The sequence below is a fragment of the Lentzea sp. NPDC020367 genome (genome assembly GCF_044387305.1).
Lineage (GTDB): Bacteria > Actinomycetota > Actinomycetes > Mycobacteriales > Pseudonocardiaceae > Lentzea.
This window is the reverse complement of the sequence record NZ_JBIRVV010000009.1, coordinates 179,537-237,207: the sequence shown is the minus strand read 5'-3', so window position 1 is coordinate 237,207 and position 57,671 is coordinate 179,537. Positions and strand designations below refer to the sequence as shown.

Here is a 57,671-nt window from a genome sequence, read left to right as displayed (position 1 = left end):
GACCAGCAGCACCGGGGCCAGCAACGGCACCGTCACCCGCTTGAACACCTGCCACTCCGTCGCACCGTCCACTCTCGCCGCCTCGAGCGCATCCCTCGGGATGGCCGCCAGTCCTGCGGCGATGAAGGTGATCGCGAAGCCGGTCATGATCCAGATCCAGGATGAGATGATCACCGGCGTGATCAGGACGGGTCCCAGCCAGGTCACACCTCGGAAGGGCAACGCGAAGCTCTCCGGCGACAGCCTCAACAGGTAGTCACGATCGGCAAGGTCCGGAAAGGTGAACGTGCCGTCGGAACCCGTTGTGGTGCGCGCGGCCACTGCCCCGTCAGCCACGGCTTCTACTGCGACGCCCGGTAGCCCGCGCTCGCCCGCGTCCATCTTCGCCGCAAGACCACCCGCGGACACGTCCAGCCACACCGTGCCGCGAAGTTCACCCGGCACCGAAGCAGGTGCCTTCGCTCCCACAGCGGCGTCAGGAAGCTGTTGCGCCGCGAAACCCACCACAGGAATGGTGATGACGTCGCCCGGCCGGTACGACGAGGTGGTCGTGGTGAAGCCGCCTGGTGTCGCAACGAGTGGTGTGCCCTCTCGCGGACGTGCGCCGGGGTACGGCGAGGGCGCAGAGACCAAGTCGTGAACGCCGACCGCGACCGCGTTGACGATGCCCTTGTCCGGGTCTTCGTCGTAGACGAGCCGAAAGATGATTCCGGAGGCGAACAGCGAAATAGCCATCGGCGTGAACAGCACCACGCGGAACGCCGTCGCCCATCGCACTCTCTCGGTCAGCACCGCGAACACCAGTCCGAGACTGGTGACCACAGCCGGCGCCACCACCACCCAGATGACGTTGTTCTTGAAGGCCGTCAGCGTTCGTTGGTCGGTGAACAGGTTCACGTAGTTGCTCAGGCCAACGAACTCATCACCTGAGCGATCGAAGAAGCTGCGCACGACCGAGTACAGCAACGGGTACACGAGCAGCGCCGCGAGCAGCAGCAGTCCCGGCAGCAGGAACGGGATCGCGTGCCGCGGTGATCGGCCTGGAATCGGGTCAGGCCGCACGCGCCTTCGCGAAGGCTTGACGGCCGTCGTCATGCGGTGAACGCCTTCACTGCCTCGGCTTCCAGCCGCTGCATCGTCGCGTCGATGCTCGCCGGGTTCGCCAGGAAGTCCTGCAACGCCTTCCACTCCCCCGCACCCTTCGTTCCGCCGAACGCGGCGGGAGCGAGGTCGGACATGTCGAAGCGCACGTTGTCCCCGGCCTTCACGAGCTGCTGAGCGAGCTCCCGGGTCACGTCATCGGGGTAGACAGCCGCAGACACATTCTTGTTGGGGGACAGGAACCCCCCGATTCCGGCCCACACCTCGGCGGCTTCGGCGGAAGCGAGATACTCCATGAACGCGGTGGTGGCCGCGTCGTCCTTGAACTGCACTGCCATGTCACCGCCGGCGACCACGGCGTCCTTGCTGCCGGCCACCGATGGGAAGGGGAAGAACTTCGCTTCCGTTCCCAGGTTCGCGGAAGTGTTGGCCGAGATGACGCCCGACACGAAGTCACCTTCGAACACCATGGCGGCGTTCCGCTGACTGCCGAACACGTTGGTGACCGACTTCGCGAACTCCGTCTGCAGAGCGCCCGCTGATCCACCCTCGACGAGTTGCGGGGCACCGAAAAGCTGGGCCAGTGCCTGCAGCGCAACGCGCACGGTCGGGTCGGTCCACGGGATCTCGTGCCTGCTGAGCTTGTCGTAGTTCTCGGGTCCGGCGGTGCGCAGGTACACGTTCTCGAACCAGTCCGTCAGCGTCCACCCGTCGGCACCGGCGACGGACACCCCTGCGGTTCCAGTTTCGGAGATCGTGCCCGCTACCGCGAGGAACTCTTCCCAGGTCTTCGGCACGCCGACTCCCGCCAATGCGAACGCGGCGTCGCTGTACCAGACCGTCGACTTGTTGGCAGACTTGAAGTAGACACCGTAGAGCTGCCCGTTGAAACTGCCGAGCTGCTTCCACACCCCGGCGTAGTTCGCTTCGACCGCAGTGGCCACGCTCGAAGCGACCGGCTTCAGCTTGCCATCGGCGGCAAACCGCGCGACGAGACCAGGCTGGGCCACCAGAGCGACGTTCGGCGCCGTGCCGCCCTGCAGGCGGGTCTCCAGCACGGTCGGCAACTCGTCACCCGCCGGCGTGTACTTCACCTCGACGCCGGTTTTCTCCTCGAACTTCTCGGCGACCTGGTCGAAGCGCGCCTGCTCGTCACCGGACCAGGTGCCGACGACCTCCACCGTCTGTCCGCGGAGGTCGTCCTGGGAAGGCGCGCCACCCGAACACCCGGCCACCGAGAGCACTGTGGCGATCACTGTGATTCCGAGGATTCTCATAGCTGTTCTCCTGAAGTGGTCCAGATCGATGAGCCGGTCACCGGGTCGAAGAAGTGCAGGCGCGAGGTGTCGACCCACACCGCGATCTGCTGGCCCTCGTAGACGTTGGTACGGGGTGAGAACCGTCCGACCAGAACAGTTCCCTTGGACGGCGCCGGCAGATCCGCGGTACCCGCGTCCTCCGCCAGCAGGCGGGTGTCTTCCGTGTTCACCGGAAGTGCGTCGATCGGTAGGTGCACGAGCACGTCGGAACCCATCGCCTCCACCAGATCGGCCACGGAGTGCAGGAGCTGCCCTTCCTCTGCGGCGGCGAGGGAAGCGTCCTCCATGTCCTCCGGCCGAATCCCGAGGATCACTTCGCGGCCGGCGTAGTCGGCGAGAGCAGGACGCGCGTGCACCACGGAGTCCGGTACCAGCAACGCGTCGGAGTTCAACGACGCCCAGTACCGTCCGTTTATCTTGTCCAGCCGCGCCGTCACCAGGTTCATCCCAGGCGATCCGACGAAACCGGCGACGAACAGGTTCACCGGCCGGTCGTAGAGCTCCTGCGGCGGTCCGACCTGTTGCAGCACACCACGTTTCAGCACAGCCACGCGGTCGCCGAGGGTCATCGCCTCGGTCTGGTCGTGCGTCACGTAGACAGTCGTCACGCCGAGATCACGCTGGATCCTCGCGATCTGAGCGCGCATCTGCACTCTCAGCTTGGCATCCAGATTGGACAGTGGCTCGTCCATGAGGAACACCTGCGGAGCGCGCACGATCGCACGACCCATGGCGACTCGCTGCCGCTGGCCTCCGGAGAGGTTCCGGGGCTTGCGATCCAGGTGCTCGGAAAGTTCCAGCGCCTCCGCGACCTCACGTACGCGCTCGTCGATCTTCTCCTTCGACAGCTTGCGCAACGTCAGGCCGAAAGCGATGTTGTCGTAGACGTTGAGATGCGGGTAGAGCGCATAGGACTGGAAGACCATTGCGACGTCACGATCCCGTGAGGGAACATCGTTGACGACACGTTCGCCGATCCGGATGGTGCCTTCGCTGACGTGCTCGAGACCCGCGATCATTCTCAGCGCCGTGGTCTTGCCGCAACCAGACGGGCCGACGAGGACCAGGAACTCGCCGTCACGGATGTCGAGGTTGAGATCTTCCACGGCGCGGGTGCCGTCCGCGTACGCCTTGCCGAGCCCGGTGAGGACTACTTCAGCCACACCTTCTCCTCGTTCTCTCACCGACCGGAGCGGTCGGTGAGAGAAAGGTAGACGGGCGTTCCTTAATAGACCCTTAAGCACGGAACACGGTTCAACCCATTCGCAACACGGAGAAGACGAAGTGTTAACGGGCGCATAGGCTCCGGGTATGTCCTCTGAGCCGGCGGCATCGCGATGAAGCGCGAAATGACGAGACAACTGTTCCTGGCGACAGGCCTCGTCGCCTTGACAGTCGTGTGCGCGGCATCCGCTCTCCTGCTCCTGGACGACGTCCGAGAAGCTTCTGCGGCCGACCGCCAGGACATCACGACGGTGGCGGCAGTCGCAGCGGTGACCACCGACCCGGATCATCTTCGCTCAGCGGTAGCGCGTACCAGGGCCGGGGCGGACGGCAGGATCGCCGTTCACCTCATCAGCGGCGACGTCATCGGTTCGGGCCGGGCCACCCAGGCGGAGGTGGCCGCGATGACAACAGGCGCGCCGGCTCCGTCATCTTGGCGAGTGCTGCCGGGCCGTGCCGTCGTCGAACTGACGAGCTCCGCGGCGGTGGTTGGCACCACGACGGTGGTGGAGATCGGGCTGCTCGCCGCTGTTGCGGTGATCGTGTGCCTCATGGCGGTCCTGCTGTGCCGCAGGAGGTTCGCGCCCCTGCTGCAGGACGTCTGGACGGTCGCCAAGGCCGTGCGGACCGGTGTCAAGCTCAGCCGCGCTACCGGTTCACCCGAACTCGCCGAACTCATCGCGGCGGTCAACGAGGCAGCCGATCGCGCGGACCTCCTGATGGAGAACGAAAGGGAGATGATCGCCGATGTCTCGCACCGGCTGCGCACACCTTTGACCGCATTGCGGCTGGATGTCGAGAAGCTCGACGATAGCGTGGTGGCGAACCGGATCCGCAGCGCGGTGCGCACTCTGGACCGCGACGTGGATCTGATCATCAAGTCACTGCGGCCGACCGAGCAGACCCGTTCGCCCAGCTGCGATCTCTCGGCGGTCGTGCGGGCGCGGATGGAGTTCTGGGCCGTGCGCGCCGAAGATCAGCACCGGTGGTGCGAGTCCTCCGTGCCCAACCGGTCGATGCCGGTCGAGCTGGAGGCTGACGTACTCGCCGCGGCGGTGGACACTGTGCTGGACAACGTCTTCCAACACACTCCCGAGGGATCCTCCATCGCGGTCGAGGTTGTTGTGCACGAAGGCTGGATCACGCTCGCGGTCGAGGACGGTGGCCACGGTATCTCCAGTCCCGTGGACGTGGTGCGGCGCGGGCACAGTGGAGGAGGGTCGACCGGACTGGGACTCGCGATAGCGCGCTCCGCAGCCGAATCGACCGGCGGATCCCTCCACGTGGAACGCGGCAGACTGGGCGGCGCACGGATCAGGTTGCGCTTCAGTGAGGCGAAAAGACCAAAACTCGAGACAGGCCCACGCGCGTGGCGGCTCTGGCACCGAGAGCGCTGACAACCCGCGCGTGGCATCGCATCCGACAGGCGACACGGGGACGCCACGTGTTCTCGACGCGAGCGCACGCCCCGCCGTGTGTGAGCATAGGCCGGGCCCCGGCGAGCGTGCGTCCAGGAAGGTGCCCGCCGCTCTGGAAGAGGTGTGAGCGACGGGCACCACCTCGTGCGTGCCGGGGGTGAGAGCCGCACGAGATTCCGGTAGGCGGCGGGAGCGCCTACGCCGGCCGACGAGGGTTCACCGCGCTCGACCGGAGATTATCCGCATTCGCAGCGGATGACTTTCGAGGTTCACTCTAGACTTTGATCTACGACACAACCATGCACTGCAAGCAAAATTGGGGCGCAGGGGCAAATTAACGTGCATCGAGAGGCAGTCCCACTTTTGCTCAAGAGCAGTCACGTGCTTGTCTGCGCCCCAGCGTGTTCATTTTGGGTGGAGGATTCAGTGACGGCTGTAACGGCGACTTCTTGCGATACCAGATCAACGCCGGTACAGGCGTTGCCGGTAGAACTCCGGCAGGAGCTGATCGCTCTTGCCCGCACGCCGCACCTGTTGGTCGCGTGCGACTACGACGGCACGCTGGCCCCGATCGCGAGTACGCCGGACGAGGCGGTTCCCGACCTGAGGTCTGTCGCAGCATTGCGCTCGCTCGCGGGCCTGCACGAGACGACCTGCGCCGTGATCTCCGGCCGCGCATTGCGCGATCTGGCCACCCTCTCCCGGCTGCCCGGCGAAGTCCATCTCGTCGGCTCGCACGGGTCGGAGTTCGACGTCGGCTTCGTCCACGCGCTGCCACAGCGAGCCCGTGATGTGCTCGCTGAGCTGCATCGCGAACTCGACGCGCTGGCCAGGGTCACGCCAGGCGCCCTGATCGAACTCAAGCCTGCCGGCGTCGCGGTGCACTACCGCAACTGTGCGGAGTCGGTGGCACAACGAATGCTGAAGGTGCTGGAGGCCGGCCCGCGCGCCAGGTTGGACGTGCAGGTGACCGAAGGCAAGGCCGTCATCGAGTTCTCCGTCGTCGAGACCGACAAGGGCCGTGCCCTCGACACCCTGCGGCACCACGTCGGTGCCACCGCGGCGATCTTCCTGGGCGACGACGTGACGGACGAGAAGGCGTTCGCGCGCCTGTCCGGCCCGGACGTCGGCATCCGCGTGGGTGCCGGCGAGTCGCTGGCCGAGCACTACATCGGCGACCCGTCCGACGTGGCGACGGTGCTGGCGTTCCTCCTGGAGGAGCGCCGCGCGTGGCTGCACGGCGACCAGGCCGTGCCGATCGAGCGCCTGACCATGCTCGCCAACGAGCGTTCCGTCGCCCTGGTGACGCCGGACGCCAAGGTCAACTGGCTGTGCCACCCCGAACCGGACTCCGCGGCGATCTTCGCGGACCTGCTCGGCGGCCCCGCCGCGGGCCACTTCTCGATCAAGCCGGAACACGGGTCGCTGCCACTGGGCCAGCGCTACCTGCCGGGCACGATGATCGTGGAGACCCGCTGGTCGCGTTTGCTGGTGACGGACTACCTGGAGCACGACGTCGCCTCGCACCGCACCGACCTGGTGCGGCGGATCTCCGGTTCGACCAACGCGGTGATCACGTTCGCGCCGCGCCCCGAGTTCGGCCAGGTGCCCGTGCGACTGCTGCGCGAGCGCGACGGCCTGCGCGTCGTCGGCACCTCGGACCCGATGGTGCTGCGCTCCCCCGGTGTCGACTGGGACATCACCTCGGACGGCCTGCAGGAGACCGCACGCGCCGTGGTCCGCCCACGCGAGGGTGCGCCGGTGTTGCTGGAGCTGCGTTGCGGCACCGACGACATCTCCGAGCACGCCGTGGACGAACCGACACGACACCTACGCGCGACGAGCTACTGGTCGGATTGGGCAGCGAACCTCACGTTGCCGGCGACCGAGCCCGAACTGGTGCTGCGCTCGGCGCTCACCCTCCGGGGGCTCGTGCACGTCCCGTCCGGGTCGATCATGGCAGCGGCCACCACGTCACTGCCCGAAGAGCTCGGCGGCGTCCGCAACTGGGACTACCGCTACTGCTGGCTGCGCGACGGCGCGATGACCGCCGCCGCACTCGTGTCGGTGGGCTCCTACGCGGAGGCCGACGGCTTCCTGGCGTGGCTGCACGGCGTCCTGGAGACCATCCCGGGCCCGGAGCGGCTGCACCCGCTGTACACGCTGCAGGGCACCCAGCTCGGTGCCGAAGCCGTCATCGAGTCGCTGCCCGGCTACGCCGGCTCCCGTCCGGTCCGCGTGGGCAACCTCGCGAACCAGCAGGTGCAGCTCGACGTGTTCGGCCCGGTGGTCGACCTGGTCGTGCAGCTGGCCACGGCCCGCGGCTCGCTCTCGGACGCCGACTGGTCGATGGCAGGGGCGATGGCCGAGGCCGTCTCACGGCGCTGGCACGAGCCCGACCACGGCATCTGGGAGGAGCGGCACGCGCCGCGCCACCACGTGTACTCGAAGGTCATGTGCTGGCTGACGATCGACCGGACGATCAAGCTCGGCGAACAGTTCGGCCGTGAGCTCGACCCGTCGTGGGTGCCGCTGCGCGACACGATCGCCACGGACGTGCTGAAGAACGGCTGGAACGACGAGGTCCAGTCCTTCACCACGGCCTACGACGGCGACGACCTCGACGCCGCCTCCCTGTTCGTGGGCCTGTCCGGGCTCATTGATCCTGCGGATGAGCGCTTCCAGTCGACCGTCACGGCCATCGAGGCGGAACTGCGGTCCGGTTCCACCGTCTACCGCTACCGCCGCGACGACGGCCTGCCGGGCGACGAGGGCGGCTTCCACCTGTGCGCCGCCTGGATGATCGAGTCGTACCTGCTCACCGGTCGCCGCACCGAGGCCGAGGAACTGTTCGGCCAGATCGTCGCAGCCGCGGGCCCCACCGGCCTGCTGCCCGAGGAGTACGACCCGATCGCCGAGCGCTCGCTGGGCAACCACCCGCAGGCGTACTCGCACCTGGGCCTGATCCGCTGCGCCCAGCTGCTCTCCAGCTGAACGATCGCGGCTGTCAAGACGGTCCTCCGATCATTTCGACAGCCGCCGGCTCACAGCAGTCCGGTACGCACGGTGCTCGCAACCGCCTCACAACGGTTGCGAGCACCGCACCTCTTGACCGCCTGTTGTATCTGACTGAGTACGGTGCGTTGAGACAACGAATTCTTCGTGGCGATCTCGCGAATTTCCCAGCCGCACGCAACCAGGTTCAACAGTTCGATGTCACGACGATTCAGAACCGTTCTCGGACGACGAACCGCCGAACGAAGCTCCTCCAGGTCCATCATGAGCGAATCTTCATCGGCAATCACACCGCGTGCGTGTTCCTCCGCAGCCGCGATCACTGCGGCGACCAGTACCTCCCGGCTCATCGTCGCTCGCTGCAGGAGCCGCATGACTCGTGCCTCAGCCGCCTCGGCGACGAGCTCGTCGGCCACGTTGTCGAGGGCGAGCACCACCACCGCTCCCGCTCGCCGTGCTGTTTCTCCCAACTGCTTGAGAAAAGGTCCGTCGGCCAGCCCGGTGACAGCCACATGCACATCGGCGGCGGCATCACAGAGCTCCGGCACGAACCCGATCTCCGGATGCGACGACAGCCAACTCGCCACTCCTGCGGCGACGATCTGCTCGTTTTCCGGCAACCGCACCCGAATCACTCGGAATCACCTTCCACGCTCACACCGGCTCGTTGTGTCTCGGCGGATACCAATCCATGCCCTTCCAGTCCGCAGGTACCGATGCGACGCCTCCCGGGCCTGAGCGGCAGGCAATATCTCATCACGACCGTTCACGTGGCCGGTCGCTCGTCTCCGACCACCTTGACGCGAGGTAGCATGCATTCCGTTCTGCTCGTCGAGGACGACGACAGCATCAGAGCTGCTCTGCACAACGCGTTGACCGACCGACGGTTCTCCGTCATCGCGGTCAGCACCGCGGCGGAAGCGTTGCGGAAGGTCGCATCCACCCAACTGGACATCGTGTTGCTGGACCTCGGCCTTCCCGATCTGGACGGAACCGCCGCACTGCGCATGATTCGCGGCATCAGCTCAGTTCCAGTGATCATCGTGACCGCACGTCGCGGAGAGATCTTCGTCGTCCAACTGCTCGAGGCCGGGGCGGACGACTACGTGGTCAAACCGTTCTCCGCCGATCACCTCGTCGCGCGAATGCGTGCGCTCCTGCGTCGGGCGTCTCCTGCCGCGGTGCAGGAACACCACGTCGTTTCGGCCGGAGGACTGCGGATCGATCTGCTCGAGCGCAGCGTGCTCCTCCACGAACAGCACCTTGACCTGACCCGCAGAGAGTTCGACCTGTTGGCGTACCTCGCTGAGCGCCCCAACCGCGTCGTCCCCAGAAAGGAGTTGTGCGAGAAGGTCTGGTCGAACTCGGAGCGAGCCAGTGACCAGACCATTGACACGCATCTTTCGTGGTTGCGGCGCAAGCTCGGCGAGACCGCCGCGAACCCGCGCTATCTACACACCGTCCGCGGTGTCGGCGTGAAACTCGTCGCTTCGTCCTGACGCCGGTCAGATGACACCGGCTCGCGCCGCGTAAGCGACCGCATGCACGCGGTTGCGGAGGTTCAGCCGACTGATCATGCCCTGGATGATGTTCTTCACCGTTCGTTCGGAGTACCACAGCGCATCCGCTACTTCAGTGCTGTCCATGCCGTTCGCCAGCAGGGTCAGCACGTTGATCTCCCGAGGCGTGAGACCAGAACTCGTCAGTCCATTGGGAAGCAACACCTTCTCGTGCAACTGGTGCACCTGTTCGAGGAGTGGTCCGATCAGCTTCTCTGGAAGCCTCCCCATTCCCGCAGCCACAACCTTGACCGCCTGAACAAGACTGTCAACGGTCGCCTGTTGCAGGGGCAACACCGCCCTCACGCCGCACTCGACCGCTCCCAGCAACTGTGCTTCCCGGATGTCTCGCACCACGAGGACGACAGGCTTCGCCAACGCGGGCGTCTTCTCCCGCAGAGCTCGCAGATCGGCGATCTGCAGGTGATCATGCGCCACGACGAGTACCGCAGCGTCGTGCCACCGTTCCACGGGAAGCGGTTCGACGCCGACCTGTCCTCGTAGCAATGCCAGTACTCCTTCGCGCAGCACAGGAGTACTGGCATGCACAGCAACCGCGGTCGGTTCCACTCAACAGCCTCCTCGCAGTCTGCGTCCACCGCATAGTGCGGGAGTTCTTCTTAAAACGTCCTTAACAGAGATTCACGACTGGCAGGTAACATCCCGGCCGCTTCAAACGCGCGACTACTCGGCGATACCGCGCTCCGCGTGACGTTCAGTCTCGAAGCTCCGAAGCACCAGGCTCGCGTGAAACGCCATCGCTTCCCCGTCACCGCGCTCAACGGCCGCGATCAGCTCCTCCACCGAGGCCACTGATGCCAGGAGGTCCATGACCTCCTCCGCTCGCTTGTAGCGGTGCTGCCGCACGAGTTCGTGATGTACCTCCAACAACAGAACGTCCTCCGCAGAACGGGGTTCCGGGGGAACTGCCATCGCAGCCGTCCTTTTCACACAGTGAACATGACATTGCTGACCTCAACGGCTGAAGACCAGTGCCCAATCGCTTCACCCCTGAACGACTGTGGCCGAAAACGTTCCGTGTCAACGGATGCAAGCCGTCGGACGTCATGTCCCAACTTCGGCTCCACCCTCACCCGATGAGAAGACGTTCGCGACTGGGCCGCGCCGGCCGCGCAGTGGCAGCCCTCAAGGCGAACGGTGTCGCGGCAGTGACAGCGGCCAGGACAGCTGCGGCGCACGGAAACCAGCGGTGAGCAGGATCCGGTGCACAGAACCAGCTCGCGCCGCGCGACGCCGAGGCGACCAACAGAGGCAGGCGCAGCGAGACGGGCACGGTCAGATAGCGCACACCGAAAGGCATCTGGTGCTGACCGAACACCGCGCCGTCGGCTTCCGCCAAGAACGTGACCCGCTTATCAGGGCTTCTTGTGAACAGCGCCGCCGTGCGGGTGCCATTGTGCTCCAACGCTTCCCGCACACGCGCTGCACGGTCCAGAGGGACCTCGAAGGCCACAACACCACACCCCAGCGGCAGGAGAACCGCGTCTCCGGCCACACCGACCGGCCAGAAAAGGCGCTCACGGTACCAAGCCGCGGCGCTCACGACCGCGACGGACAACGCTGGCTGCATCGATGGGCTCCTTCGGTCGCAGAGCCCTCAGTGCAGCATCCGGAGAGGCTGCGACTGAACCGTCAGCGCGCGACGATGTCCGAAAGGACCTCAAAACTCAACCGATACGCCCTGCACACGGGCTTCTCGGTAACCAATCGGGCAATCCATGCGTGCCGAATGCCGTCGCGACGGACTTTCCAGAACTCTCCCGCGTCGGAAACTCGAGCGGCGTGACTCCATCGAGCTCTCGCGCGGCTTCCACTTTGCGATCCCGAAGCTGCAGCCAGGCAGAATCACTCCACATTCCAGCCGGCCCAGCACCTGCGCAACTCTGGTTCCGCAGCGGCCGCACGGGGCCACAACCGAATGCGGTAGTAGTCGTCACCATACGATCCCTCATCCGCGAGTTCCGTGAAGCCGGCACCCGAGACGCGCGCCCGATAAGCTCCGGCTGGAATCTCCTGGGCGAACTCGCTGCTGTCACCACCCGGCATGAGCACGAGCTTCCCGTCCGGCACGTCCAGGTCCACGTCCACCTCGTGCTGCCACCGCTCGGTGTCCGAGTCCGGCTCTGCAGGCCATACTTCGACCCGCACAGGAACACCCTCGTTCCACGTCCCGGGGGTGATCAGGTCGATCATGCCCGGCGCGGCTCCCACATAGCGTCCGGAGTCGATTCCGTCCTCGTACGCGACCTCAAAGTCATCCGGTTCGGCGATCTCATCACTAAAGATGAAGATCTGAGAATGACCGACAGGCACCTTGAGATCGAAGATCAGATCAGCGGATTGCACACTCGACATTCAAAAAACCCTAGAGCAAGCCACCCGCACACGCTTCTCACTGAAACCTTGGAATTCCCCTGGATGCACAAAATCCCTCCCTTCTGCACCACCGACGGCGTCGATGCCCGCCGGGAGATGATCAGGATTCGAAACGCTTCGCCTCGATCTGAAGGAAGGACGAGAAACCCAGCTCCCCGGCGAGGTCGACCACGCCGCGGAAGGCGTCCCAACCCAGGACACACCAAGCTTCGGTCGCAAGTTGGGCTTCGATGGCGCGGTCGACCTCGCGCATCACAGCGAGGTAGCGACGATCAGCCCGGTCGAACGAGTGGTCGGACGAGGACGGAGCGGCAAGCTCGATCCGCAAGGTCCGCAATCCCTCGGCCAGAGCGACGGACGCCTTCTCATGATCGCCAAGTCGGCACAGGAGGTCTGCGAGCCTCCACAGCCCGACCGTCAGACACTGCCGTGCGCTGGGGTGGTCGAACTCCGTTGCTGTAGCCCACGCACGTGCCACCCCGCAGTATTTCTCGAACGCCTCGACCGCAGCCATGTCGTCGCCGATTTTTTCCCGCGCGACACCGGTGATGTAGTGGCTGGCGAGTTCGGGGAAAACCGAACCGTCAGCGACATATCTCCCGTCCGAACGGGAGGCCGTTCGTGCGGTTTCGATCGCCTTCTCGTATTCGCCGAACCCCAGCTCACAGAGCGCGATCGTGGCGAGGACTTTCTGCGCCTCACCTTCCCTGCCCTCCTCTACGAACAGGGAATGTGCCTTCCTCGCGGCTGCCAGGCCTCCCACGAAGTCGCCGCTGTACGCACGGGCAGCGGCCTCCTGCCGGTGAGCGTGTCCCTGGGTGAGACGCAGTTCCGCGGCAGCGAAGGCCGTCACAGCCGCGGCGGTGTGCCTGTTGCTGATGGTGATGTGCCCCTGCTCGAACGCCAGTCGAGCGAGCAAACGGTGCGCATATCCGATGCCCTCCTGGTCGTTGACGCGCTGAGCCGCCTCAAGTGCGAGCTCGCTGACCAGCAGCAGGTCGGCGGTGTAGCCCAACCAGAAGAGGAACCGCCGCAGGTACCAGGCGAGCCGCCACGCGTGCGACTCGAACCCGTTCTCAGCCGCCCACCGCACCGAACTGACGAGCGCGAGGTGCTCCGCCCCGAACGCTTCCAGCGCGGTTCCCGTGGCGCCCGGCTCACCGTCCTGGGAGTTGGCTACTGCGGCAGGCAACCGCGGCAGGTCGTCGTGGTTGTCCAGCTGAAGTGCGCAATGGTGAGCGAAGGCCAGGTAGTGATCAAGCAGCCGTGCCCAGGCGACGCGGTGCTGTTCCTCCCCGTCCTTCTCGGCGAACAGTTCCGCGGCGAGCATCTTCAGCAGATCATGGCAACTGAACCTGCCGTCGCCCGTTTCGACGAGCAGGTGCGCCACCTTGAGCTCGTGCATCAGCTCCGAGACCGCAGCATGGGAAAGCCCGGTGAGACCCATCGCGGCGCCGACGCTCACGGACGGACCCGGCACGACGGAGAGCAGCCTGAACAGTCTCGCGGCGGGCGGCGAGAGCTCGCGATACGACCACGAGAGCACCGAGCGCACATCTCCGCCCAGATCGTCCGGCCCGAGGCCGAAGGAGTCCGGCCGGGCGGGACCGGCATCGGCAAGTCGCTCGGCGAGCTCTGACATCCGCAGTCCCGGGCTGCCCGCGGCACGGGCGCACACGATGGCAAGCGCCAGGGGAAGTCGTGCACACAGAGCGGCGATCTCCCTGGCCGCGGTCGGCTCCGCGGTGATCCTGCGCTCTCCGAGTCTGCGAGTCATCAACTCAACGGCTTCGTGCTCGTCCGGCAAGTCCAACCCGACGGTCGCCGCGTCGGCTCGCGCCGTCACCCCGTTCAGCTCTCGGCGACTGGTGATCACCACCACGCTCCCGTGAGCATCCGGCAACAGCGGGAGCACCTGGCCGCTGTCGCTCACGTTGTCCAGCAGGACGAGCATCCGGCGCCCGGCCAGCGCACCGCGGTACCGCGCCGCGAGCACGTCGCGACCCGCGGTGGCGTCCGCGTTCGGATACCCGAGTGCGGCGAGCAGCTCGCAAAGAATCTCCGCGGGATCTCTCGCGGCCCCGCCCGCGTCGAACCCGCGGAGGTCGGCGAACAACTGACCGTCGGGAAAGTCGTCAGCGACCTGATGGGCCCAGTGGACGGCGAACGTGGTCTTGCCCACGCCGGCTGTGCCCTGTACGACCAGCACCCTGGCGCCCGCGGTCTCGTAGTGTTCGTCCATCGCCTTGAGTTCAGCGGCACGACCTGCGAACACCGCGACGTTCAAAGGCAACTGGGCGGGGCGGGGCACGGACGCCCGCGTGCTGAACCGCGGCTGCGGCTCAGAAGCGACGTACGACGTCAGCTCGGGATCCGACCTCAGCACCCGGTGGTACATCTCGCGCAACGCCGGGCCGGGGTCGACGCCGAGTTCCGCCCGCAAGGCCGTGCGCACGCGCTCGTAGACGCTCAGGGCCTCCGCCGGCCGCCCTGATCGGCACAACGCCAGCATCAGCAGCTCATGCACTCGTTCACGCAACGGCTGGGCCTCGCAGATCGCGGCCAGTCGTTCCAGGAGCCTGGTGCGCCCGCTCAGCCGAAGCTCCAGATCGGCGAGTGCTTCGACAGCCTGGATTCCTTGGTGCTCCAGTCGCCGCCGTTCTTCGCGTTCCCACTCGCCGGACATTCCCGCCAGCGGCACTCCTCGCCACTCGTCGAGGGCCTTGTGCAACAACTCCGCGGCACCGTGGAGATCTCCGCTGCTGTGCGCCTCGCCCGCCTGCTGGACAAGTGTCCTGAACCGTCCGTGGTCGACGTCCTCCTCGCTGACCCGCAACTGATAGCCGTTCGCCACCGAGCACAGCGGGGTCTCGTCACCGTCACCGAGGATCTTCCGGAGCCGGTGGACGTAGGTCCGCACCGTTCCCCGTGCCGCGCGGGGCTCGTCGCCTGGCCAGAGAACGTGACTGATGTTCGACACGGACAATGTCCGCTTGCGACCGAGGAGGAGCACCGCCAGTGTCAGCCGTTGCTGCGGCGAACCGAGGTCCAGTTCCTCTCCGTCCCGCCACACCCGCACCGGCCCCAGCACGCTGAACACCAGCCCGGGGAGGCGACGCGCACTCGCCGCGACATCAGAACCCATGACCACAGAGTGACTCCAATAGCCAGCCGAACGAACCGAAGCGCGATCCGCAGTTCAGCTTGAGCGAGCTCGTTCGAACTCGACCGCGTCCGTCCCGCCGACAGCGGTGAGCAGCATGGCGACGACGCTAAGACCGAGTCCCGACAGCTCGAAAGCGACCCGGCGGACCACTTCCATGCTCTCCCTGATCCAACCCTCTGCCGAAGAGGCGGTTCCTATGCAGGCGTCCAGAGCGGCGAGCGCCTCGACGACCCTGAGGTCGTCAGCGCTGTAGGCGCCGGCGATGAGTTGTGGCTCCGCGATTTCGGATCGCACACCCTTCAACACCTCCAGTTCCACATCCGCTGCGCGTTCGAACTGCCCCGCCAGATGCAGGACTCGCGCGAGGCGCGTGTTCGTGGCTATCAGGTTGAGAGCCAGGTAGGTATACCGGGCACCGCTTGCCTCGTTCAGCACGAGCTCCCGCATGACGCGCAGGCATTCCTCGTTCGCCTCGGCCGCCCGGACGAAGTCGCCTCGCTTCTCGTAGATCTTGGCGACTGTCTCGCCCCGGAGCCATTCGTCGTACGCGGTACCTCCCAGACGGCACGCCTCTTTGATGTCCGCCAACGCTTGGTCGTAGTGTTCTTGGCTGCGATGGCAGTCGGCGATGATCGCGAGCACGGTGCCTTCTCCGTCAGGCATTCCGGCGAGGCGGAACAGCTCCCGCGCCCTGGTGGCACAGGCGATGGCGTCGTCGAACTTCGACTTGTACTGGTGAACGCCCGCCGCCTGGCGAAGTACGTAGGCCACAGCCACGCCGTCGCCGGCATTGCGGAAGGCCGCGGCAGCGACGTCCAACCGTTCGATCCCAGCCTCGTACTGGCCGAAGTGGTAGTCCACTCTGGCCAAGCAACGCTGGGTGTACCCGATCCCGGAATGATCACCAGCCGCCACCGACACGCGCAGTGCGGCCTCGTTGACGAGGGTCATGTCGCTCCAGTGCCCCGCCCAGTCGAGGTAGCGGCGCAGGTACCAGGCAAGTCGCCAGGCCTGAGCCGCCATGCTGCGGTCCGCCGCCCACTGGATCAGGGCGACGAGCGTGGCGTGCTCGGCAGCGAACCACTCGAACGCGGCATGTCGCTCCGCTGGTTGCACTGGTGAGACGTCAGGTGAGATCTCCGCCGGCGTCGGCACGTCCCGTGTGTCGTCCATCGTCGAGCTCGCGTTGCGGGCGGAGGCCAGATGGTGGTCCAGCAGTCGACGGCGGGCGGCGTTCACCTCTTCGGCGCTGTCGGTTTCGCGGAGCAGTTCCTCGGCATACTCTTTCAGCAGGTCGTGCCAGCTGAACCTGCCTGACTGGTATTCGCTCACCATGTGCGAGCCGACCAGTTCCGCCAGCAGGGTCTGTGTCCGGGTCACCGGCTGTCCGGCGAGGCTCGCGGCCTCAAGGCAGGTCGTCCGTGCCAAAGGCAGCAGCACCAACAGCCTGAAGAGGCGAGCGGCGTCCGGGCTCAACGCCTGGTATGACCAGGACAGCGCCGAACGCACGTCGCTCGCCGGATCATCGGTGGCCAGGAAGTCCAGGCCACGTCGCACGGTGCTGGACAACTGCTCGGAGATGGTGGCGAGGCCGAGCTTCGGACTGCTCGCGATACGCGCGCACACCACGCCCAGTGCGAGTGGCAGTCGCGCACACCAATCAGCGATCTGGCGCACCGCCTCCGGCTCCGCCGCCACCCTGTGCTTACCCAGTCGAGCGGCCATGAGATCTCTCGACTGCTGCTCGCTCAGCAGCTTCAGCTCGATCATGTGCGCTCCGGTGACAGCGACGAACCTCGTCAACGTGGCGCGGCTGGTGACCAGCACGAGACACCCGGTGCCTCCCGGCAGCAACGGCAACACCTGTGCGCTGTCGCGGGCATTGTCGAGCACCACGAGCAGGCGGCGGTCGGCCACAGCACTGCGGTACAAAGCCGTCAGAGCGTCCAGGTCTTCTGGCCAGCTCTGCGGTTGGACCCCTAGCGCCTCCAAGAGTTCACGGAGCACCTCCGCGGGCTGCCTCACCGCACCTCCGGTATCGAACCCGCGCAGGTTGACGTAGAGCTGACCGTCCGGGAACGACGACACGACCTGATGTGCCCAATGCACGGCGAACGTGGTCTTGCCCACGCCCGCCGTGCCGTGCACGACGGCCACCCCTCGTGCACCGCCTGTCCTGCTCCACTCGCTGAGGTCCGCGAGCTCCGCCTCCCGTCCGGTGAACACCGGCAGCGCGATCGGCAGCTGAGCAGGGCGCAGCGGGGCGGGCGCGGGCATGTGCGCCTGCTCGGGTTCGCCGGTCGGCGGAGGCGCTGTCACGACGGACAGCACCGGGTCGGCCCGCAGGATCTGTTCGTGCAACGTGCGCAGAGCCGGCCCGGGGTCGACACCGAGTTCGGCGCGCAAGGTGGCGCGAATCGTCTCGAACACCCCCAGCGCCTCCGCGGCCCTGCCCGAGCGGTAGAGCCCACGCATCAACAGCTCATGGGCGCGTTCCCTCATCGGTTCCGCGTCGATGACCGCGGCGAGCCGTTCCACCGCCTCGCTCGGACTGCCCAGATCCAGTTCCAGCTCCGCGAGGAACTCGACCGCGACGACCTCCGACTGTTTCAGCCGCCGGGCCTCCGCCTCCACCCATTCGCCTGCCAGTCCAGCCAGCGGGATGTCCTGCCATTCGGTCAACGCCTCGCGCACGAGCGCCATGGACCGATGCGGATCACCAGCGATCCTCGCCCTGTCGGCCGCTCGCACCAACGCACGGAAGCGGCCGAGGTCGTACCGCTGCTCTTCCACTCGCAGCGCGTAGCCGGTCGAACCGGAGAACAGCAGCTGGGGATCAGACGAGTGCTCCAACACCCGCCGCAACCGGTGAACGTAGGTCCGCACCGTCCCCCGCGCAGCATTCGGCGGGTTCTCACCCCACAGGATCTCGACGATCTCCGTCGCCGGCACCGGCTTGCCGCCGGCGAGCAACAGCACCGCCAGGGTCAACCGCTGCTGCGGCGAGCCGAGGTCGAGTTCCTCACCGTCCCGCCAGGCCCTGACTGGTCCGAGTACCGCGAAGGCGACTCCCTTCTGCTCGGAGACCGATTCGTGGTGCCGGCGGACGTCAGGGATGGTCACGTTCCACGAAGTGCTCAAGGTGCCTCACCGTCCCAATGCCCTACCGAACCGTCACCGGCCGTTGTCCGGACAGGACAATCGTGCCGCCTGACGTCCAGATCCCGCTGCCGGGAATTCCGATGGCCATCAGAACCCCCGCATGTGGAACAGGACGTGCGGCCGGAAATATTCCGGCGGCCCGGAGGAGATGTGCTGCGCGACAGTACATCTCCTCCCGCGAGCATCTCGTACCGTCCCGCCTCCACAGTGCAACACGAACGAGGGAGGACATCATTCCACCCGATCGGGGGATTTCATCCAGGCGGAATGGTGAGAACAATCTCCGCGGCGCAGGAATTGCCGTCGCGGAGTCCGCGGACGGATGAACAGCCCCCGCGAGTCTGTGGCCGGCAGTCCCTGACGACGCGCCAGTCACCGCGGCCCTGTTTCCGGCCGACCGGGCCGACGAAGACCAGACCTGTGCGATTCCGACCGTGGCCGAAGTTCCCTGGTCGCGCGAACCCGGCCGGGAACGCGCACGCGTCGTGCCATCCTGCCGAGTCTCGCGCCACCTCCGACGCCGAACACACCCCTCCACGGCAGGAGTGTTCACGGTGAGGTGTCGTCGTGGAACAGCTAGCACCAGGCTCTCCTCGATCGTGGCACGCGAAGCACGCATCCGAAGTCGCGTCAGGTGCGGGTTACTACGAGCGAGGCGCTCCGAAGGTTGACGACCCCTCCCGGCCCCACCTCAGGATCGGGACGGGTCGCCCCACAGCTCACCGTTGACGGCGCGACTACCAGTCAGTCCATCGCCACCGCCTCGATCACCTGGTACGGATGCTGGATCGGGGTGTTCCGCACCCGGCGCAGGCCGGACTTCCCCAGCAGGTCGTCGAACTCGTCCAGCCCGCGTTCCCTTCCAATGGTCATGGAAAGCATGTTCATGTCCATCAACGAGACGAGACTCGAGCCGCCGGGCTCACCGGCGACCATCTCCACGATCGCCACGCGTCCGCCCGGCAGCATCGACTCCCGGCAGTTCTGCAGAACACTGACGCAGGAATCGTCGTCCCAGTCGTGCAGGATGAACTTGAGCAGGTAGAGGTCGGCGGCCGGCACGGACTCGAAGAAGTCCCCGCCGGAGATCTCGAGCCGTGCGGACACCCCTCGTTTGCCCGCTTCGACCGCGGCACCGGGAGCGATGTGCGGAAGGTCGAAGGCAATGCCGCGCAACTGCGGGTGCTGTCCCAGCATCGCGCTGACGAACGCTCCGTTCGCGGCACCGACGTCGGCGACGACCCCGACCCCGGTCACATCGATCACCGGCAGGCACTGCGTGATCACCGGTGACGACAGGTCGGTCATCGCTCCGGAGAAGAGCGCGGCTTCGGCGGGGTGCGAGCCGAAGTAACCGAAGATCCCCTCCCCCAGGGCCTCCACCGTCTGACTGGTGCCCGTGCGCACCGTCGCCGCGAAACGACCCCACGGAAGCCAGTGCCCCGGAGAGGTGAGAGCCAGCGCGAGATCGCGCAGCGAGTTGTCCGAGCCGGCGTGCAAGGTCCGCAGCAGAGGCGTGCCCTCGAACATGCCGTCCTCGTAGGTCACCAATCCCAGAGCCGCGCAGGCGTGCAGGAACCGCTGTGTGGAGTCCGGGTCGCTGTTCTCCCGAATCGCGATCTCATCCGCGGCGAGACGCGAACCCTCCAGGTGCTCGGCCAGCGACAGATCCGCGGCGACCGCGACGATCTGACTGACCCAGTACCCCGTGATCATCGAGAACATCGACTCGAAGTCCGTTTGCCGACCTGTTCCGTCTGACATCGTGTTGTGCTCCACTCATTCTGCGGCGAAATGGACCAGCCGGCGTGACAACGCCTCCCTGGAGTCCTTTGTGGAACTTCCAGGCGATCCGGATCAAGCGTGACACCCCGCCGTCAACGTCACGTCGACGTTGCGTCAACCAGCTGTTCCAGGCCATTCTTCTGTCGCCGGCACGCTTCGTGTCCGCTGTGGACCGTGAACGGCGCCTGGCTTCCGAGCGGTACTTCGCATGTGGTGGTGAGGCGAGCCTGTCGCGCCACCACCGAGGTGTGTCAGGGAGTGTCGCCGGCCTGCGCGACCTTCGTACGGGCGAGCAGCGCCGTTTGCGCCGTGACGGTTCCGGCTGCCCCGCGGTCGGTGTCGCGGACGAGGTAGGCGCGCTCCCCGAGGAAGTCGAACTTGTCGCGGTCGAAAATCCATTCGGTGCGCTCACCGGACTTGTCGGTGAGCGCGACCGCCACACCATGACGACCATTGGCATCGACCGCGTCCGGCACGAGTACGACGCCGGGTACCTTCGCGGCCGCCCGATACAGTGCCGCGCTCAACTCGTTGGAAGCGAGAGACTCCTGCAACTTTGAGCCGATCGCGTCGAACACCGCAGCGTCCGCACCGTGACTCTCCATCTGTCCCTTGGTCTCCTCGTAGAGGGCGGTCAGCAAGGCGTCGGGATCGGTGGGCAGACCCAGGACGCCTTTTCCGTGCCTCTCGAGGTTCTCGACCTCGAACTCGTTGCCGTTCTCCTTGACCAGCCTCTGCTTGCCCTTGTCTGCGGGCAGCCAGATCTCCCTGGCGTGCAAAGGATCCATCACCATGCGGCCGCCGTCGGCGCGTTCTTCGGCAGGCTTGCTGTACGAGATCATGCTCTTGACGTACAGGTACTCGTCCTTGCCGAGCGCCACGGAGGCGCGCTGTTCGACAGTGTGCGCGACCCGTTCCAGCATTGGTGCGGCACCGCTCGCATCCCCCTGCTCGACGGCGATGACGGGCGCGAACTCGGCGGGCGCTGGTTTGGTCACGACCAGGAAGGCCGCTACTGCCGCCGCCGCAGCGGCAAGCGACACACCGACGATCGGCAGCCTGCGCCTGACCTGCTGGGTCAGACCGGTGGTACGGGCGAATTCGTTCACAAGGTTGTCCTTCAGCACGAAGTGGCGGTCCGAGGGAAACGCGCCGACAGCAGGCGCGGGCAACAACCGCGCCGATTCTTCGCGTTCAGCCGGAGTCGGCCCGGTGACCGGAACCGAGTTCATCGACGTCCCTCCTTCGTTGACCGAGCCGCACTCACGCGGCTATCCGGTACCTGTCCGCAACCGCTGTGGAGTTCCCGACTTCGCCCGGAAAGTTCTTCGTCCGCGAGCTTGCGCAACCTCGTCCTCGCCCTGGACAGCCGCGAACGCACAGTTCCCACCGGGACTCCGAGAGCGACTGCCGCGGCCGCGTAGTCGAGCCCTTCCCACACGCACAACGTGAACACCTCGCGCTCGCTGCGGCGCAAAGACGCCAGCGCGACACGGACGGCTTCGATGCTCTCGTCGTCGTGAATGCGGTCCACCACGTCATCCGCGAAGTCGGGGACGGTGTCGCGCACTCGCACACGGCCGAGTGCCTCCCGATGCCTGCGGGCCGCTCTGGTCGTGTTGCGCAGCACGTTCGTCGCGATGCCGAGCAGCCACGGCAACAGGCTCCCCCCTTCGGCAAGAACCTTCCGCCTCAGGCGCCAGGCCTCCAGGAACGTCAGCGACACGACGTCCTCGGCCAGCACCCGATCACCGCACAGCCGCATTGCGTGCCGGTACACCACTGCGGCGTACTCGTCGAACAGCGACCCGAACACCACCGGGTCACCAGCGCGCACCAGGGCGCGCGTAGTGGAGTCCATGATTCGTCCTGTCCGCTCGTCCAACACAGTTCCAGTTACCCCCGCCACACCTGGTTGCCCGAGCAGCGAAACCCCGGACACATAGTCCTAAGTGGATCTCGGCGACCACGCCATCGTTCATGGGATCGCGTCCTTGCCCACGCCATCCGTGGTGACGCACGTCGCGCGACCAGGCGGTGAACCGCTCTTCCCGCGAGGTCGATCGAACCCGGTCAGACGACGAACTCTTCGGCGATGCGAGCCTTCGGCCATCTTGCTGACCATTCGGGCAAGATTTCGCGCACTCCTGCACACCGTTCCGATCGAGGCGCGCGAGTACACCGGAGGAACTCGTTCGCGCACGCCCGGCGTTGGGCCGAGAAGTACGGATCCGGGCCGAGGCGGGACGAATTCGGCGGCAGGCGGCCCGGACGCCCGCTACGTGCCTGAGCGCAGAGCGTCGACAGGCTCCAGCCCAGCCGCTCTCAGTGCCGGGTAGAGCCCGGCCACCAAGCCCACCAACGCCCCCGCGATGGGCGCTCCCGCGGCAAGCCTCAGGTCGAGCACCGGGGTCCAGTCGCGCAGGACCGACACCACGACGACGGTGATCGTGCCGGTGCTCGCACCGATCACCCCTCCGAGGAGGCCGATGGCACTCGACTCGACCAGGAACTGGGCCGCGATGTGCCGTCTCGCCGCGCCCAGCGCCCTCCGGAGGCCGATCTCACCGGTTCGCTCCATGACCGTGACCAGGGTGACGTTGGCGATCCCGATCGCGCCGACGACGAGTGACACGAGCCCCAGCACCAGGAACAGGCCGTTCACATCGTGCTGGACCCCGCCGCGCAGCGAGGCCGGGTCCGGTGGCGCGATCACCCGCAGCCGGCTGTGGTCGGCGGGGCTCAGCGCAAGCGCTGCCTGGCCCGCGACGAGCTGAGCCGCACCGAGTGTCGTGCGGATCAAGACCGCGGTGGGTGCGCCCACGTGCAACCTGTCGTCCGCCGTCGTGGGAGGAAGGATGACCGCACTGCCCAGTGCCTGTTCGCTCTGTCTGCTGATGGCGCCCAGCACACCGATCACCGTGAACGGCTCGTCGTTCACGAACACCGTCGGCGCGTCGTCCACCGTGGTGATGCCGATCAACTTCGCGGCGGTCTCACCCAGCACGGCGACTCGGTCGTGACGGCGAACATGACCGTTGTCGAAGAACCGGCCCTGGACCAAGGCAGCACCGAGCACGTCCGGCAGTTCGACGGTCGCGGCGGCCGCGGGCAGTGTCCTGCCTGTGACTGCCGTGGGGTCGTACAGGTCGTTCGACCGGACCCTCGCGGCCGACATGGTCTCCGGCCGGGCCACCGCGGCCGCGGCTTGGACCCCGTTGAGCCGAGTCAGCTGCGACAAAGCGTCCCACGCGACGTACGGGGGCAACGACCTGTCGAGCAGCGCGGGCACCTGCACGGTGACCTCGGTCGCAGTCACCTCGTCGAAGCGGCCCGCGATCTGGTTGCCGGCGGTCGCCGCGATGCCGAGCGTGATCACCAGCGTCGTGATTCCCAGAACCGTGCCTAGCACCGTCAACGCCGAGCGCAGCGGCCGAGCCGCGACGCCGGCGAGCGCCTCTCCGGCGAGGTCGCGCCAGTGCATCCCCGGTTTCACGTCAGCCGCCCGTCGTCGATGCGGACGCGCCTGTCGGCACGTGCGCTCACCACCTCGTCGTGCGTGATCACCACAAGGGTCACGCCCTGCGCCCGCAACTCGTCGAACAGGTCGAGCACGGACGCGGTGTTCGCCTTGTCCAGATTCCCGGTCGGCTCGTCGCACAAAAGCAACGACGGTGCACCGAGCAACGCACGTGCGATCGCGACCCGCTGCCGCTCACCGCCGGAAAGGCGGTCAGGGCGGAACTTCGTGCGGTGTGCGAGTCCGACCCGGCCCAGAGCCGCCTCCGCACGGCCGGCCCGGCCTCCGCGGCCGGCCTTCTGGTACAACTCCGCCATCCCGACGTTGTCGGCCACACTGCGGTAGGGCAGCAGGTGGAACGACTGGAAGACGAACCCGATCCGACTTCCGCGCAGTGCGGCCCTGGCCCCGTCGCCGAGCGACGTCGTCTCGATCCCGTCGAGCCGATAGCTGCCGGTGTCGGGTTTGTCCAGCAACCCGAGTGTGGAAAGCAACGTCGACTTCCCCGAGCCCGACGGCCCGATCACCGACACGTACTCACCAGGATCGACCCGCAGCCGCACGTCTTTCAACGCGTGGACGGGCGGATCCGCGGGGAACGTGCGCCCGACGCCGTCGAGTTCGATCACCGGAACGGTCATGACGCGCTCACCACCACCCGGTCACCCGCCTCCAGCGGGGCACCCTCTGGGCTCACCTGCACCGAGCCCAGCGCGGTCAGCCCCAATGCGACCGGAACATCGCGCAGCGTCCCGTTCGGCTCCTCCACGCGCACGTGGGCCGAGCCGTCAGCAGCCGTGACCACCGCGGCAACGGGCACGGTGAGCACATCCCCACCTGTCGTGCCGACCTCGAGCGTCACCTTCACGGCAGTCCCCGCGAAGGCCGCCAACGCCGCCTGATCGGCCGCGCTCAGGCGCAGCGGCGTGTCGGTTCCTGGGTCCTGTGGCGCCTGCGCCGCCGGTTTTCCGTCTCCCTCGGCCGGCTGGGCCGCGGGAGGCGTGACCGAGGCGTCCTTGCCCAGCGCTTCCAGTCTCGCCGCCATCTCGGTGCCGTCGGGCAGGCGCAACGTCGCCGGCATACCGGCCTTGAGCAGCTTGGCATCGGCGGCGGGGAGCTTGCCCTGCACGACCACCGTGGAATCGGTCACCGTACCGATCTGGCCGGTCGCCGGCGCACCGGCCTTCGCCGTCACCACGTCCAGCCTGACCGGGAGCTTGGGCAGGAACACGATCTCGCCTGACGGCACGCTTGTCACCGGTTTGTCGGCCTTGGTCGCCATGGCCTCGTAGCCCGCCTTGCCGTACATCTTCTGGACGGCCGCGGCGGTCGCCTGGTCGAAGGTTCCGCTCACGGCCACGCCGTAGCCGAGCGCACGCAGCGCGGTCTGCAACTGCTTGACGTCGTCGCCCTTCGCACCAGGGCCTAGCGTCCGATACATCGGGACACCGCCTGCCAGCACGATCACCGGCCGGCCGCTCACCTCCATCAGCACATCGCCCTCGCGGATGGTCTTGCCCTGTGCGGGCGCCTTCGTGATGAGCTGTGTACCTTCGATCCCTCCAACAGTGCCGGTGAGCTGGATCGGCGACGGCGTCCCGTAGGCGACGGTGCCCTGCGCGACCACCGCGCTCTTCAAGGTTCTGCGCTCCACCGGAGCGGTGACCCTCGAAGCTGGAGGAGGTTGCCGCTCGGCGGCTGCATCGGACGGAGACTGGACGTTCGAACCGACCGCCCACCCCACCACGCCGGCGATGACCGCGACGGCGATCACCAACAGCACGACCCTCTTGGGGTTCGCGGCGAATGCACCAGCCATGTCAACCGTTGCCACCTTCACTGGAGAGCAACTTCTCCATGAACGGCTTGGCGAGCGCGAGGTAGTCCTTGCCGCAGTCGAGGTCGGTCAGGGATGCGGTGATCTCCTTGCGCAGCCCCTGTTGCGCCACTGCCGGGTCGATCTGCCTGGGCTGCGCGGAGCGCTCCTTGAAGATGATGTTCCGCACCTGGGACTCGATGGTCCCCGGCTTCGTCGACTCCACCGCGAATCCCTGCTGCCTCAGGCACGCGCCATACGCCTGACTCGCCTCGAGCAACTTGGGATCCGTGTAGAAGTTCTGCAGTGCCTGTGCGTACGCCGCTTCCTTCGCCGGGTCCGGACTCTCCTCCGGCCGGGCCTTCGGCGGGTACACCTCGATGCTGGCCTTCTGCTGGCAGCCACCGTCATCTGCGTCGATCGGGTTGCCGCGCAGCTCCTTCGCCTGCTCCATGGTCAGTCCGTCGGGGTACTTGCCCTTCAGAGCCTTGTCGTAGGCCTTCTGCTGAGCCGCGTCGAGCGCGCTGCGGATCGCGGTGTTCGGGTTCGGCGTCTCCTTCTTGTTGCCGACGTTCGGGTCCGTCGTGAAGACATCCCGTCCGTAGATCGCGAAGCCGTACTTCTCGCGATAGGACTTCAAAGCGTCGAACGGCACCTGCGAAGGATCACGCCCGCTCAGGTTTTGCTCGCTCACCACGTCAGGCTTCACCGGGTGGGCGACGTAGTTGAAGCCCTGTGCCTTCATGCAGTCCGCGATCAGGTTCTCGATCCTGATCTGGTTCTCCTCTTCCTTGCTCGGCGCCTGCGCGGATGACCCGGCCTCGGCATTCGGCACCGACGGGCCAGCGATGTTGTCCGCAGGTGCAGTCGAACAGCCGGCAACGGTGACCCCTGTAACGATGACCGCCAGCAGGACCTTGGTGACCCGCATTCGTGTGTCCTTTCCTCGTGTGGGGATGACTACGGGTGGGCCACTCCGAAAGTTGCTGGTCATGAGCCTCAACTTTTCGTTGGTCCCGCTCGTACTGAACAAACGTGGAAACCAGCGGGGGAATGCATGGCGAAAGGTGACGACCTGTTCGTCGAGTTCGTCCGGACGTGCTCGAAGGGCCTGCAGCACGCGGCCTATCTGCTGACCGGTGACAGGCACAAGGCGGAAGAAGCGACCCAGGCCGCGCTGACCCGCACGTACGCGGCGTGGTCGAGTGTCAGGCACAAAGATGCGTACGCGTACACGAGGAAGGTGCTGACCAACCACGTGATCGACGGCTGGCGCCGCCCGATCCGCGAGTACCCGACAGACGCTGTGCCGGAACTCCCCTCACGCGGCGACGTGGCGGAGGACGTCACCCGGCAGGAATGGCTGCTGGACGCACTCGGACGCCTCACGCCGCGTGAACGCCAGATCCTCGTGCTGCGCTACTTCTTCGACCTGCCCGAGGCCGAGGTGGCGGCCGAGCTGGAGGTGTCAGTGGGCACGGTCAAGAGCACGAGTTCCCGTGCGCTGACCAAACTGCGGATCTCGATCGATCAGGGCGCAAGTCTCATGTGCGGAGGAGAAGGAGCATGACGGATCTCGACGCGCTGCGCCGCGCCATGCAGACACCGCCAGTGGAGGGGTTCGGCGAGCTGGACCTCGACGCGATCATGGCCACAGGAGGGAGGATCCGGCGGCGCAGGCGGCTACTGGTCGGCGGCGGTGTCGTCACGATGACCGCGGTGCTTCTCGTCGGGGTCTCGCTGGTCGGCCAGCAGCTGCACCGCGGACCGGACGTCGGACAGTCCGCTTCTACGATGGTCACCACCGCGCCGACCTCGCTGCCCGAACCCGACGGGAAGCCGCCGCTGGGAGACCTCATCCCCACCGGTGTCCACAACAAACTGGGCGAACTCACCCTCTACTTCTACGCCATCGACGACAGCACGATGCCGAACGTCAGGTTCGGGATCTCCGCTGTGCAAAGGACGCCGTCGGGTGACGTCGTCCCCGTCACGTCCAGCAGCGACTTCGTCAACTCCGACCGGCCGGGTTCCCACTTCATCCGGGGCGGCCTCTACTCTCACAACGGTAGCGTGTTCATCCCCGCGTTCGGCTACTACGTCGGCCCAGCCGACCGTATTGAGGCCGAGATCGATGGCACCACTGTGAGGGCACAAATGGTTCCTTGGAGCCACGACTCATCGGTCAAGGCGTTCTGGTTCCCCCAGGAACTCATTTCGAACGCGAATCTCATGAGTTCGCCGTCCGCCTTCGACGCGCAGGGCAACAGACTGACCCCATGAGGCACCCCTTCCGCGTTGGCACACGGGCACAACCCGGCGCAAGGGCATCAGGGACAAGGTTTCGGTGCCTTGACGATCTTCGCCGCCAGCCGTTTTGATGTGTCTGATCATGTTCAGTCTTGTTTGCTTTCGAGCGTGGTCGCCGCCGCCTGACGAGTCCTCCTCAGCACTAGGAGCAGGTGCAAGTGGAACTACGCGGATCCAAGTGGTGCACGGCAGCGGTCGTGGCCCTCGTCGCTGCCGGAGCACTCATCACACCGGCAGCACAAGCGCAGCATCGGCAGAAAGACGACGGTCTAGCCCTGACACCACCGATGGGCTTCAACAACTGGAACTCCACGCATTGCCGTGACGAGTTCAACGAAGAGATGGTCAAGGGCATCGCCGACATCTTCGTGACCAAGGGCTTGAAGGACGCGGGCTACGAGTACGTCAACATCGACGACTGCTGGGCGCTCCCCGAGCGCGACGCGGATGGCGATCTCGTCCCTCATCCGGGGCGTTTTCCCAACGGCATCAAGGCAGTCGCCGACTACGTGCACTCGAAGGGCCTCAAGTTCGGCATCTACACCAGCGCCGGCACCGTCACGTGCGACCGCGCGGGTTTCCCCGGCGGCCTCGGCTTCGAAGAACAGGACGCGAGGCTGTTCGCGTCCTGGGACGTCGACTACCTCAAATACGACAACTGCAACAACCAGGGCGTCGACGCGAAGTACCGCTACACCAAGATGCGCGACGCCCTGAACGCCACCGGCCGCAAGATCGTGTTCTCCATCTGCGAGTGGGGCGAGAACAAGCCCTGGGAGTGGGCGAAGGACGTCGGCCACCTGTGGCGCACCACCTACGACATCAGTGATGACTGGAACTCGATGGTGTCGATCGCCAAGCGCAACATGGATCTCGCCGACTACGCGGGCCCCGGCCACTGGAACGACCCGGACATGCTGGAGGTCGGCAACGGCGGCATGACGGACCTCGAGTACCGCAGCCACTTCAGCCTCTGGTCGATCATGGCGGCGCCACTGCTGATCGGCGCGGACCTGCGCAAGGCCTCCGCAGCGACGTTCGAGATCCTGGAGAACCGCGAGGTGATCGCGGTCAACCAGGACAGGCTCGGCGTCCAGGCCAAGGTGGTGCGCAACGAAAACGGCACCTACGCGCTGGTGAAGCCTCTCGCGAACGGCGACAAGGCCGTCCTGCTTTTCAACGAGAACGACAGCCCCACGACGATGTCAGTCACGGCCGCGGAAATCGGCCTGCGCAAGGCGTCCGGTTACAAGCTCCGCGACCTGTGGGCCAAGACCACCACGCACTCCGCGGGCTCCATCAGCGCCGCGCTCCCGCCTCACGGTTCGGTCATGTACCGCGTCAACGCGGCGAACGACTGGCACGACCTCCCTCCGGCCGTCACCCCGTCGATCGACGGGGAGATCCTCTATCCCGGCGCACTCCCGATCGTGCGGCCTGGCACGACCGCCACCTACACGACCTCGATGAGCAACACCGGCAGGCTTCCCGTCACCGCTGTCCGAGCGACCCTGCGGGTACCCCGTGGCTGGACCGCGACGGCCACGACCAGCAACACGACGGCCGCCCTGCGCGGGGAGCAGTCGTTCAGGACGACCTGGAAGGTCACAGTTCCGGCGAACGCCGAGGCCGGGAGGTTCCCGATCACCGCGTCTCTCACCTATCGCTCACCGCACAGCAACAACCCGGTGCAGAGGACACATGCCGTCGAAGCGATGATCGCCGGCCCGGCTCCCCGCGGTGACCTCTTCATGAGCGACCTGAAGTGGCTGCGTTCGGCCAACGGCTACGGCCCGGTCGAGGTGGACAGCACCAACGGCGAGTCCGAGGCCGGTGACGGCGGTCCGATCACCATCCGCGGCAAGGTGTTCGACAAGGGCCTCGGCACCCACGCTCCCGCTCACGTCGAGTACTACGCGGGCGGAAACTGCTCGAAGGTCACCGCGACGATCGGCATCGACGACCGGAAGGCCGACGCGCGGAGTCTGGTGAGCTACGAGGTGTGGTCGGACGGCACGAAGGTGTTCGACAGCGGGCCGGTGAGCGGCTCCGACGCCGCTAGGGCGTTGGAGGCCAACGTGTCCGGCGCGACGGTCGTACGGCTCGTCGTGCGCGACGGCGGCGACGGCGTGTCCTACGACCACGCCGACTGGGGTGGTCTCCGAATCGCCTGCTGAGCAGCGGACCGAGTGGGATTGCACGTGCCGGGGCGCGGCGCGTGCAATCCCACGCCTCGTGATCATGTCGCAGCCGGTCAGGTCGAGATGACCTCCGGCCAGCACGTTGACGCGGAGTCGACGCTGTGTTGACGGCGAGATGTTTTCCTGACTGTGTCGGAGTTCAAACACCATGCGGGAAGAGGTCTCCGTGCCCACGAGCGCAGTTGCCGACGCCGGATCCACCGGAAGCCCGTCAAGTCCGGCACGACGGGCCGCCGCCACCGAGGGAATCACCGTCGCCGTTCACACCGAGGACGAGACCTTGGCGAGCGAGTTGATCCCCACGCTGTCCAGCGCGGTAGAACTCCTGGTGCTGCCACCGGACCTGGCCTCCCAGGCAGAGGTTGCGCTCGTTCTCGCCGGAGCCGTCACCGACACCACAGTGGACGCGCTTTCCAAGATCTCCGGCCACGCCGAGAACACGGCCCAGCGGACGGTTCTCGTGTGCGGCCCCTTGATGGAACGGCACCTGAGTCAGATCTTCCGCTCCGGCGTGGTCAGCATCCTGCCTCGGCACGGCGTCACCGCCCGCCAGGTCACGCGCGCTATCTTCGCGACCCAGAGCGGCCACGCCCTGGTCCCCGACAAAATGACTCGCTGGCTGATCGACGAACTCCGCCATGCGCAGAACACCCTCATGGCCACCCAGGGACTCGCCAGCGGCGGCCTCACCGTCCGCGAGGTCGAGGTGCTCAAGCTGATCGCGCAGGGGGAGGACACGTCCAGCGTCGCCGCACAACTGAGTTATTCAGAACGTACGATCAAGAAAATCGTGCAAGAGATGATGTCCCGCCTCAATCTGCGCAATCGCGCACACGCGGTTTCGTACGCACTCAAAGTCGGCGCGATCTGAGCCGACCACCGTCGCGGATCTCGACAGTGAAGTCGCCTCGATTCCATAAATTCTTCGCGAGCACCTGATCACCAAGGGGGCGAACGGACCCAAATCAGTGCCCCCGATGAAGAGTGAACACCGACCTCGGTTGCAATTCGGCGTCCAGCAAAGAATTGTCGCGACAACCACATTTGCCGAAAGAGGGCGATTTCATGACAGACGCACTTGAGCACTTGCTCAACGAGCTGAGGAATTCACTCTTGCAAAACAGCGATGGCGACGGCGCCCAGCAGGTGCTCGAAATGATCACAGCGGTCGCCTCAGCGAACGAGACCTTCGCCGCCATCGAACGTGGCGATGACGAGGCGATCCTGTTCCATTCGAAGATGCTGATCGAGCAGTCAGCCACTTTGGAACCAATCGATTTTCAGATCGTTAGTAATTCCGCACTATCACACCAGCCCTCTGCTGGCCGGGCAGGCGACGAGGCCGCAGACACCTCTCACCTGAGCAACGACATCTGACAGCATGACGCGTCGCCCCTGAGGCACATTCTGGTCGTTGTCGCGGTGGCGGCAGTGACGTGACGCAGCGAGGCGGTTCGACTGTCCTCGTTAACGACCAACTGTGTGTCTGGCCGGGGTCGTCCGGGGCTTTGACGGTGACCACGAACACATGATCGACAGCACCGTCGAGTCCGCCCCGTTTGCTGTGCTGTTCGGCGACGAAGTCGCCGTCCGCGAGCCGCGTCCCGTTGTCGGTTGCCGGCATCGAGTTCCGCTTCTGCCGGTTGCAGTTATCCCACCCAACAGACGGTTTGGCCTTCTCCGCCACACGCGAAGTCTCCACGGACGGGCTGGGAACGGCGGCTACCATGGCCGACGCCGGCATCGCCAACGTCATCGTGCCCAGCACGACGACGGTGCCGGTCGCCCTGCTCATCATGTTCGCTCCAGTCGTTGCGCGCGCTGACCTCCGCCTCGGCTCGGCGGGAGTGCCGAAGCGGAGGGCCCTGCGGCCTCAGCCCCTCGGCGATGCAACGGCCTCAGGGTGAATCAAGTACAGAGGTGCATTCGGAGCGGCACTTCCGAACACCCAAGCAACTGATGCCTCCGACCCGCACAGCCCAACGCTGATCCGGGCAGGGAGTGTGCGGGTCAGTCCTCCATGTCCTTCGGGCCCCATTCCGCGCGGTGCGGGCGAACCACGAAGTACCGTCACGTTGAAGAGGTTGCTGTACAACGAGGAGAGCATGGCCACCACCGGTATCGACCAGCGAAACCACGACAAGCTGAGCGCCAGGACGACCGACATCTCTGCATTCCTCCGCTCGACGAAACTGTTGAGGTCACGGCAACAAATGTTCCGAGATGCCGCCGTGTACCTGATGCTGAACCGAGGTGTCACGCAGTTCATCGACCTCAGCATCGACATGCCCACTTTGGATGATCTGGATGGCCAAGGACTGCACCCGCTCGCACGACGAACCACTGCGGTCGCCTACATCAGCCCGGACCAGCAAGTGCTCGGGCGCCTGGCGTCGGAGAAGCGAGGTTCGTGGCGGTGGGAACATTTTCTGCGCGCGGACCCATCTGATGTCGACACCGTGTTGTCCGTTTGCGCACGGCGAGAGCTGATCGACCTGAGACGGCCGGTCGGCCTCCTCGCGGTGAACGTTTTGCACTACCTCCCACCGGAGCGGGAACCCCACACGACCATGGCGCGCTACCTGACGGCCCTCGCGTCCGGGAGCGCCTGCGCGATCACACATCTGGCTCCTATGTATGCGGCCGACCAGACTCCAAAGCCCGATCAACTTGCCTCGTACGGAATCCATCCCCGCAGTAGGCTCGACGTAGCTCGTGTACTCGAAGGCCTGCAGGTGGCACATCCAGGCGTGGCACAGATCCCCCCGCGGTGGGAGTGGGGACGGTCACGCGACGATGCCCGATCACCCTCCAGTGACACTGTCTCCGTGTTCGGCGGGCTGGGCGTGAAGCCTTGAGCACGGGGAACAACGGTGCGCACCAGACCCATCCAGGCCTCAGCACCACCACCGCTGCTCACATCGTGCCGGCTGCGCCCAAATGCGGACGACTTTCAGGATGTAAACCCGGTGCAGACGCAACTAATCACCGACAGCGAACTCACGCGAGCCGCTCAGGCAGGTGACCCGCAGCGCTGGGAACCATACTGGTGCGCCACAAACCCGGCAGAAAGGCTGTCCCACCGAGCCTGCTGGGTCGCGGATCGGAGCCCGAGACCGTAGTACAGCAGGCGATGCTGGTCGCACTGAGCGGTCCGGGACGTTCGGAGCCTGCGGCACCGGTGCGTAGCTGCGGACCATCGTGCGTAACACCTGTCGCACCGTGTTGAGTGCCACGGCCCGCAGGCGTACTACAGCCGAGCTGGAAGTGGTCATCGAGGCGAGTCAGAAGAGATCTACGAACAACGTGCCATGCACACCTCGATCCGCCCGGCGATTGACGAACTGTCCCCGAGCCTGCGCACGACCATGCTTTGCGACACCCCAGCGAAGTGAAGATTTGCGAAACTGGTCGAAGGACGCAGGCGCAGGCCGCAGATGGAGACGCCACACCACTGGCACTGGCCGGCCGCAGAGAAGGTCTCGAAACCGTGGCCGCGCTCAATCGGGGCCGACTCGGCAGGCTGATGTCGGAGCCGTGGACTCCCGACGTCATGTTTCCGACGGCTCTCGACCGTTGGAAGGCTCAACTTCCTGGTCCGCAGCGCGGCTGTGGACCTCGACGCCGGAGTGCGTCAACGGTTCACCACGCCGTGACCAGCCGGGACATCGCATCTGGGAGGTCGATCCGATCAACGCCGCCGACTCCGCCAGCCACTGCACACCTGGCGTGGCATGGGTGATGTCACGGAGAACGACCGTATGAGCCAACTCTGGCTCTTTCACCTGGCGCCTGGGTTCGCCCTTCCACAGTGGAACGATCGGCATCACTCCGAGCCTATCGAACTTTCCGCCGGCTCCGCATTCCTGCCGGTTCCACTGGATCGACACGTTCGGAGAACGAGATGCGGCACCACACAAGCGAACCACTAACCGCCGCCGGCGCTCACACCGCCGAGGTGAACGGGGCGGCACAGCGCCACCACGTCCACGGCACAGGACCGGTCCGCCTCGCCGACCCCGGAGATCCTGGAATCAACTGTGCCATCTCGGCCAGTCCCAGCCCACTTGCCCGGCCACTCCCACTCACGACTGGTCCGTGGAGCAATGCACTGCCTATTGGCACTCAGATCGGTACCGGTAACAGGTGCCGAGCACTTCGCCGAGACGATTGAGAACACGGCAGGCTTCGCCGAGCGGAACACTGACAACCGCGAGCTGCCGCACGTGCTCGTCTCCCTCAGGCGACCGGACCGGTGTCGATCGACGCCGAGGTCGTCGAGACCGTTCGCGGTCTGATGCCCGCCTGCTCGCCGACTATTGGTGGCGGGGAAACGGAGTTCTCCAGGCTGCGGGCGGCAGTGGATGCCACGCATCTCCACCTCGTCGATCACCTCTTTCCGAGGTGATCGACGAGGTGGCGTTCGGCTCGCTTCGTGTGCCGCGCTGATGATCATCGGCCCGTGAGACACGATCTGTGGTCCGCGCTGAGGATGCGAGCTCTACGAGCAACCGGACACCCTCGCCCAGGCGGTACGAGTTCGTCACGACGAACACGGACGGACAACGTCGTTCCTGATCCCGAACTGCGTGTTTCACACGATGTGAAGTCGTCCCCGTCGACGCTCGGCGCCAGCGGAGACGACCGATCCCGGCTCCGGCTCCGGAACAGGCGGTTGCGACCGACGGAGGCGGTGCCGGAGTCCTCGGGAAGCCGACCGCCATCCGCCGTCTCAGGCGGTTGCTCAGAGCAACCTGCACTTGACCCAGTCGCCGTTCTGCTGCACAGGTACGTGACACGAAGTCGAGTATGCGTACCGAAATGGTCCGCCAGACTGACTGGGCGGGTAGTACCAGTTGATCTGTACCTTGCCGACCCACCACTTGTCCGGGAAGTTGACGCACGGCAGGCCGTCCTCGGAATAGGTGAACCGCCGGGCCTCGGTCCAGTCGTCGTGCCCCTGGTGGTTCTTGCCCACCACTGCGGCTGCCTCGACAGGACCTGACTGCTTCCCGCACGCGCTGACATGCTGGCCGTTCGAACCGGCGGCAGCCGATCCGATCGGCAGAACGACCCCGCAGACGAGTAGGCCCGCGGCGATCGCGAGCCGGGTGAGCTGACGTGAAGTGGGCAAAACGAGCCTCCGCTTCGATCGGTGCAACGAGAACATGTTTTGGTTCCCGCAACGCGTCGGCAACCCCGGCAACCGCAATGCGCCCCAACGACCCCTGAAGACCGCGCGTTCCCACCGGCCGCGCGGTGTCCATGACGCATCCGCTGATCAAACGCTGGAGCAGCTGGACATCGGGTGCGTGTCCAAACGCGTATCCGTCACGCTGCCGTGCTCTCCAAGCCGACGTTCGGGATGGCCCCGGATTCACGGCCACGAGCACAACGCGTGCACACGACGACGTCAGGGAGACCGCAGCAGCGGACGGATACCCCCCGTAGGTATCCGCTGTCGCGACTCGAGACGCTCGCGACACTTGCAAGCTTTCGCGTTGCCAAGGCGATTCTGGCGCGGGACCGCCAGCTCGCGTTCACAATTACCAAGAATCGCGCTACGGCGATGCTGCGCATGATGGAGCATTCCTACCACGCCGGACCGCGCGAGCACCAAAAGACCGGATTTCTCTCATCCTTGAGCAGTCACAGTTCGCTGACCTTGACGCGGCCCTGGAGGCGATGAAGCCTCCAGGAGGAGAGTCAACCAACTTCGGCCGCGCAGCAACTTGGCGTCGCGGCAACCACAGTCCACAAAGCACAATCACGCCAGCGAATCAGTCGGCCCAAAATGCGTACAGCAGCCGAACACGATGACCATGGGTGCCTGCCACGAGGAGACCGACGGTGTCGACACATCAGACAGCCATCGTCCTGTTAGATCTCGCCCTGATCATCATCGCAGCGACGCTGCTCGGGCGTGTCGCACGGCGACTGGGTCAGCCGCCTGTGATCGGGGAACTCGCCACCGGAATCCTTCTCGGCCCCATGGTTCTCGGCCCACAGCTCTCCGGCGCGCTGTTCCCGTCCGACGTACGCCCCCTGCTCGGAATCCTGGGAACCTTCGGCCTCGCGCTGTTCATGTTCACCGTCGGGCTCGATCTCAGCCACCGCCGCGAGAAGCCCAGCGGCGGCAGAGCAGCCTCGGTGATCTCTCTGGCTTCGGTGGCGTTGCCGTTCGGTCTGGGCGCGGCCCTCGCTGTCCTCATCTCGACGAACCACGCGGTCGAGAACAAGCTGGCGTTCGCGTTGTTCCTCGGCACGGCCATGTCGGTGACAGCGTTCCCCGTACTCGCAAGGATCATCACCGACCACGGCCTGCAGCACACGACGGTCGGCAAGCTGGCGATGACCTGCGCGGCAGTGGACGACGTCTGCGCGTGGTGCCTCCTCACCGTCGTCACGATCGTGGCGGGCATGGACCAGCCCTCGCAGGCGATGACCATTCTCCTGGCGATTCCCTTCCTGCTGGCCGTAGTGCTGGTGTTCCGGCCCGTGCTGCGCAGGCTTCTCGGTGGTCGTTCCGCCACACCCACGATCACCTGCGCCTTGCTGGTGTGCGCTCTGTCCTCGGCGGCGTTCACCGAGTGGATCGGCCTGCACTTCATCTTCGGCGCGTTCATCGTCGGAGTCGCGATTCCCACGTCCGGCTTCGAGGAACAACGCGAAGTGCTCAAGCGCTGGATCGGTCCGTCCACCGCCTTGCTCCTGCCGGTGTTCTTCACCATGTCCGGTCTCAAGGTCGACCTGGGGACTCTCGGCCCCAACGGTTTCGTCGAGCTGTCACTGATCCTCGGCGTCGCCGTCGCGGGCAAGTTCGGCGGCGCCTGGATCGCCGCTCGTCTCACCAGACACTCGTCGCGCGACTCCGTCGCCCTGGCCGCGCTGGTCAACACGAGAGGTCTCACCGAACTGATCGTGCTGAGCGTCGGCCTGGAACTGATGATCATCGATCAGGCGATCTACTCCACCATGGTGGTGATGGCGCTTGCCACCACGGCGATGGCGGGCCCCGTGCTGCGCCTGCTCCGCTTGCCCGGCCAGAAAACGGGTGAGTTCCTGGTGAGCAGGGAAGTGAGCGAGTTCAGCGTTTGATCGATGCGGACGGACGTCAGACGGAGGCACGGCAGTTCACGCGACGACGCGTTCGGCTCTGTCCACACCGAACGCGGTTCGAGTCGCGTCCTGTCTCCCCGGCACGAGACCTCGATCGAGGACGCCCCGCGCGGCAGGGGCGAACCGCGTCGCCTGTCGTGGCATGAAGATTGTTGTGTCACAAACAAGGAGGATGCGCTGTGACGCCGATCGGAGCCCTACAGGCAAGCTTCGATGGACTTCGGGACATCAGGGCGCCGCGCCGGCTCAGCGCCCTTGAGGATCCTGATACTGAGATCGCACCAAAGCGAGACTTCAACGAAAGGCAGCAAACGAACAGGGTTGCATTCGTTTGCTGCCAGCCTTTCCCGGACGCAATCGCGAAATGCGTCCACCTGAACGGAAGGTGCAGCAATCCGCCGCCGTACCCCCGGTCTGCAGTCAGTCAGGAGCCATGATGATGCACCACCACACAGCAACGAACGGCTCGATCGGCAAGTCACTGATGGTGTTGCGCGAACTGCTGTCCGAGCCACGTGCTCTGCGGTTGTCCGAGCTGTGCGGACGCACGGGCCTGGCCAGGTCCACCACCTACCGGATCATCAGGGAACTCATCGCGGGCGGGGTGGTCTCCCGCAGCACAAAAGGCTACGAGGTCGTGCTCGACATCGGCCCGGGCCCGGCAGCCGGCCCACAGTCGTCCTCTCTGCGCAGACTGGCGCCGTATACCGGTGACGTTCTGCTGCACACCGGACTCACCTCGAGCCTGGCCGTGTTGAACGGCGAAGAGGTCGTCTACCTGCACCGAGTTCACGGCCACAGGTGCTCCTGGGAGGAGATCGACGAGTCAGGACGTACGCCCGCGATCCGCTCGGCATCAGGCCGATTGTTGATGGCCTACTCGGCCGAGGCGGCCAGGAGGGCACTCGCCGCCTACAGCCGGTCCTCGATGGAGTGGGCCACGTTGGACAGAGAGCTCGCTCAGATACGCAGAAACGGCTTCGCTCAATACAATCGCAGCGAATCTGGAACAGTCTGCCTGTCGGTGCTCGTTCCGCTCGCGGGAGCGAGAATCGCCCTGAGCGCAAGGGGACAACGGACTCAGGTCGACGTGAACCGGACCCTTCACTGGCTCAAGCAGATAGCCGGAGCGGCGAGCAGGGAGCTAGGGCAGACCGCCTGACAGGTGCTTCGACGGGTCATCTGATGCGGACCAGCGTGCAGATGAGTTCCGGTCGCGGTCAAGCTGACGGGAAGCCTGCCCGGTTCGATGGTGTGTTTCCGACATTCCACACCCACACCGGTACAGGCTCCGAAGGGCGATCGAGGTTGCTTCAGCGGGACGCACTCTCCGCGGCATGGCGAGAAGCAGATTCCGCGCAAGGTGGAAGGGGAATGTGTTCCGCAGCGACGGCTGACGTTGCGGACAGGAGGCGGAACAGCGGCCTGGAGCACCGATGACCTCCGCGACCGACGCCCGGACCTCACCCGCGCCGACTCCGAACCCCGTCAGCTCTGGATGAGGTCGTCCTGACCGGACAGAATGTGCCGCAGGGCGGATATCGCATAGTGCGCACGCGATTTCGCGGTTCCCTCGCGGATCCCGAGTCCCGCGGCCGCGTTGCTGAACGTCCGGTCGCACAGGTAGGTCTGGAGCAGTACTTCGCGCTGTTCAAAAGAGAGGCGGCTCAACGCCTTGAACACCACGATCGAGTTGAGCACGTGCTCGGTGCGGTCTGACTCAGTGTGTTCCTCACAGGCGTACGGCACCTCGCGAGGCCGCTTAGACCGCGCACGCGCCTTGTCGATCAACAGGTTGCGAGCCACGGTCATCAACCAACCCCGCACCGGTCGATCCGAGCGACGGAACACCTCGGGGTGCTGCCAGGCCCGCATGAACGTCTCCTGCACGACATCCTCGGCTGTGGCCCAGTCGCCACCGGTCAAGCGTGTCACATAGGAGAGCAACATCTGGCCGTGCGTTCGGTACAGCGAGCGCACGAGGGCTTCGTCGCGTACCTCTGTGGGCGAACTCATCCTTGCCTCCTCGCACGGGACCCGTTCCGCCGAACCCGACATCACCAGGTTGCGCCCGGTGGTACGCGAGGCACACAGTCCCTGTGGCAAGGTGCACTCTTTGCCTAACAGGACCGCCCTTATCCCCCCTGTTCCGCAAAGTCTTGTCACCACAGCATTGCGGCTGACCGGTGACGTCAGGCCTCGACGACAGAAGACCGTTTCGTGGACGAACCAGATCAGCGGTGCGCCCGGCGCCAGAGACCTGCCCAGCCGCCCCTGCCGAGCAGAAGCGCCGGGGCCAGCAGACCGTGGTCGGCGACCCTTTCCCAGAACAACTCCACCGGTGCCCCCAGTTCGGTTGCCGAGGCCATGGACCTCTGCCACGGACCGTCCTGGTCGGAGAGGTCGCTGACGGGAAAGCCCGGAACCAGGAACTTTCCCGGTGCCGTCAGCGGGACCGTACCGTCCTCAGTGGACTTTGAGGCGCAGGTGATCGCGATGATCAGCGCACACACCAGATCAGCCACCGGATTGCGAGCCACTGACCGGACCAGCAAGTCGTCGGTGGCCAGCTCACCGATGGCCGCGCGCAACGACCTCCCCACCACGTCGAGCGCATGCGCTGGCGCGATCTCCGGGCGGCGCACCAGAGCGCCCAAAGTACGGGGAAGCTCGGAACCGTCGATGAGGAGCTGAAGCCGGTAGCGCTGACGCAGTCCCGTATCCAACTTCGCCACCGCGGCGGCAAGTGGGCGGACACCGCTCGCCCGCCACAGGCTCTCCGCGTCCACCCCCGCATCCAGTGCCGCCCTGAGCGGCCCTGCGAGCGCACCCGCTCGTTTCAACGCGAAGATCACCGTCTCCGGCTCGGACACGTCCGCTCGCACCGGACGGTCGAGCACGCCGGCCAGTGCCGCGTAGGCTCTGATGGCCGGCCCCACGGGTTCCGCGTTCAGTTCCTGTTCCGTGGCAACGATCAGTGACCGTACGAGCTCGGTGGGGAACCGGCTGAGGGCGGACCGCCGGACCGCACCGCCTCGCGTTCGCACGGGAGGTGGCACCGGCAGCGGATCGGGTCCGATCGGCACAACGGGCGGGATGCTCTCGACCCATCGTTTGACCTGCTCCTCCAGGACGCTGGCGACGTTGTTGTTGAAACGTGCCCTCAGTTCGTGCACGTGCCATCCTCCGGTGTGACGGCGGATGTCCACGTTGGCGATTATGTGGTTGTCGACCGGGGAACGCAGTGCCGCCAAGACGCAAAGCCCGCGGCGTGCCTCGTCGGCGTACCACATGGTGCCGATGCAGTTGCCCATGTAGGCCGACCAGTCGGCGAGTTGTCTGGGATCTCGGGCCAGTTCCACGGACAAACCCGCGATCTGCGTGTCCACGTCCGCGAGTTCGGGCGGGACAGGGAACACACCGGTGCTCGCTTCGGCGACCACGGCGTCCGTGCCCACGCCGGTTGCCAGTTCTTCCCAGCCAACACAGCGCTGCGGAGGGGTGGCACCGAACATGACCAACTGGGCCACGCGGGCGACGACCAGCGGCAGCGAGGCTCGTTCTCGCCGGGAGGAACGCGTCCGGTAGTCCACGAGCGGACCGCTGCTGTCGGGTTGGACGTCCGCGTGGTCGTTGCCGTAGAAAGGTGCCAGCGCGTCGGCCAGATCACCGAGCCAAAGCAGGTCGTGCGGAACCTCCCGTGAGGCAGGGTCCTCCGCCACCCGACGGGCGAGCGGTTCGACCGGGACTTCGGCATGCACGTCGGCCAGCGGTGGCTGTTCCCACGTTTCCGGTGTGCGCGAGAATCCCACCGCAGTGCGCCAAGCGTCCAGCTCGCCGCATTTCCACGGGAGGTCGTTGGTGCAGGGGCTGTGCAACGGTCGCCCGTCGAGGTCCGACACCAGTCCAGTCGCCGTCTCAAGCACCACGACGGCATAGTTCCGGGCCATGGCGGTACGGGTCTTCACATAGGTCTCGGTTCTGGCGGTCAGTGTCCTGTCAGGACTCAGAACCCGAGCCAACTGGTGGACATAGCACCCCGGCCGAGCCGGATGGCTGTACACCCCCACGGAACGGTGCGCCGCACTGGAGCGCTCTTCCTCACTGAGGAAGTCCGCCGCCACGAGTTCATGGCGATGCGTCCGCGTCGCGGCCTCCAGGCCCTCGTCGGACATCGCCTTGGCGAATCTCAGCAGCGCGATGGCGGCGATGGCGTCCTGCAGCAGACGGCCGAGCTCGTTCGCCGCCCACCCCGCGGGCGGGTGCCAGCGCGCCGCGGCGGCCACCGTCGGACTTGCGCCGACGTCCCAGCAGAGCACCCTCAACATCGGCTCGTCGAAATGAGTCCGGTAGCGGTCACGCAGCCTGTGAATCCGATCCTCGCGGACTTGCGATGTGGCCAGGCGCCGACGGCGCTGCTGCTGCTGCACCAGCGCACACACGTGATCCCACAAGCTGATTACGAGGTTCAACCGCCGGGGACGCGAATATCCTCCCAGCACCGTGGACAGATGGCCTGCCAGCGTGGAGGCCGCACCACGGGGGAACGGGCCCACGCTCTCCGGAGCACGGAGTTCGAGCACTCGTTCCAACTGCTCCGGGCCGAGCAGATCCGACGTCGCCGAGGCGAGTTGCAGCGCCGCCCAACGTTGTTCACGTACCGCTGCATGCGCGGCCGCCCCGACGCGCTTGGTGACGGACAGGCCGAACAGTGCCACGAGCACGGCTGCCCGCTCGCCCAGCCGATGTGCGCCCTCGACACCGAGGAACCTCAGCGCCGCCAGCACCGCGTCACGCCGGTCGCCGTGGGCACCGGCCACCCGGACCGAGGTGAAACCGCCACCCAGGTCCACGCCGGCGCCCGCCGCCGTCTCGGTCCCGCCCTGCACCAGGAGAGCGAGCTGTCTGGTCGCTTCCAGCACCAGCTCTGGTTCTGCTCGGGCGGGGCCCAGTGCCATCGGTGTACCTGGGCGCGCGGTTCCGCCGCCTGCGGCGGGCCAGCAGCTCAGTCCAGGGCCCGCGGTCAGTCCGAAAGCGAGTTGAATCGACATCGGACACATCATCGGTCATGGCGGCAAGCGCGCTTCCGGCCCGGCGATGTGGCGCACGCGGGCACTGCAGCGGTGATCGAGTCGTTCCGCTTCCCGGTCGATCCGTGTCCTGCGGTGCGGCCGCCCGGCGTGCGACCAGGGCGTTCGCGTACTCAGCCGATAGCTCAGCGCCCCAGGAGGTTGAACGCGAGAACCGTGTCGTGAACGATCGTCGTTATCTCATCAGGCAACAGCGCGAGCGCGGACGCGTACTCGCGATGGGCGATCGGGTCCATTTCAAGGTCCATGAGTGCAACACTGGTCCGGGTCACGGCCTGGGCCGCGAACCACCCCTTGGTCACAGGGGCGCGCTCGATCTGGAGGTAGTCGTCATAGACGCTTTCCTCCACCGGCAGCGCACGGCGCTCTGCATCGCAGTGGGGCGCATCCCTCTTCAGAGCCAGGATCTCGGCGAGTCGGATCCGGACGAGTCGATTGGACTTGGCCGCGATCGCAAGTGGACTGTCGTGAGAGGACGCTAGTTCTCGCACCATTCGCGCCGCCCGCACCTGGTCCTGAGCCCATGCGCGACCAAACTGCGGGTGCACCGATTCCATGCTTGGACCGACAACGGCGCGGTATAGCCTGGAGCCGCTGCTTGCGGCGTAGATGAGCGACGCGGTGTACCGGTGGTACCACCACGTGGCTTCCGTGCAGTCCGGCTCCTGTGTTCCCGTACCGCTCGTCCGCGCGAGGAGGCCGGAAAGCCGCCGCCAGACGCAATGCGCGACGTGGTGGCCGAGCAGCCACCGGAACAGAGCACGCTCCGCCTCTGAATCAGGAGGGCATGGGACGTCCACCGCAGCCGGGGGCCTCGGCAACTCGCTCGTCGAGAACGGCTCGCCCGGCCTCGGCAGCCATAGAGAGCCAACTCTTTGCCGTACCAGCACTTCGCCTGAGATTGGCATGCTCAGGGTCATGTCGTGCCTCCGATCCACGACGAACAATCCGGTGCTCCCGGTTCAGGTGAGCGCCGGTGTCCGGCTGTGCGATCACGGCGCCGCAGGGCGTCCAAGCGCGAAGGAGCGCGTGCCTGGACCTCCGACTTCACCACCTGCCGCGGCGAAGACCGGACTGGACCGCCAAGAGGTCCTCGAGTCGTTCAAACCGATCCGTGAACGGATACGGCACTTGGTCGCGGTACTAGACGGCGACCCTGCCGGCGTCACTGGCCAGATTCGCCACCGCGTCGGCGATCTCCTGAGCGGAGGCCGTCCGGCCTGCCGGAGCGGTGGAAGCGAGCTGATCCGGCACCACGCCCAGAAGCGCGGTTCCCTCGGGCCGATTGGGTCCAGGGGCGACGGCGTTCACCCGCACGCCGAGCAGACCGAACTCGGCGGTCCACGCCTTCGTCAGCAGCTCCAAGGCGGCCTTGCTCGCGCCGTGGAGTGCCATGTCGGGCATGCCGTTCTCGGCGACCATCGCCGACACGTTGACGATGGCGCCGCCACCGTGTTCGACCATCTTCGGCGCCAGTTCGGCCACCAGGACATACGGCACCTTCACGTTGATGCCGAGCATCGCGTCGAAGTCGCTCTCCTGCACGGGCTCGGTCGGCCCCAGCATGAAGATGCCGGCGTTGTTGACGAGGATGTCCACGTGACCACCGCCCAGTTCGCAGGCTTGCGCGGCCAGGTTGCGCGCGCTGTCCGCGTCACCCAGTGCTCCTGCCACGAAGTCCGCCTTGCCGCCGGCCGCGGCGATCTCGGCGACGATCCTGTTCCCCCGCTCCGTGTCACGTCCTGACAGCACGACATGTGCGCCGGCGGCCGCCAGCGCCTTCGCGGTCGCGCGTCCGAAGCCGCTGGTGGCCTCGGTGACAAGCGCGGTGCGGTTGGTCAGGTCGATGCTCATGGGTCCTCCGTTGTCGTTCCTTGTTGTCAAGGCACGAGAATCAGTTTTCCGATGGTTCGCCGCGCGAGGAGGTCCTCATGTGCGCGGCGGGCGTCGGCGAGTGGGTACTGAGCACCGACGACTGGCGTCAGCTCCCCTTTCGCGGTCAGGGCGAGCAGGTTCGAGAGCGGCTCGTGGTGACCGTCTGGACTACCGACCAGCGGGGTGAGCCAGAAGCCGGAAACCGATATGACACCCCTGATGAGCTCTCCGGCACTGATCGAGGCCGGTATCTGCCGAGACGCGTACCCGAACGTCACGAGCCGCCCGAAGGGCGCCAGGGTGCTCATCGCGGCCTTGAACACGGCTCGTCCGGTCGCGTCCAGCACCGCGTCCACCCGCTTCCCCCCGTTGGCCTCCACGATTCGCGTCGCGTACTGGTCCGGTCTGCTGTCGACCACTGCATCGGCACCGAGGTCGAGTGCGAGGTCGCGCTTGGCCCGCGTCGACGCGGTCCCGATCACCCAGCCGGCGCCGAGATACCCCGCCAGCTGGACCGCGAGCGAACCGACTCCGCCCGCGGCGGCGTTGACCACGACGCTTTCGCCACGACGCAACCGCACGATGCTGTGCAGGACGTGCCATGCGGTCAAGCCCTGGACGCCCAGCGCCAGTGCCTGGGCGTCCGTCACCTCTTCAGGCACCTCGACAAGCGCGCTCCTCGGTGCAGCGACGAGTTCCGCATAACCCCCGGCGTCGGTCAGCAGCGCGAGCACCCGGCGCCCGCTCCCGGTCACACCGACGACTTCGCTGCCTGGCACGAACGGTGGGTCCGCGGTGGTCAGGTAGGAGCCATCCGATTGGTGAGTGTCGGCGAAGTTGACACCCACAGCGGTAACGGTGATGAGCTCGTCGTCGGGCCCGACACGCGGGTCGGGCACCTCCTTCTCGACGAGAACCTCGGGGCCACCGAGACTGGTCACCTGAATTGCGCGCATGTCCAGGACCTCCGGTCGACATCGCCCGGCAGAGACACCGTCACCCCGGTCGCGCTCATGAGTACTTCACCGTCCGCGCTGAACTCGAAAACATCCGGTTCCTCTGGGCTCCAGCTCATGGAGTCGACGCGGGCACATCCGGGCCGAACCATGAGACGTCCTATGTAGACGCTGCCGTCGGCCTGCTCGCGCAACAGCACGGCGAACATGGACGCCAGCGCGGAGTGCGACAGGCACCGTCCGTCTGCCGAACGTCGTTGCTTCGCCACGGCGCGCGTCGTTCCGCCGGCGATCGTCGGGGACAGTTCCGGCGGCTGCTCGCCATACCTCAACCGGCACGACAGCACCGGGGCGCCCGACATGGACGTCACGACGACGTCGACCTGCCAGACGGTGCCGTCATCCGCCCACGAACCGGTGGCATCGAGGTCTACCTCGAGGACGTCTTCCGCCGCCGGGATGCAGTTGAGGTCCGAGATTTCCACGAGGTGCTGGAGCGGTTCCCCTTCCGGCCGCACCCAGTCACCGGCGGCCAGTACGCATTCCAGCAGATCCGCCGGCGTGGCGTCGCGGAGGACGTGACGAGTGGCGAACAACCGGTTCTCCACGTACTTGCGAACCGTGCCCGCCTGACGCACCGCAGTCTCGACACGGCGGGCGTCAGGGTGGCCAGGCGGCCAGCTGGTCATGGAGAGCCAGCCCGGCTTGAACATGACGCCGAGACGCCCGAAGTACCCGTACTCGCTTCCTCCCGGCGCGACGAGGCCGTCCATCTCCCGCAGGCAGTGCGCCACTCCCTCGACGGGGTCCATCATCGATCCGTACCGCGCCGCCCCGCGGTAGTTCACGATGTTGCCGAGACGCTCCCATGTGGGCCAGGCAAGTGTGCGCACCGGAATCCCGTACCGCTTCGCCGCCCAGAAACCCATCTGCGCGAGGGCGTTGTTCGCCGCACAATAAGCTGTCTGCCCGATCGTGCCGCCGAAGCGCTCTCCGATGGACCCGAGGTTGCAGACCATGCGTGGGCCGTCACCGTCACGCGTGAGTGCGGCAAGCAGGTTCGCGAAGCCTTCGACCTTGACCCCGACCGTGCGCACCATCTCCGTGACGGCGATCGAGGACAGCCTGACCCCGCGGTAAACGCTGGCGTTGTGCACCAGGACCGTCGGCCTGCGTGGCAAACCTGCCACCAGTTCGCGGACCTCGCCGAGGTCCGCCACGTCGCAAACGCGGTAGGTCAGTCGCAAGCCGTCCCGTTCGGCGGAAAGCAGGTTCTCGCGCAACTGCCGAGTCCGCGCGGCCCGGTCGACGTGGCTCTTGGCGACAGCGAGCCGTCCGCCTGACGATCCCGCCCGCCGCAACCTCTCCGTCCGCCAGGCGGCGAACTCCTGCTCCGTCATGGTCAGCCAGCGAGGTTCCCGATCCGAGGGCAGCACTTCCCGTCCGGTCACGACCACGTCGGCACCCCGTGCTGCGAGGGCGCGGGCGACGGCGAGTCCGACGCCACGCCCACCGCCGGAGATCAGAACGCAGTCACCGGGCCCGATCGGCTCGGTCGGGACGTTCGGCGGCGGCGGCGGATCGATCCGATGTTCGATCCGGTGCCGCCGGCCGCGGTGGTAGCCGATTTCGAAGTGGTCCCAGACACCCGCCTCGGCGAGGACGGCGTCGGCCACCGCGGCCGGGCCCACGTTGTCGAGGTCGATCACCTTGCCCGCGACGGTAGGCAGCTCGATCGGCAGCATCTTGGCGAGGTTCTGCCACGCCCCGGCCACTGGCTGGCAGATCGGTCCGGCATCCTCCGCGCGACCGAACAGGCCGTCCTGATGGGTCACCGCCAGGTAGAAGTGGCGGTTCTGCCGAGCATCCGCCCCCCACACGCGATAGACCAGATGCAGTGCTTCCGTCGTCAGGGCGAGCCTGTCCTCCCAGGTCCTGTCGCCCAGCGTGTAGTCGGGCAGGCCGGTCAGGTTCAGGTCGATCACGCCATCCCAGTCCACGGCGATCTCGCGGAGCTCTCCTGCAGTCGTCGCCGTGCGCACGAGCACACCCGCGTCACGCAGCTTCGCAGCCACCGCCGCCACGAACGTACGCTCAGCACCCAGCAGGAGCACCGTCCAGCCGCGCAGGTGGGACACCGGCACAGGCGTCAGCGGTGCCGCGACGGGAAACGCCGCCAGCCTCGTCACGGGGCGCACGAAGTGCTCGGGATCGTAGGCGATCAGATGTGGCCGTACCGCCGGTTCGTCGGGTTCGGAGACCGGCGACGGCTCGAGTCGACCGATCACCGCGGTCGTCACGCCGGTGGCGCGCAGGAACACTTGTCCCTGCGGATCCGCTGCGACCAGCGACGCGACGCGGTAGGTGTTGTGGTCGACTCGCGACAGCCGTGTCGAGGTGATCGTCGCAGGCCGTGCCCCCGATGCGATCCGGTGGTCGTTCACTTCTCCGAAGAAGTCGATCCTGTCGATCAGCCGCGGGACCAGAACCGGCCTGCGATCCTCCGAGTTCTGGCAGAAGGCCGCCTGGATGGCCGAGTCGCAGAGCACAAAGGGCAGGAACGCCCGCTCGAACCACCGTCCCAGCACCTCCGAATCCATTGTGGACTCGGAACGGTTGCCACCACCGCCCACCGAGATGGTGCTCACCGAGCCGAACACCCCACGCAGCTCGGCGTACGGCCGGGCCGAGGCGTAGATGTTCTCGACGTCGACGGCGTCGCCCCCGACGAATGGTGTCTCCGGAGGCGGTGTCTGGTCGTGCTGGTCGAACCGGACGCTCATCCTGGCGTTCTCTCGGTCGCGAACGAGCACGGTTCCGTTCGGCGCCACCACGTCCGACGTGATGACGACCGTGACCGAGTCCTGCTCCGCGTCGAACTCGGCCGTGAACGTCAGCCGCACGGGGCGTTGCGCCGTCACGTGGACGAAACTGGTGAAGGCGAGGTCCACGACCGCGGTGGGAACGCGGCCGGTCAGACGTTCGGAGACCTGTGCCGCGAACTCCACGAGCACGAGACCGGGCATCGTGGGACGCCCCTTGATGAGATGGTCTTCGAGGTAGCCGTCGCGTTCCAGGCTGAAGGACCGCTGCATCACGATCCGGCTCACCGACCGTTCCACGACCTCGTCGACGTAGAAGTCCTCTTCCGGTTTCCACAGTGCACTGATCGCCGGGCGGTGCCGTTCGGCCGCCGCGCGTTCGACCGGCCCCAGAAACATCGGGCAGGCTGTGACGACGGGGCGCGCGAGCTCTCCGAGAAAGTGCCGGACGCCCTCCGCGCTGGACATCGGCTCGACGTCGGCGTTCTGCCGCATCACCTCGGCCACACCGGGATCGAGCGCGTGCCCGGCCTCACCCCACAGTCCCCAGCCCATGCTCGTTTCACGGAAGTCCTCGACGGCGTTCGCGTGCGCCGCCGCCGTGAACAGGAAGTCGTTCGCCGAGGTGTAGTCCGTTTCGCCGCGCATGCCGTAGAGGCCGAGCACCGAACTGGCGTTGACCCACCGCGCGGGAACGGTGCCGAACGCCCGCTTGAGATGGCGGTAGGTGTCGACCTTGACGTCCCTGGTCGCGCGGAAGTCCGCGAGGGACTTCTTCGTGAGCAGTGCCGACTTGAAGGTCCCCGCGACGTTCAGCAGCAGGTCGACCTGGCCACCGGTGCCGGCGAGGATCTCCGCGGCCGTCGTCTCCACCATCGCCCCGTCGGTGAGATCACAGGCGTGGTAGCTGACCTTGCCGATGCCGCACAGCTCCTCCAGCGCGCGCAGGTTCGCGACGACCTCACGTGCGTGCTCGATACGGCGCAGTTCCGCGACGACGTCCTGGACCGGCCTGCGGTTCGGCCCCGTGGCAGCCTGCCGGAGCAGTTCCGCGCGCCTGCGTTTGAAGGCGACCGTGTCCTCGGTCAGCGCTTCCGGTTCGTAGTCCCCGATGCGGTTCGACCCGATCACGTGGATGTGGGGCCGACAGCGCTCTGCCAATGCCCGCAACATGACCATGCCGATACCCCTGCCGGCGCCGGCGCCGATCACGACCGACGTGCCGATGAGGTCGACGTCGTGCGACGACGGGCTGGTGCGCTCCGCGACCACCCTGGGCACCATCCGCCGGCCAGCGGCGTAGATCACCGTGGGCAGCGCACGGCGTGCCGAGCTCTCCGCCTGGACCTCATGCGCCGCTTCGGCCACGGTGTCGGCCGAGGTGAACAGCGCGAAGCAGTCGATGCCTCCGATGACCTCGGGCTCGACCTCCAGGGTCTTCACGAAGCCGGAGAACAACCCCGCGCACGGGTGGGTGATCCCCTTCTGGTCGGCGCCCCGCAGGGCCACGACGTGGAAGCTGCCGCCTTCGGCCAGACGGGGCGCGGCCGCCTGCGCGGCGAGCAGCGCCGCGTCGTGCACGCGAAGGACGGTGGCAGGTGTTCGATCCAGCCAGTCCTGTTCCTGTCCGAGGTCCACGATCACCCGCACGTGGCGCGGATCGTGGTCGCGGATCGCCGCGCGGACGCCCTGCTCGGCCTCCCCGAGCGGCTGCCCGGACAGCTCCCAGGACGACTCCCCCACCGACAGCACCAGGCAGTCGGCCGTCGATGCGACCGAACCGAGATCGACGCGGGAGTCCGCGATGACGAGGGTTCGTGGCGGCACGAACGCCGTCCGCGGCCGGATCGGGACGAGGTGCTCGGGCGAGTAGGCGAGGACGTGACGGGTGTGGACGTCCTCCGGCTGGGCGCGGCTCAGGGAGAGGACCGTCGCGGGCTGTCCTGATCCCGGAGATCTCCTGATCTCCGTTGTGGACTGGTCTCCGCTGAGGAAACCGATCAGCTCTTCGGCGCCCTCCGCGCCGAAGAGGTGCACCTGTGGTTCGTTCACGACGCGACCTCCCGGACCAGGTGGTTCAAGGTGGCGTGCACAGGCAGACCCGCCTGCTGCGCCGTCGTCTTCCGCGCGACCACGAACATGAACGCGCCCTCGGCCGACGCGCGTCGTGCTTTCTCACCGGGCGGCATGACCGCGCTCGTCCAGGAGTCGGAGGTGTTCGCACTCATCCCGAGAACGACAGCAACGTCGAGATCGGAGGTCTCCAGGTACCGATCCGCGGTCTCGAACGCCTTGAGCAGCGACGCCTCGCCACCGTCCACCAGCAGGTTGAGCCCCTGCAGGTCGAAGTAGTTGGAGACCCGGGAAGCGATGATGTTGGGCATTCCGCCGGGCGAGGTGTCCAGGCAGACCTTGGGCATCACCTCGTCGATCTCGCGCCGGTAGGCCGACAGGAAACCGCGCACGTCCGACGCGTCGCCCAGCGCCGAGATCAGCGTGTCCTCGACGTCGTCCATCCGCACCCGCAGTTGTCCCAGTTGGAAGTTGCGGGTCGGCCCGAACGAGGCCGCGAACACCCCGACCGCCTCCTTGCGGAACTCGCAGAAGTCCTTGAGCTCCCGTGGCAGCCGGTCGAAGCACTCGATCGCCATCACCTGGCTCCGGTCGATGTTGCGCAGCACCGCTCGCGGCATGGTGATGGCTCCGGCGGGTGGAAGCGGGTAATGGTCACCGAACCCGTTTCCGCTCGGCGGCCGGACTGTCGACCAGCCCACGATGACCCGCTCGTCCACGTCTGCCGGCCGGACGGCCCTGCTGCGGGACCGTCCTGAGTGGTCGGACACCACGACCGCGGCGTTCGTGCCGCCGAAGCCGAACCCCATGGCCATCGCTCGCCGCGGACGACCGCCGCGCGGCCACTGAACCGCGTCGGTGGGCACCGTGAGCATCGGCACCTGGTCCCTGATCCTCGAAGACATCCTCACGAACCGGTGCTGCCTCGGAACCTTCCCGTGCCGGAGGCAGAGCAGGGCGTGGATCACCGACATCACGCCGGCCGCCCAGCCGGTGTGCCCGATCACGGACTTGTTGGAGACCACGGGGATCGGATCGCCGGTGCGATCCCGGTACACGTCCGCGATGCTCGTGAGCTCGGCGTGGTCACCCGCCGGTGTGCCGGTTCCGTGTGCGATGACGAGACTGATGTCCTGCGGCCCGAGCTCCGCCTTGGTCAGAGCACGGCGCGCAGCCAGCACCTGCCCCCGGGACGAGGCTGCGTTGATCGCCTTTCCCCTGCCGTCGGCCGACAGACCGATGCCCGAGATCACGCCGTGGATCAGATCGCCGTCCGCCTCGGCCCGCGCCAGCCGCTTCAGCACGAGAACCCCGGCACCGTCGGCGAACAGCGTGCCGTCGGCGCCTTCGTCCATGGCCCTGATCTGGCCGATGCGGGTGAGACCGCCCAGCTGGGCGAACAACACCGCGGAAGTCACGCGTTGTGCGAGCGAGCCACCGCACAGGGCGATGTCGGTGCGGCCGCTGGTCAGCTCGCGGATTGCACGGTCCAGGGCGTACAGCGAGGACGAACAGGCCGTGTCCACGACGTGTGCCGGCGTACCGTCCGGCAGAATTCCTTTGATGGCGGCACAAGCGATGTTCTGGGGCAGGAAGGCGTGCGCCGGCGCGTCACCGCGGGTGAACCGGCTCCGCATCGCCGCGGCCGCCTCCCTCCGTCGCGCGGGAGTCAGGTGCGCTCCGGCGCTGCCCTTCAGCGCCTGCACGACCGAGGCGATCTGCTGGTGCTCACCCAGGTGCTGGCTTCCGTCCGCGGTCAGCCCGACGCAGAAGACGAACCTGTCCGCCTCGGACCGGGACACGCCGTCGAGCGCCTGGTAGATGCTGTGGCGCAGCCACAGGGTGTTGAAGTCCATCCGTTCGGTCGCCGCCGTGCCCTCCGCGGCCAGCGACGGATGCGGCCGGAAGTCGGTGATCAGACCGTTGAGCGGCTGGTAGCCCTTGTCCGGCACGTCGTTGCGGCCCGGCGTGAAGGCTCGCGTCCGCCACCGGTCCGGGGTGGCCTCGGTGAAGAGTTCCGGTCCCTCGCACAGGATCTGCCAGTACTGGTCGGGGTCGCTGGCACCGATCACGGCGAGTCCCATGCCCACTACCGCGATCGGCTCGAACTCCCTGCCCTGCCCCACCATCAGCGGGACCCGACCCGGTCGAGGACGAAGTCGGCGATCTTGCCGATGCTGTCGTAGTCGGAACTCTGGTACTCGGTGGGAGGTGCACCGATGTTGAACTTCCTCCGCACCGCGATCAGCAGGTCGGCCTTCCGGATGGAGTCGACACCGAGCTCGGCCTCGAGCTCCGCTTCCTCACCGAGCACCTCGACGGGGTATTCGAGTGCGTTCGCGAACAGCTCCTGAATGCTGACGACGACCTCGGGACGACTGACGGACCTCAACTCGCTCGTCGTCACCCGTTCCACAGGTGGGAGCGGTGTCACCACAGGCACGACCTCAGGAGTCGCGATGGACGGCGGGACAGGAGCGGGCTCAGCCTCGCGCACCTTCTGTCCCCAGCACTCCGCCGCGGACACTGCCACCGCGAACGGGTAAGTAGTCCTCACGAGGTTCGCCAGGATCCCGCCCTCCCCGACCTCCACGAACTCCCGGACGCCCTCGGCCCAGAGACCGGCGAGCGCGGCCCCGAGGTGCACCGTGTTGGTCAGATGCGCGCCGAGCAGTGCCGCCAGGTCGTCGTTGTCGTGGTAGCGCCGGCCGAGGATCGGTGAGAACACCGGGGTGCTGAGGGGATGGCGCGAGTAGCCGGCCACCTTGCCACCGAAGTGTCGGCCGGCGGTGGCGAGTGCGGGGTTGTGGAACCCGTACGCCGTGTGCACCCGGGTCGCCTTCAAGCCGAGTTTGCCCGCGATGTCGTGGACGGCGTCGAGCAGCTTCACCGGGCCGGACAGCACGCACTGACCGGGTGAGTTGTCCACGGCGAGTACGAGGTCGTCGTCGCTGATCAGGCTGACCAGGTGTTCGGCTCGCTGTGCCGGGCAGGCAAGCGCGATCATGCCGTGGTACCGGGGCGCGTGCGTCCTGAGTACGTCGTTTCGGTCGCAGACGATGGAGGCGCCGTCCTCGATGCTCCACGCACCACCGCAGACCAATGCCGAGATCTCTCCCAGACTGTGTCCGAGCAGAAGGTCCGGCTGGTCACCGGCGAGCAGCCGGTGGTGGGCGACGGAAACTCCTAGGATGGCGAGCTGCAGGGTGTCGTGGTCCTCCGCACCTAATGTCGCCAACGTGGGCGGCTCGGCCGCGAAGATGATCGGGCTGACCGCGGTTCCCCGCCGCTGCAGGGAGATCTCGTCGATCGCCCCGAAGACCTCGCGGACAACAGGTTCGCCGGCCTTCCGCTCCTTGGCAAGCGCTCCCTGCCGGTATCCCCCCTGCCCAGGGAACAGGCCGACGCGGGCTTTGAGGCCGATGGACGTGGTCATGGAAACCTCCTGTCGAAAGGCTGCCGGGTGCGAACGGAGTCAGGCCGGGTGGTTGACGGTGTGTGGGCGGCGAGTCTGCAGCCGCCCACACACCGAGCCGCTCAACCCGACATGACGCGCCAGTGGCGGAAGTCCGCAGTCGGAGCGAGGCCGTTGGTGAACATCGGCCCCTCTTCCTCGCCCGTCTGCATCCGCACGGTGTTGATGAATCCCTTCAACGTCTCCGCCATCAGCGGAACCTCGCGCAGCCCTTCGATGTCTCCGCCCTCGGTGGAGGACAGCACGGAGTCGACCTGCTCGAGGGAGTCGGACAGGTCGAAGTCACCTGACGTGACACCGGCCACCAGGCCGGCGAAGACGCTGCGCACGCTGCCGCCCTGCTGGGTGATCTGCTGCGCGGCCTTGAAGTAGTCCTGCTCGTGGTGCGTCTGGTAGAAGACGACCAGGAAGTTGTAGAGGACCGAGTACTCGCGCCACATGCGCAGCTGGAACTCGTCGAAGCACGTGGTCTCGTCGAGCTCTCCCGCGAGCACGGTGTTGACCGACCGCGCGGCCATCAGACCGCCGTAGGTGGCCAAGTGGACGCCGGTGGAGAAGACCGGGTCGACGAACAGCCCGGCGTCGCCGACCAGCGCCATGCCTGGAGCCCACATCTTCGTCTGGTGGTAGGAGTAGTCCTTGCGCACCCGGAGCTTGTCGTAAGGAGCGCGGGTGGACATCTCGACGCCGTCGAGGTATTTGCTCACGATGGGCGCCTTGCTCAGCAGCGTCCGGTAGGTCTCCATCTGGGAGCTGTCGCCCTGCAGCATGTCGGCGTGCTCACGCCGGAGCACGATGCCGACGCTGGTGAGGTCGTCCGCCAGCGGGATGTACCAGATCCAGCCGTAGTCGAACGCCTCGGTGAGAATGTTGCCCGAGTTGGGCTCGGGCAACCGTTTGCCGCCCGCCCAGTAACCGAACAGCGCGATGCTGCGGAAGTCGGGTGACATCTCGCGCTCGCCACCGACCTCGCCGCGCAGCCGGCTGCCTTCGCCGGAGGCGTCGATCACGAACTGCGACGTGGCCTCCAGCCGGTTGTTCTCGGCGTCCCGGTAGCGAACGCCGGTGATCCGGTCACCCTCGCGCAGCACTCCGTCGGCCTGGTGCTGGAACTTGACCGTGACACCGTGCTTCTGCGCGTTGCGCACCATGATGTCATCGAACTTGGCCCGCTCCACCTGGTACGCGGCCGTGACGACGCCGGGGTTCTCCGAGAAGGCGAAGGTCCACGGCTCCGGGTTCGCCCCCCAGCGGAACGTGCCGCCGCGCTTCACCGGGAAACCCGCGTTCTCCAGTTCCTCGGAGACACCGAGCAGCGGGCAGATTCCCTGAATGGTCGACGGGAGAAGTGACTCACCGATCTGATACCGAGGGAACTGCTCTTTTTCCAGCAGCAGCACGCGGTGGCCTTCCTGGGCGATGAGCGTTGCCGTGGTGGAACCGCCAGGCCCACCGCCGACGACGATCACGTCGTAGTCGGTGTCGTTCGACGCAGAAGACTTGGTCATCGAGTTCTCCTCGGAGATCACGGGAGATGAGGCGTTCGAGAGAGGAGACTATTCCAGAACAAGAAAGAATAGAAGATGCCCCACCCGGTCAGCTCAACCGCTTATCTCCACAATTGTGAAACACGGCCATAAGCAGAACTTGGAGCACCATAAGCACAACACTTCGAACTCAGAGTTCAAGGTCTGCGGATCAGAGAATTTGAAAGCATCCACCGGCCGGATCACGACTCACAAGTGGTCGAGCGTGCCGGTCGCCAACCAGACCGAAGCAGGGATGCACACGCCGGACACACTCACCGTGAGTATCACTGTCGGCGGGTGGTCACCGATAGAATCTGACAAAACGCCAGGAACGGTGACAGTCTGTAACCTAGCCGGGGTGGTCGACCCACCCCGCAGCCGTGCGTCGAACGGACGGCGGCACCCGACAGGCCCAGGATCACTCCCGCACTCATATCGATGTGAGCACAGGCACATACCGCCATTCACCCGCGCGACAATGACGGAGAAAAGCGCAACCCGATCACGCGCGGCACGTAATCCGCGCCGCGCGTGATCGGGTTTTAATATCAAATTTTCTGATTCGTCCCCTGATATTCCAGAACAGGACACGAACACAATTCTGCACCCAATGAAGGAAATGCTTGTCCTGACTCGACAAGAATTTCAGACGGACCGAATGCATACCGCCCCAGCTGCAAGCGAGAGTTGGGTTCGGTAAGCCTGAACACGCGACGACACAGCGCGGTTCGAACAGTCAGCCCCTGAGGCGGAACGCCGTCAAGGAGATCGGTGACCCGGACGATGAAGGAGGACGTTCGCCGACAGCCCTACGCCGCCTGGGGCCACGTGGGTGGGCCGAGCAGGACGCCATCACAAGGCGTCAGCCGCGTCGAGCACCCACCGATCAGCCCGGCAGAGGAACACTTCACGTCTGGAGGAAAGCCGGAGCACAGGCAGTCAGCCGCCGAACTCGACCAATCGTCAGCCGTCCTCTTGGCTCGTCCTGCCTTCATCCTGTACCTCTCCCTCCTGGTCACAGTGACCGAGGGGGTCGTGACGGAATCGCGCTCCAGGACTTCGTGGACTGCTCTCATGCTGCACCTGCCGAAGTGTCGTCGGGGATTTTCACTGCTGTTCGATCGAGGACCGCGTTGCCTCGCAGCCCAGAGGCACACAGCTGGCGGACTAGCGTCGCGAGATCACCGCAGCGCGAGCCTGCGGGCCATGTCGCCCAGGTACGCCGGATCAGCGGGGCTCCTGCCAACGGCAACCACGACACCGCACGAGGCAGGCTGTGGTGGCGCAGGGCGGGGGCCAGGGCGAAGGTGTCGCCGACGCTGACAGCCGCCAGTTTGAGTTCGTCGGTGGGCGCGCTGACATCAGAGGCCGCTTCGTAGATCCCGTGCCGGCGCAACGTCGTGGCGACCTCGTCGTGCCAAGCGGGACAGTCCGATCGAGGGAACCCCACCCATTCCAACCCCGCGAGCGAGTCCAGGTGGATGCCGTCGGGACCCGCATACCTGGACACGAGACGCAGTGGGAGCAGCACACCCATCGGCTCCTCGACGAGAAGCTCGACGTCGAGATCTTCCGGCGGGCGTTCGCGGACCAAGCCGAGGTCCAGCTCACCGGTCCGCAGCGCGGCGATCTGCCGGCTGGAGGACAACTGCCTGATGGCGAAGCGGACCGTCGGCCGCCGGACGGCAAAGCCGGCGAGCGCGTCGGACAACAGATCAGGCGGAAGTTCGGCGGGCATCCCGATCCGGATCAGGTGTTCGTCATCCGGCCTTCTCGTCAGCATGTCGACGACCTGGTCGTGCCTGCTCAGAATCGCGCGTGCCTCCGGCAACAACACCACGCCTGCTTCCGTCATCCGGATACCGGTGTTGCTCCTGAGCAGCAAAGTCACACCGAGCTGGCGCTCGAGGCCCTGAATCGTCTGTGACAGCGCTGACTGACTGACGTACAACTGGCGCGCGGCCGCCGACAGACTGCCAGCCTCGACAGCCGCCACGAAGGCGCGCATCTCACGCATCTCCATTGGCTCCACCGTTCCAGGTTCCTTTTGAAGGGCCGGACCTACTGGCTCCGGGTGACCGTCGTGACGTGCACACCAGCGGATGTGCGGAGTGTCGCCACCGCCGCTCCCTTCCCCGTTCGGCCTCGGCACTGCCCCAACAGTCCCTCAACCAGGCCAAACGAGACAATCGGTCGGACTACGTAGATCCTCTGGACAGCTACGTACGTACCGGCGGACGTCAGTCGCCCTCGGAGGTCGGCAGCCATCGAGCGAGTTGGGTCCGGGAGGTCAGCTGGAGCTTGCGCAGGATCCGGTCCACATGCGTCTCAGCGGTGCGCTGGGCCATGCCGAGCCTGTTCGCCACCTCGCGGTTGGTCAGCCCCTTCGCGACCAGTCGAGCGACTTGGCGTTCCCGGCCTGTCAGCGGAGTGGCCGCGGCGGTCCTCCCGCCGTGACGCCGGGGTTGGCTGGAGCCACGTCGGAGTGCGTGCTCGATGCCGTCCTCGTGGACGACACCCCGCTCGAAGGCCGACGCGTAGTCGGTTTCCCCCAGCCTGTGCATGATCCGCTGAACGTACCGGCCGCGCAGCCGGGCGATGGGTGCGATGTCGAACACCGGGGTCGTGCCGAGGTCGCGCCGGATACGTGCCGAGACGCCCAGCAGCTCCGCCGCCCAGACGTGGCTTCCGCTGTCCGAGGCCGTCCACGCCAGTCTTTCGGTGATCTGCGCAGCGCTG

General features: G+C 66.4%; 41 protein-coding genes (2 of these 41 running past the window's edge). 11 read left to right on the top strand and 30 right to left on the bottom strand.

All coding sequences use genetic code 11. The features are described 5' to 3' along the window. The 3 genes in view from ACH413_RS33320 to ACH413_RS33310 are tightly spaced (each overlapping or abutting the next) and all read right to left on the bottom strand, a layout consistent with a single transcriptional unit that may run on beyond the window. On the bottom strand, window positions 1-1,095 hold the 5' portion of the coding sequence (locus ACH413_RS33320; protein WP_360047679.1) for an ABC transporter permease subunit. The gene continues 231 nt to the left of window position 1, outside the view; only the first 1,095 of its 1,326 coding nucleotides appear in the window; the start codon lies at window positions 1,093-1,095; its stop codon lies off the left edge, out of view. Next, window positions 1,092-2,378, bottom strand: coding sequence for an ABC transporter substrate-binding protein (locus ACH413_RS33315; protein WP_360047677.1), 1,287 nt, complete (start codon window positions 2,376-2,378; stop codon window positions 1,092-1,094). Before ACH413_RS33315 ends, ACH413_RS33320 begins: the two co-directional genes overlap by 4 nt. Further along, the gene (locus ACH413_RS33310; protein ID WP_360047676.1) at window positions 2,375-3,583 is read right to left on the bottom strand and encodes a sn-glycerol-3-phosphate ABC transporter ATP-binding protein UgpC; all 1,209 of its coding nucleotides are present in this window, start codon (window positions 3,581-3,583) and stop codon (window positions 2,375-2,377) included. Before ACH413_RS33310 ends, ACH413_RS33315 begins: the two co-directional genes overlap by 4 nt. Window positions 3,584-3,769: 186 nt before the next feature. On the opposite strand from ACH413_RS33310, the gene ACH413_RS33305 reads away from it, so the two are divergent. Both ACH413_RS33305 and otsB read left to right on the top strand, forming a co-directional pair. Next, a complete protein-coding gene (locus tag ACH413_RS33305; protein ID WP_360047675.1) occupies window positions 3,770-5,041 on the top strand; it encodes a HAMP domain-containing sensor histidine kinase in 1,272 nt (423 codons plus the stop codon). Between the two features lie 501 nt (window positions 5,042-5,542). Continuing rightward, complete coding sequence (otsB, locus tag ACH413_RS33300) at window positions 5,543-8,056, top strand: trehalose-phosphatase (protein ID WP_396425395.1); 2,514 nt, start codon at window positions 5,543-5,545, stop codon at window positions 8,054-8,056. Window positions 8,057-8,106: 50 nt separating this feature from the next. On the opposite strand, the gene ACH413_RS33295 is transcribed toward otsB, so the two are convergent. Beyond that, on the bottom strand, window positions 8,107-8,712 hold the full coding sequence (locus ACH413_RS33295) for a LuxR C-terminal-related transcriptional regulator (protein ID WP_360047398.1): 606 nt from the start codon (window positions 8,710-8,712) through the stop codon (window positions 8,107-8,109). Between the two features lie 177 nt (window positions 8,713-8,889). Here ACH413_RS33295 and ACH413_RS33290 point away from each other — a divergent pair, with 177 nt between their 5' ends. Continuing rightward, window positions 8,890-9,576, top strand: coding sequence for a response regulator transcription factor (locus tag ACH413_RS33290; RefSeq protein WP_360047399.1), 687 nt, complete (start codon window positions 8,890-8,892; stop codon window positions 9,574-9,576). 6 nt (window positions 9,577-9,582) lie between these two features. On the opposite strand, the gene ACH413_RS33285 is transcribed toward ACH413_RS33290, so the two are convergent. The 13 genes from ACH413_RS33285 to ACH413_RS33225 all read right to left on the bottom strand — a co-directional run bounded on the left by ACH413_RS33285 (window position 9,583) and on the right by ACH413_RS33225 (window position 26,413). Beyond that, window positions 9,583-10,206 (bottom strand): response regulator transcription factor, encoded by a 624-nt coding sequence (locus ACH413_RS33285; protein ID WP_360047400.1) that lies wholly within the window; start codon window positions 10,204-10,206, stop codon window positions 9,583-9,585. Between the two features lie 114 nt (window positions 10,207-10,320). Beyond that, a complete protein-coding gene (locus ACH413_RS33280) occupies window positions 10,321-10,569 on the bottom strand; it encodes a hypothetical protein (RefSeq protein WP_360047401.1) in 249 nt (82 codons plus the stop codon). Window positions 10,570-10,726: 157 nt separating this feature from the next. Next, entirely contained in the window at window positions 10,727-11,227 is a 501-nt protein-coding gene (locus ACH413_RS33275) for a hypothetical protein (RefSeq protein WP_360047402.1), read from the bottom strand. Between the two features lie 275 nt (window positions 11,228-11,502). After that, window positions 11,503-12,012 carry a hypothetical protein gene (locus ACH413_RS33270; RefSeq protein ID WP_360047403.1) on the bottom strand — a complete coding sequence of 170 codons (510 nt, stop codon included), beginning with the start codon at window positions 12,010-12,012 and terminating at the stop codon, window positions 11,503-11,505. A 121-nt stretch (window positions 12,013-12,133) separates the two neighbouring features. Continuing rightward, on the bottom strand, window positions 12,134-15,178 hold the full coding sequence (locus ACH413_RS33265) for a BTAD domain-containing putative transcriptional regulator (RefSeq protein ID WP_360047404.1): 3,045 nt from the start codon (window positions 15,176-15,178) through the stop codon (window positions 12,134-12,136). Window positions 15,179-15,232: 54 nt separating this feature from the next. Continuing rightward, window positions 15,233-18,340 (bottom strand): BTAD domain-containing putative transcriptional regulator, encoded by a 3,108-nt coding sequence (locus tag ACH413_RS33260; RefSeq protein ID WP_360047405.1) that lies wholly within the window; start codon window positions 18,338-18,340, stop codon window positions 15,233-15,235. A gap of 765 nt (window positions 18,341-19,105) precedes the next feature. Continuing rightward, window positions 19,106-20,125, bottom strand: coding sequence for a methyltransferase (locus tag ACH413_RS33255; RefSeq protein ID WP_360047406.1), 1,020 nt, complete (start codon window positions 20,123-20,125; stop codon window positions 19,106-19,108). 272 nt (window positions 20,126-20,397) lie between these two features. After that, window positions 20,398-21,378 (bottom strand): CU044_5270 family protein, encoded by a 981-nt coding sequence (locus tag ACH413_RS33250; RefSeq protein ID WP_360047407.1) that lies wholly within the window; start codon window positions 21,376-21,378, stop codon window positions 20,398-20,400. Next, a complete protein-coding gene (locus ACH413_RS33245; protein ID WP_360047408.1) occupies window positions 21,375-22,007 on the bottom strand; it encodes an RNA polymerase sigma factor in 633 nt (210 codons plus the stop codon). The genes ACH413_RS33250 and ACH413_RS33245 overlap by 4 nt, the downstream gene beginning before the upstream one ends. 417 nt (window positions 22,008-22,424) lie before the next feature. Continuing rightward, complete coding sequence (locus tag ACH413_RS33240; protein WP_360047409.1) at window positions 22,425-23,630, bottom strand: ABC transporter permease; 1,206 nt, start codon at window positions 23,628-23,630, stop codon at window positions 22,425-22,427. Between the two features lie 8 nt (window positions 23,631-23,638). Next, window positions 23,639-24,307, bottom strand: coding sequence for an ABC transporter ATP-binding protein (locus ACH413_RS33235; RefSeq protein ID WP_360047410.1), 669 nt, complete (start codon window positions 24,305-24,307; stop codon window positions 23,639-23,641). Beyond that, window positions 24,304-25,485, bottom strand: coding sequence for a peptidoglycan-binding domain-containing protein (locus ACH413_RS33230; RefSeq protein ID WP_360047411.1), 1,182 nt, complete (start codon window positions 25,483-25,485; stop codon window positions 24,304-24,306). Before ACH413_RS33230 ends, ACH413_RS33235 begins: the two co-directional genes overlap by 4 nt. Window position 25,486: 1 nt before the next feature. Beyond that, the gene (locus ACH413_RS33225) at window positions 25,487-26,413 is read right to left on the bottom strand and encodes a hypothetical protein (RefSeq protein ID WP_360047412.1); all 927 of its coding nucleotides are present in this window, start codon (window positions 26,411-26,413) and stop codon (window positions 25,487-25,489) included. A 126-nt stretch (window positions 26,414-26,539) separates the two neighbouring features. Between ACH413_RS33225 and ACH413_RS33220 the strand changes: the two genes are divergently transcribed. From ACH413_RS33220 to ACH413_RS33195, 6 genes are all read left to right on the top strand, one after another. Then, entirely contained in the window at window positions 26,540-27,052 is a 513-nt protein-coding gene (locus ACH413_RS33220) for a SigE family RNA polymerase sigma factor (RefSeq protein WP_360047413.1), read from the top strand. After that, window positions 27,049-27,765 (top strand): hypothetical protein, encoded by a 717-nt coding sequence (locus tag ACH413_RS33215; protein ID WP_360047414.1) that lies wholly within the window; start codon window positions 27,049-27,051, stop codon window positions 27,763-27,765. Before ACH413_RS33220 ends, ACH413_RS33215 begins: the two co-directional genes overlap by 4 nt. Before the next feature lie 185 nt (window positions 27,766-27,950). Beyond that, window positions 27,951-29,969, top strand: a complete 2,019-nt coding sequence (locus ACH413_RS33210) for an NPCBM/NEW2 domain-containing protein (protein ID WP_360047415.1) — start codon at window positions 27,951-27,953, stop codon at window positions 29,967-29,969. A 172-nt stretch (window positions 29,970-30,141) separates the two neighbouring features. After that, window positions 30,142-30,864 (top strand): LuxR C-terminal-related transcriptional regulator, encoded by a 723-nt coding sequence (locus ACH413_RS33205; protein ID WP_360047416.1) that lies wholly within the window; start codon window positions 30,142-30,144, stop codon window positions 30,862-30,864. A gap of 113 nt (window positions 30,865-30,977) precedes the next feature. After that, window positions 30,978-31,370: a hypothetical protein gene (locus ACH413_RS33200; protein WP_360047417.1), complete on the top strand. Its 393-nt coding sequence runs from the start codon at window positions 30,978-30,980 to the stop codon at window positions 31,368-31,370. Window positions 31,371-32,098: 728 nt separating this feature from the next. After that, window positions 32,099-32,851, top strand: a complete 753-nt coding sequence (locus ACH413_RS33195) for an SAM-dependent methyltransferase (protein ID WP_360047418.1) — start codon at window positions 32,099-32,101, stop codon at window positions 32,849-32,851. Window positions 32,852-34,232: 1,381 nt separating this feature from the next. On the opposite strand, the gene ACH413_RS33190 is transcribed toward ACH413_RS33195, so the two are convergent. Together ACH413_RS33190 and ACH413_RS33185 are read right to left on the bottom strand one after the other, a co-directional pair. Beyond that, window positions 34,233-34,364 carry a hypothetical protein gene (locus tag ACH413_RS33190; protein ID WP_360047419.1) on the bottom strand — a complete coding sequence of 44 codons (132 nt, stop codon included), beginning with the start codon at window positions 34,362-34,364 and terminating at the stop codon, window positions 34,233-34,235. A gap of 373 nt (window positions 34,365-34,737) precedes the next feature. Further along, entirely contained in the window at window positions 34,738-35,127 is a 390-nt protein-coding gene (locus tag ACH413_RS33185) for a hypothetical protein (protein WP_360047420.1), read from the bottom strand. Between the two features lie 716 nt (window positions 35,128-35,843). On the opposite strand from ACH413_RS33185, the gene ACH413_RS33180 reads away from it, so the two are divergent. Continuing rightward, window positions 35,844-37,091 carry a cation:proton antiporter gene (locus ACH413_RS33180; RefSeq protein ID WP_360047421.1) on the top strand — a complete coding sequence of 416 codons (1,248 nt, stop codon included), beginning with the start codon at window positions 35,844-35,846 and terminating at the stop codon, window positions 37,089-37,091. 385 nt (window positions 37,092-37,476) lie between these two features. After that, window positions 37,477-38,274, top strand: coding sequence for an IclR family transcriptional regulator (locus ACH413_RS33175; protein ID WP_396425394.1), 798 nt, complete (start codon window positions 37,477-37,479; stop codon window positions 38,272-38,274). A gap of 326 nt (window positions 38,275-38,600) precedes the next feature. Here the strand turns inward: ACH413_RS33175 and ACH413_RS33170 are convergent, their stop codons facing one another. The 11 genes from ACH413_RS33170 to ACH413_RS33120 all read right to left on the bottom strand — a co-directional run. Further along, window positions 38,601-39,128, bottom strand: a complete 528-nt coding sequence (locus ACH413_RS33170; RefSeq protein ID WP_360047423.1) for a sigma-70 family RNA polymerase sigma factor — start codon at window positions 39,126-39,128, stop codon at window positions 38,601-38,603. 218 nt (window positions 39,129-39,346) lie between these two features. Beyond that, window positions 39,347-42,070, bottom strand: a complete 2,724-nt coding sequence (locus ACH413_RS33165; protein ID WP_360047424.1) for a hypothetical protein — start codon at window positions 42,068-42,070, stop codon at window positions 39,347-39,349. Between the two features lie 257 nt (window positions 42,071-42,327). Then, window positions 42,328-42,759 (bottom strand): hypothetical protein, encoded by a 432-nt coding sequence (locus tag ACH413_RS33160; RefSeq protein ID WP_360047425.1) that lies wholly within the window; start codon window positions 42,757-42,759, stop codon window positions 42,328-42,330. 586 nt (window positions 42,760-43,345) lie between these two features. Further along, window positions 43,346-44,056 carry an SDR family oxidoreductase gene (locus ACH413_RS33155; RefSeq protein WP_360047426.1) on the bottom strand — a complete coding sequence of 237 codons (711 nt, stop codon included), beginning with the start codon at window positions 44,054-44,056 and terminating at the stop codon, window positions 43,346-43,348. A gap of 26 nt (window positions 44,057-44,082) precedes the next feature. After that, the gene (locus tag ACH413_RS33150) at window positions 44,083-44,976 is read right to left on the bottom strand and encodes a zinc-binding dehydrogenase (protein ID WP_360047427.1); all 894 of its coding nucleotides are present in this window, start codon (window positions 44,974-44,976) and stop codon (window positions 44,083-44,085) included. Between the two features lie 38 nt (window positions 44,977-45,014). After that, entirely contained in the window at window positions 45,015-49,907 is a 4,893-nt protein-coding gene (locus tag ACH413_RS33145; RefSeq protein WP_360047428.1) for an SDR family NAD(P)-dependent oxidoreductase, read from the bottom strand. Then, a complete protein-coding gene (locus ACH413_RS33140; RefSeq protein WP_360047429.1) occupies window positions 49,904-52,057 on the bottom strand; it encodes a beta-ketoacyl synthase N-terminal-like domain-containing protein in 2,154 nt (717 codons plus the stop codon). Before ACH413_RS33140 ends, ACH413_RS33145 begins: the two co-directional genes overlap by 4 nt. Continuing rightward, a complete protein-coding gene (locus ACH413_RS33135) occupies window positions 52,057-53,364 on the bottom strand; it encodes an acyltransferase domain-containing protein (RefSeq protein WP_360047430.1) in 1,308 nt (435 codons plus the stop codon). The genes ACH413_RS33140 and ACH413_RS33135 overlap by 1 nt, the downstream gene beginning before the upstream one ends. A gap of 101 nt (window positions 53,365-53,465) precedes the next feature. Beyond that, window positions 53,466-54,911, bottom strand: coding sequence for a tryptophan 7-halogenase (locus tag ACH413_RS33130; RefSeq protein ID WP_360047431.1), 1,446 nt, complete (start codon window positions 54,909-54,911; stop codon window positions 53,466-53,468). Window positions 54,912-56,004: 1,093 nt separating this feature from the next. Beyond that, a complete protein-coding gene (locus ACH413_RS33125; RefSeq protein WP_360047432.1) occupies window positions 56,005-56,955 on the bottom strand; it encodes a LysR family transcriptional regulator in 951 nt (316 codons plus the stop codon). 217 nt (window positions 56,956-57,172) lie between these two features. After that, window positions 57,173-57,671, bottom strand: partial view of a LuxR C-terminal-related transcriptional regulator gene (locus tag ACH413_RS33120; RefSeq protein ID WP_360047433.1) — the end only. Its footprint extends 1,301 nt past the window's final position; 499 of the gene's 1,800 nt are visible here — the last part of the coding sequence; its start codon lies beyond the right edge, outside the window — the gene reads right to left on this strand; the stop codon is at window positions 57,173-57,175.

Bases quoted from the DNA above. Each gene is read 5' to 3' on its own strand.
- ACH413_RS33315 (WP_360047677.1), bottom strand. From the start codon at position 2,378: ATGAGAATCCTCGGAATCACAGTGATCGCCACAGTGCTCTCGGTGGCC.
- ACH413_RS33305 (WP_360047675.1), top strand. From the start codon at position 3,770: ATGACGAGACAACTGTTCCTGGCGACAGGCCTCGTCGCCTTGACAGTC.
- ACH413_RS33290 (WP_360047399.1), top strand. From the start codon at position 8,890: ATGCATTCCGTTCTGCTCGTCGAGGACGACGACAGCATCAGAGCTGCT.
- ACH413_RS33280 (WP_360047401.1), bottom strand. From the start codon at position 10,569: ATGGCAGTTCCCCCGGAACCCCGTTCTGCGGAGGACGTTCTGTTGTTG.
- ACH413_RS33275 (WP_360047402.1), bottom strand. From the start codon at position 11,227: ATGCAGCCAGCGTTGTCCGTCGCGGTCGTGAGCGCCGCGGCTTGGTAC.
- ACH413_RS33270 (WP_360047403.1), bottom strand. From the start codon at position 12,012: ATGTCGAGTGTGCAATCCGCTGATCTGATCTTCGATCTCAAGGTGCCT.
- ACH413_RS33265 (WP_360047404.1), bottom strand. From the start codon at position 15,178: ATGGGTTCTGATGTCGCGGCGAGTGCGCGTCGCCTCCCCGGGCTGGTG.
- ACH413_RS33255 (WP_360047406.1), bottom strand. From the start codon at position 20,125: ATGTCAGACGGAACAGGTCGGCAAACGGACTTCGAGTCGATGTTCTCG.
- ACH413_RS33250 (WP_360047407.1), bottom strand. From the start codon at position 21,378: ATGAACTCGGTTCCGGTCACCGGGCCGACTCCGGCTGAACGCGAAGAA.
- ACH413_RS33245 (WP_360047408.1), bottom strand. From the start codon at position 22,007: ATGGACTCCACTACGCGCGCCCTGGTGCGCGCTGGTGACCCGGTGGTG.
- ACH413_RS33240 (WP_360047409.1), bottom strand. From the start codon at position 23,630: ATGCACTGGCGCGACCTCGCCGGAGAGGCGCTCGCCGGCGTCGCGGCT.
- ACH413_RS33235 (WP_360047410.1), bottom strand. From the start codon at position 24,307: ATGACCGTTCCGGTGATCGAACTCGACGGCGTCGGGCGCACGTTCCCC.
- ACH413_RS33230 (WP_360047411.1), bottom strand. From the start codon at position 25,485: ATGGCTGGTGCATTCGCCGCGAACCCCAAGAGGGTCGTGCTGTTGGTG.
- ACH413_RS33225 (WP_360047412.1), bottom strand. From the start codon at position 26,413: ATGCGGGTCACCAAGGTCCTGCTGGCGGTCATCGTTACAGGGGTCACC.
- ACH413_RS33220 (WP_360047413.1), top strand. From the start codon at position 26,540: ATGGCGAAAGGTGACGACCTGTTCGTCGAGTTCGTCCGGACGTGCTCG.
- ACH413_RS33215 (WP_360047414.1), top strand. From the start codon at position 27,049: ATGACGGATCTCGACGCGCTGCGCCGCGCCATGCAGACACCGCCAGTG.
- ACH413_RS33205 (WP_360047416.1), top strand. From the start codon at position 30,142: ATGCGGGAAGAGGTCTCCGTGCCCACGAGCGCAGTTGCCGACGCCGGA.
- ACH413_RS33195 (WP_360047418.1), top strand. From the start codon at position 32,099: ATGGCCACCACCGGTATCGACCAGCGAAACCACGACAAGCTGAGCGCC.
- ACH413_RS33175 (WP_396425394.1), top strand. From the start codon at position 37,477: ATGCGTCCACCTGAACGGAAGGTGCAGCAATCCGCCGCCGTACCCCCG.
- ACH413_RS33170 (WP_360047423.1), bottom strand. From the start codon at position 39,128: ATGAGTTCGCCCACAGAGGTACGCGACGAAGCCCTCGTGCGCTCGCTG.
- ACH413_RS33165 (WP_360047424.1), bottom strand. From the start codon at position 42,070: ATGGCACTGGGCCCCGCCCGAGCAGAACCAGAGCTGGTGCTGGAAGCG.
- ACH413_RS33160 (WP_360047425.1), bottom strand. From the start codon at position 42,759: ATGGAATCGGTGCACCCGCAGTTTGGTCGCGCATGGGCTCAGGACCAG.
- ACH413_RS33155 (WP_360047426.1), bottom strand. From the start codon at position 44,056: ATGAGCATCGACCTGACCAACCGCACCGCGCTTGTCACCGAGGCCACC.
- ACH413_RS33140 (WP_360047429.1), bottom strand. From the start codon at position 52,057: ATGGTGGGGCAGGGCAGGGAGTTCGAGCCGATCGCGGTAGTGGGCATG.
- ACH413_RS33135 (WP_360047430.1), bottom strand. From the start codon at position 53,364: ATGACCACGTCCATCGGCCTCAAAGCCCGCGTCGGCCTGTTCCCTGGG.
- ACH413_RS33130 (WP_360047431.1), bottom strand. From the start codon at position 54,911: ATGACCAAGTCTTCTGCGTCGAACGACACCGACTACGACGTGATCGTC.
- ACH413_RS33125 (WP_360047432.1), bottom strand. From the start codon at position 56,955: ATGGAGATGCGTGAGATGCGCGCCTTCGTGGCGGCTGTCGAGGCTGGC.